Origin of the sequence: Litorimonas sp. WD9-15 (assembly GCF_050271975.1) — a bacterium.
Classification (GTDB): domain Bacteria; phylum Pseudomonadota; class Alphaproteobacteria; order Caulobacterales; family Maricaulaceae; genus Litorimonas.
The window spans coordinates 2404168-2460664 of the sequence record NZ_CP189850.1 but is presented as its reverse complement, the minus strand read 5'-3'; the positions used below and the strand labels follow the sequence as shown (position 1 = coordinate 2460664).

General features: G+C 53.7%; 61 protein-coding genes (2 of these 61 running past the window's edge). 43 read left to right on the top strand and 18 right to left on the bottom strand.

The features are described 5' to 3' along the window. The 3 genes from hflC to ACP9M6_RS11550 all read left to right on the top strand — a co-directional run. A protein-coding gene (hflC, locus tag ACP9M6_RS11560; protein WP_427451259.1) for a protease modulator HflC crosses the window boundary here: on the top strand, positions 1-466 show its 3' portion. Its footprint begins 434 nt before the window's first position; 466 of the gene's 900 nt are visible here — the last part of the coding sequence; its start codon lies beyond the left edge, outside the window; it ends in the stop codon at positions 464-466. A gap of 9 nt (positions 467-475) precedes the next feature. Next, the gene (locus ACP9M6_RS11555; RefSeq protein ID WP_427451257.1) at positions 476-676 is read left to right on the top strand and encodes a DUF2065 family protein; all 201 of its coding nucleotides are present in this window, start codon (positions 476-478) and stop codon (positions 674-676) included. 67 nt (positions 677-743) lie between these two features. Beyond that, positions 744-2171: a Do family serine endopeptidase gene (locus ACP9M6_RS11550; protein WP_427451255.1), complete on the top strand. Its 1428-nt coding sequence runs from the start codon at positions 744-746 to the stop codon at positions 2169-2171. A 156-nt stretch (positions 2172-2327) separates the two neighbouring features. Here ACP9M6_RS11550 and serB read toward each other — a convergent pair whose 3' ends face one another. Further along, positions 2328-3200: a phosphoserine phosphatase SerB gene (gene serB / locus ACP9M6_RS11545; protein ID WP_427451253.1), complete on the bottom strand. Its 873-nt coding sequence runs from the start codon at positions 3198-3200 to the stop codon at positions 2328-2330. 15 nt (positions 3201-3215) lie between these two features. Here serB and miaA point away from each other — a divergent pair, with 15 nt between their 5' ends. From miaA to rodA, 7 genes are all read left to right on the top strand, one after another. After that, positions 3216-4133 carry a tRNA (adenosine(37)-N6)-dimethylallyltransferase MiaA gene (gene miaA / locus ACP9M6_RS11540; RefSeq protein WP_427451252.1) on the top strand — a complete coding sequence of 306 codons (918 nt, stop codon included), beginning with the start codon at positions 3216-3218 and terminating at the stop codon, positions 4131-4133. Then, positions 4130-4786 carry a TVP38/TMEM64 family protein gene (locus ACP9M6_RS11535; RefSeq protein ID WP_427451250.1) on the top strand — a complete coding sequence of 219 codons (657 nt, stop codon included), beginning with the start codon at positions 4130-4132 and terminating at the stop codon, positions 4784-4786. The genes miaA and ACP9M6_RS11535 overlap by 4 nt, the downstream gene beginning before the upstream one ends. Positions 4787-4954: 168 nt before the next feature. Further along, positions 4955-5992 carry a rod shape-determining protein gene (locus tag ACP9M6_RS11530; protein ID WP_427451248.1) on the top strand — a complete coding sequence of 346 codons (1038 nt, stop codon included), beginning with the start codon at positions 4955-4957 and terminating at the stop codon, positions 5990-5992. Between the two features lie 32 nt (positions 5993-6024). Further along, positions 6025-6882, top strand: coding sequence for a rod shape-determining protein MreC (gene mreC / locus ACP9M6_RS11525; RefSeq protein WP_427451246.1), 858 nt, complete (start codon positions 6025-6027; stop codon positions 6880-6882). Then, positions 6879-7406 (top strand): hypothetical protein, encoded by a 528-nt coding sequence (locus tag ACP9M6_RS11520; RefSeq protein WP_427451244.1) that lies wholly within the window; start codon positions 6879-6881, stop codon positions 7404-7406. The genes mreC and ACP9M6_RS11520 overlap by 4 nt, the downstream gene beginning before the upstream one ends. A gap of 1 nt (position 7407) precedes the next feature. Further along, positions 7408-9288 (top strand): penicillin-binding protein 2, encoded by a 1881-nt coding sequence (gene mrdA / locus ACP9M6_RS11515; protein ID WP_427451242.1) that lies wholly within the window; start codon positions 7408-7410, stop codon positions 9286-9288. Positions 9289-9302: 14 nt separating this feature from the next. Then, positions 9303-10433, top strand: coding sequence for a rod shape-determining protein RodA (gene rodA, locus ACP9M6_RS11510; RefSeq protein ID WP_427451240.1), 1131 nt, complete (start codon positions 9303-9305; stop codon positions 10431-10433). Here the strand turns inward: rodA and ACP9M6_RS11505 are convergent. Further along, positions 10413-11222, bottom strand: coding sequence for a response regulator (locus ACP9M6_RS11505; RefSeq protein ID WP_427451239.1), 810 nt, complete (start codon positions 11220-11222; stop codon positions 10413-10415). The two genes, rodA and ACP9M6_RS11505, sit on opposite strands and share 21 nt — an antisense overlap. A gap of 119 nt (positions 11223-11341) precedes the next feature. Between ACP9M6_RS11505 and ACP9M6_RS11500 the strand changes: the two genes are divergently transcribed. Beyond that, positions 11342-12718: a sodium-dependent transporter gene (locus ACP9M6_RS11500; RefSeq protein WP_427451237.1), complete on the top strand. Its 1377-nt coding sequence runs from the start codon at positions 11342-11344 to the stop codon at positions 12716-12718. Between the two features lie 227 nt (positions 12719-12945). Further along, positions 12946-13539, top strand: a complete 594-nt coding sequence (locus ACP9M6_RS11495) for a hypothetical protein (protein WP_427451236.1) — start codon at positions 12946-12948, stop codon at positions 13537-13539. Here the strand turns inward: ACP9M6_RS11495 and ACP9M6_RS11490 are convergent. Beyond that, entirely contained in the window at positions 13536-14504 is a 969-nt protein-coding gene (locus ACP9M6_RS11490; RefSeq protein ID WP_427451234.1) for a dipeptide epimerase, read from the bottom strand. The genes ACP9M6_RS11495 and ACP9M6_RS11490 overlap by 4 nt on opposite strands. Before the next feature lie 74 nt (positions 14505-14578). Between ACP9M6_RS11490 and ACP9M6_RS11485 the strand changes: the two genes are divergently transcribed. Genes ACP9M6_RS11485 through ACP9M6_RS11470 form a run of 4 tightly spaced genes read left to right on the top strand, consistent with a single transcriptional unit; the run spans position 14579 to position 18111 of the window. Beyond that, positions 14579-15709, top strand: coding sequence for an MlaE family lipid ABC transporter permease subunit (locus ACP9M6_RS11485; RefSeq protein WP_427451232.1), 1131 nt, complete (start codon positions 14579-14581; stop codon positions 15707-15709). A 6-nt stretch (positions 15710-15715) separates the two neighbouring features. Further along, positions 15716-16516 (top strand): ABC transporter ATP-binding protein, encoded by an 801-nt coding sequence (locus ACP9M6_RS11480; RefSeq protein ID WP_427451229.1) that lies wholly within the window; start codon positions 15716-15718, stop codon positions 16514-16516. Beyond that, positions 16517-17494 carry an MlaD family protein gene (locus ACP9M6_RS11475; protein WP_427451228.1) on the top strand — a complete coding sequence of 326 codons (978 nt, stop codon included), beginning with the start codon at positions 16517-16519 and terminating at the stop codon, positions 17492-17494. After that, the gene (locus ACP9M6_RS11470; protein WP_427451226.1) at positions 17491-18111 is read left to right on the top strand and encodes an ABC-type transport auxiliary lipoprotein family protein; all 621 of its coding nucleotides are present in this window, start codon (positions 17491-17493) and stop codon (positions 18109-18111) included. Before ACP9M6_RS11475 ends, ACP9M6_RS11470 begins: the two co-directional genes overlap by 4 nt. Here ACP9M6_RS11470 and ACP9M6_RS11465 read toward each other — a convergent pair. Then, positions 18108-18650 (bottom strand): DedA family protein, encoded by a 543-nt coding sequence (locus tag ACP9M6_RS11465; protein ID WP_427451224.1) that lies wholly within the window; start codon positions 18648-18650, stop codon positions 18108-18110. The two genes, ACP9M6_RS11470 and ACP9M6_RS11465, sit on opposite strands and share 4 nt — an antisense overlap. Positions 18651-18815: 165 nt before the next feature. Here ACP9M6_RS11465 and tig point away from each other — a divergent pair, with 165 nt between their 5' ends. Continuing rightward, the gene (gene tig, locus ACP9M6_RS11460) at positions 18816-20156 is read left to right on the top strand and encodes a trigger factor (protein WP_427451222.1); all 1341 of its coding nucleotides are present in this window, start codon (positions 18816-18818) and stop codon (positions 20154-20156) included. Between the two features lie 310 nt (positions 20157-20466). On the opposite strand, the gene ACP9M6_RS11455 is transcribed toward tig, so the two are convergent. Further along, on the bottom strand, positions 20467-20817 hold the full coding sequence (locus ACP9M6_RS11455) for a hypothetical protein (RefSeq protein WP_427451221.1): 351 nt from the start codon (positions 20815-20817) through the stop codon (positions 20467-20469). Between the two features lie 796 nt (positions 20818-21613). On the opposite strand from ACP9M6_RS11455, the gene ACP9M6_RS11450 reads away from it, so the two are divergent. Next, the gene (locus ACP9M6_RS11450; RefSeq protein ID WP_427451219.1) at positions 21614-22537 is read left to right on the top strand and encodes a phytoene/squalene synthase family protein; all 924 of its coding nucleotides are present in this window, start codon (positions 21614-21616) and stop codon (positions 22535-22537) included. 59 nt (positions 22538-22596) lie between these two features. On the opposite strand, the gene ACP9M6_RS11445 is transcribed toward ACP9M6_RS11450, so the two are convergent. The 4 genes from ACP9M6_RS11445 to aroQ form a co-directional block, all read right to left on the bottom strand. Then, on the bottom strand, positions 22597-22950 hold the full coding sequence (locus ACP9M6_RS11445) for a hypothetical protein (RefSeq protein ID WP_427451217.1): 354 nt from the start codon (positions 22948-22950) through the stop codon (positions 22597-22599). Positions 22951-23147: 197 nt separating this feature from the next. Next, complete coding sequence (accC, locus tag ACP9M6_RS11440; RefSeq protein ID WP_427451215.1) at positions 23148-24530, bottom strand: acetyl-CoA carboxylase biotin carboxylase subunit; 1383 nt, start codon at positions 24528-24530, stop codon at positions 23148-23150. Then, a complete protein-coding gene (gene accB, locus ACP9M6_RS11435; RefSeq protein WP_427451213.1) occupies positions 24530-25018 on the bottom strand; it encodes an acetyl-CoA carboxylase biotin carboxyl carrier protein in 489 nt (162 codons plus the stop codon). Before accB ends, accC begins: the two co-directional genes overlap by 1 nt. A gap of 30 nt (positions 25019-25048) precedes the next feature. Beyond that, entirely contained in the window at positions 25049-25495 is a 447-nt protein-coding gene (gene aroQ, locus ACP9M6_RS11430; protein ID WP_427451212.1) for a type II 3-dehydroquinate dehydratase, read from the bottom strand. A 62-nt stretch (positions 25496-25557) separates the two neighbouring features. Here aroQ and thiS point away from each other — a divergent pair, with 62 nt between their 5' ends. From thiS to ACP9M6_RS11400, 6 genes are all read left to right on the top strand, one after another. Then, positions 25558-25761: a sulfur carrier protein ThiS gene (thiS, locus tag ACP9M6_RS11425; protein WP_427451210.1), complete on the top strand. Its 204-nt coding sequence runs from the start codon at positions 25558-25560 to the stop codon at positions 25759-25761. Between the two features lies 1 nt (position 25762). Next, positions 25763-26533, top strand: a complete 771-nt coding sequence (locus ACP9M6_RS11420; protein WP_427451208.1) for a thiazole synthase — start codon at positions 25763-25765, stop codon at positions 26531-26533. Positions 26534-26741: 208 nt separating this feature from the next. Continuing rightward, complete coding sequence (secG, locus tag ACP9M6_RS11415; protein WP_427451207.1) at positions 26742-27131, top strand: preprotein translocase subunit SecG; 390 nt, start codon at positions 26742-26744, stop codon at positions 27129-27131. A gap of 38 nt (positions 27132-27169) precedes the next feature. Beyond that, complete coding sequence (locus ACP9M6_RS11410; RefSeq protein ID WP_427451205.1) at positions 27170-28801, top strand: CTP synthase; 1632 nt, start codon at positions 27170-27172, stop codon at positions 28799-28801. After that, positions 28801-29742 (top strand): M20/M25/M40 family metallo-hydrolase, encoded by a 942-nt coding sequence (locus tag ACP9M6_RS11405; protein ID WP_427451203.1) that lies wholly within the window; start codon positions 28801-28803, stop codon positions 29740-29742. Before ACP9M6_RS11410 ends, ACP9M6_RS11405 begins: the two co-directional genes overlap by 1 nt. A 115-nt stretch (positions 29743-29857) precedes the next feature. Further along, on the top strand, positions 29858-30595 hold the full coding sequence (locus tag ACP9M6_RS11400; RefSeq protein ID WP_427451201.1) for a DUF6891 domain-containing protein: 738 nt from the start codon (positions 29858-29860) through the stop codon (positions 30593-30595). On the opposite strand, the gene erpA is transcribed toward ACP9M6_RS11400, so the two are convergent. After that, on the bottom strand, positions 30592-30936 hold the full coding sequence (gene erpA, locus ACP9M6_RS11395) for an iron-sulfur cluster insertion protein ErpA (protein ID WP_427451199.1): 345 nt from the start codon (positions 30934-30936) through the stop codon (positions 30592-30594). The genes ACP9M6_RS11400 and erpA overlap by 4 nt on opposite strands. A 44-nt stretch (positions 30937-30980) precedes the next feature. Here erpA and ACP9M6_RS11390 point away from each other — a divergent pair, with 44 nt between their 5' ends. From ACP9M6_RS11390 to secF, 12 genes are all read left to right on the top strand, one after another. Beyond that, the gene (locus ACP9M6_RS11390) at positions 30981-32171 is read left to right on the top strand and encodes a deoxyguanosinetriphosphate triphosphohydrolase (protein WP_427451197.1); all 1191 of its coding nucleotides are present in this window, start codon (positions 30981-30983) and stop codon (positions 32169-32171) included. Between the two features lie 107 nt (positions 32172-32278). After that, positions 32279-33007, top strand: a complete 729-nt coding sequence (locus ACP9M6_RS11385) for an SPOR domain-containing protein (RefSeq protein WP_427451195.1) — start codon at positions 32279-32281, stop codon at positions 33005-33007. A 4-nt stretch (positions 33008-33011) separates the two neighbouring features. After that, positions 33012-34019 carry a beta-N-acetylhexosaminidase gene (gene nagZ, locus ACP9M6_RS11380; RefSeq protein WP_427451194.1) on the top strand — a complete coding sequence of 336 codons (1008 nt, stop codon included), beginning with the start codon at positions 33012-33014 and terminating at the stop codon, positions 34017-34019. After that, entirely contained in the window at positions 34016-34849 is an 834-nt protein-coding gene (locus ACP9M6_RS11375) for a segregation and condensation protein A (RefSeq protein ID WP_427451192.1), read from the top strand. The genes nagZ and ACP9M6_RS11375 overlap by 4 nt, the downstream gene beginning before the upstream one ends. Then, positions 34846-35589, top strand: a complete 744-nt coding sequence (gene scpB, locus ACP9M6_RS11370) for an SMC-Scp complex subunit ScpB (protein WP_427451190.1) — start codon at positions 34846-34848, stop codon at positions 35587-35589. Before ACP9M6_RS11375 ends, scpB begins: the two co-directional genes overlap by 4 nt. Positions 35590-35669: 80 nt before the next feature. Beyond that, positions 35670-35885, top strand: a complete 216-nt coding sequence (locus ACP9M6_RS11365; protein WP_427451188.1) for a twin-arginine translocase TatA/TatE family subunit — start codon at positions 35670-35672, stop codon at positions 35883-35885. Positions 35886-35912: 27 nt separating this feature from the next. Continuing rightward, positions 35913-36272 carry a Sec-independent protein translocase protein TatB gene (tatB, locus tag ACP9M6_RS11360; RefSeq protein ID WP_427451186.1) on the top strand — a complete coding sequence of 120 codons (360 nt, stop codon included), beginning with the start codon at positions 35913-35915 and terminating at the stop codon, positions 36270-36272. Continuing rightward, positions 36265-37086, top strand: coding sequence for a twin-arginine translocase subunit TatC (tatC, locus tag ACP9M6_RS11355; RefSeq protein WP_427451184.1), 822 nt, complete (start codon positions 36265-36267; stop codon positions 37084-37086). Before tatB ends, tatC begins: the two co-directional genes overlap by 8 nt. Positions 37087-37148: 62 nt before the next feature. Continuing rightward, a complete protein-coding gene (locus tag ACP9M6_RS11350) occupies positions 37149-37976 on the top strand; it encodes a LysM peptidoglycan-binding domain-containing protein (RefSeq protein WP_427451183.1) in 828 nt (275 codons plus the stop codon). A gap of 131 nt (positions 37977-38107) precedes the next feature. After that, positions 38108-38428 (top strand): preprotein translocase subunit YajC, encoded by a 321-nt coding sequence (gene yajC / locus ACP9M6_RS11345; protein WP_427451181.1) that lies wholly within the window; start codon positions 38108-38110, stop codon positions 38426-38428. 34 nt (positions 38429-38462) lie between these two features. Beyond that, complete coding sequence (gene secD, locus ACP9M6_RS11340) at positions 38463-40094, top strand: protein translocase subunit SecD (protein WP_427451179.1); 1632 nt, start codon at positions 38463-38465, stop codon at positions 40092-40094. 10 nt (positions 40095-40104) lie between these two features. Then, the gene (gene secF, locus ACP9M6_RS11335) at positions 40105-41079 is read left to right on the top strand and encodes a protein translocase subunit SecF (RefSeq protein WP_427451177.1); all 975 of its coding nucleotides are present in this window, start codon (positions 40105-40107) and stop codon (positions 41077-41079) included. Here secF and ACP9M6_RS11330 read toward each other — a convergent pair. Genes ACP9M6_RS11330 through ACP9M6_RS11320 form a run of 3 tightly spaced genes read right to left on the bottom strand, consistent with a single transcriptional unit; the run spans position 41076 to position 42077 of the window. After that, positions 41076-41336 carry a hypothetical protein gene (locus ACP9M6_RS11330; RefSeq protein ID WP_427451175.1) on the bottom strand — a complete coding sequence of 87 codons (261 nt, stop codon included), beginning with the start codon at positions 41334-41336 and terminating at the stop codon, positions 41076-41078. The genes secF and ACP9M6_RS11330 overlap by 4 nt on opposite strands. 39 nt (positions 41337-41375) lie before the next feature. Next, positions 41376-41867, bottom strand: a complete 492-nt coding sequence (gene sodN, locus ACP9M6_RS11325; RefSeq protein WP_427451173.1) for a superoxide dismutase, Ni — start codon at positions 41865-41867, stop codon at positions 41376-41378. A gap of 12 nt (positions 41868-41879) precedes the next feature. Then, the gene (locus ACP9M6_RS11320) at positions 41880-42077 is read right to left on the bottom strand and encodes a PGF-CTERM sorting domain-containing protein (protein WP_427451171.1); all 198 of its coding nucleotides are present in this window, start codon (positions 42075-42077) and stop codon (positions 41880-41882) included. Between the two features lie 115 nt (positions 42078-42192). Here ACP9M6_RS11320 and ACP9M6_RS11315 point away from each other — a divergent pair, with 115 nt between their 5' ends. Then, entirely contained in the window at positions 42193-42951 is a 759-nt protein-coding gene (locus ACP9M6_RS11315) for a squalene/phytoene synthase family protein (RefSeq protein ID WP_427451169.1), read from the top strand. Further along, positions 42948-44672: a DUF4153 domain-containing protein gene (locus tag ACP9M6_RS11310; protein ID WP_427451168.1), complete on the top strand. Its 1725-nt coding sequence runs from the start codon at positions 42948-42950 to the stop codon at positions 44670-44672. The genes ACP9M6_RS11315 and ACP9M6_RS11310 overlap by 4 nt, the downstream gene beginning before the upstream one ends. Here the strand turns inward: ACP9M6_RS11310 and trmFO are convergent. Then, on the bottom strand, positions 44669-46072 hold the full coding sequence (trmFO, locus tag ACP9M6_RS11305) for a methylenetetrahydrofolate--tRNA-(uracil(54)-C(5))-methyltransferase (FADH(2)-oxidizing) TrmFO (RefSeq protein WP_427451166.1): 1404 nt from the start codon (positions 46070-46072) through the stop codon (positions 44669-44671). The genes ACP9M6_RS11310 and trmFO overlap by 4 nt on opposite strands. A 307-nt stretch (positions 46073-46379) precedes the next feature. Between trmFO and ACP9M6_RS11300 the strand changes: the two genes are divergently transcribed. The 5 genes from ACP9M6_RS11300 to ACP9M6_RS11280 all read left to right on the top strand — a co-directional run bounded on the left by ACP9M6_RS11300 (position 46380) and on the right by ACP9M6_RS11280 (position 50459). Further along, a complete protein-coding gene (locus ACP9M6_RS11300) occupies positions 46380-46649 on the top strand; it encodes a pilus assembly protein TadG-related protein (RefSeq protein ID WP_427451164.1) in 270 nt (89 codons plus the stop codon). Then, entirely contained in the window at positions 46639-46956 is a 318-nt protein-coding gene (locus ACP9M6_RS11295) for a hypothetical protein (protein ID WP_427451162.1), read from the top strand. The genes ACP9M6_RS11300 and ACP9M6_RS11295 overlap by 11 nt, the downstream gene beginning before the upstream one ends. Then, positions 46957-47187, top strand: a complete 231-nt coding sequence (locus ACP9M6_RS11290) for a hypothetical protein (protein ID WP_427451160.1) — start codon at positions 46957-46959, stop codon at positions 47185-47187. It begins immediately after the preceding gene. Between the two features lie 77 nt (positions 47188-47264). Beyond that, positions 47265-48779 (top strand): AMP-binding protein, encoded by a 1515-nt coding sequence (locus ACP9M6_RS11285; protein WP_427451159.1) that lies wholly within the window; start codon positions 47265-47267, stop codon positions 48777-48779. Between the two features lie 87 nt (positions 48780-48866). Next, entirely contained in the window at positions 48867-50459 is a 1593-nt protein-coding gene (locus ACP9M6_RS11280) for an AMP-binding protein (protein ID WP_427451157.1), read from the top strand. Here the strand turns inward: ACP9M6_RS11280 and ACP9M6_RS11275 are convergent. The 4 genes from ACP9M6_RS11275 to topA form a co-directional block, all read right to left on the bottom strand. Then, positions 50456-51730, bottom strand: a complete 1275-nt coding sequence (locus ACP9M6_RS11275; RefSeq protein ID WP_427451155.1) for a M24 family metallopeptidase — start codon at positions 51728-51730, stop codon at positions 50456-50458. The two genes, ACP9M6_RS11280 and ACP9M6_RS11275, sit on opposite strands and share 4 nt — an antisense overlap. Before the next feature lie 26 nt (positions 51731-51756). After that, positions 51757-52089 (bottom strand): hypothetical protein, encoded by a 333-nt coding sequence (locus ACP9M6_RS11270; protein ID WP_427451153.1) that lies wholly within the window; start codon positions 52087-52089, stop codon positions 51757-51759. Positions 52090-52137: 48 nt separating this feature from the next. After that, positions 52138-54372: a ribonuclease R gene (rnr, locus tag ACP9M6_RS11265; RefSeq protein WP_427451151.1), complete on the bottom strand. Its 2235-nt coding sequence runs from the start codon at positions 54370-54372 to the stop codon at positions 52138-52140. 176 nt (positions 54373-54548) lie between these two features. Beyond that, positions 54549-56497, bottom strand: the 3' portion of a protein-coding gene (gene topA / locus ACP9M6_RS11260) for a type I DNA topoisomerase (RefSeq protein WP_427451150.1). 649 nt of this gene lie beyond the right edge of the window; the window shows 1949 of its 2598 coding nt (coding positions 650-2598); the start codon falls outside the window, past its right edge — the gene reads right to left on this strand; the stop codon is at positions 54549-54551.

Genomic DNA, 56497 nt, shown 5'->3' with positions numbered 1-56497 from the left:
TCGGTCCGAACTGATGGCAGAAATCCAATCCGTCGCCGACACAGTCGCTGAAAATGAGGACCTTGGCATTGATATTATCGATGTGCGCATCAAACGCGCCGACCTGCCGCAGGAAAACTATAGCCGTGTGTTTGACCGGATGGTATCTCAACGGAAACTGGAAGCCAATCTGATCCGGGCCGAAGGTCAGGAACGGGCGCGTGAGATTAGTGCGACTGCGGAAAAAGAAGCGACTATCATTCGCGCCGAAGCGCAGCGTCAGGCTGAGATTACGCGGGGTGAGGGTGACGGTGAGCGGACACGTATCTTCGCGGAAGCATTCGAAAAAGATCCGGAATTCTATGCGTTCTATCGCTCTATGGAGGCCTATAAGAAAGGTCTCGGTACAGGCACAACCTACGTTCTGTCCCCGAATAGCGATTTCCTCGGTTACCTTGATAACCAGCAGGGTCCGCGTCGCCGCTAGGACTGGACCATGGGCATCGCGCTGATTGCCTTTGGCGGCTTTGTTCTACTGGAAGGGGTCATTTGGGCCTGTTTCCCGGCGCAAATGCGCGAGATGTATCGCCGGATGATGGAGGAGGTCGCGGATCGTGACCTCCATGTCGTTGGGCTGGTAAGCGTATTTATCGGCGCAGCCATGTTGGTTTACGGCGTAAAACTCATTAATGGATGACGCAATTGTAAGCGGGATGCGGCGCTCCGCCCCTTGGCAGGGCGCATCATATCGCTAGGGTGGTGATATGAAAACTTTACGCTCTCTTTCCCTTGGTCTGGCGCTCGCGGCTTCTGTTGCGATTATGACGCCGCAAGTCACCTATGCCGCGCCGACGCCGGATGGCTTTACCGAACTTTCGAAACGTCTCTCGCCCTCTGTTGTGAATATTTCGACAGCGCAAACGATTGAGGTGGACACGTCAGAAGCACCTGCGTTCCCCGAAGGTTCACCGCTCGAAAGATTCAACGATTTCTTCGGCGGCCGGAATGACCGTGATGGTCGGGTCAGCAAATCTCTCGGTTCCGGCTTCGTCATTGATGATGAAGGCCATATCGTCACGAATAATCACGTCATTGAGGATGCTGACCTGATCGAAGTCACATTTCCGAATGGTGATACTTATGAAGCCGAACTCGTCGGGCGTGATCCGGCGACAGATATTGCTGTGCTCAAGATTGAAACAGGTGCTGACATTCCTGCTGTGCCATGGGGCGATAGCGATTCTTCGGAGGTCGGCGAATGGGTCATCGCGATAGGTAACCCGTTCGGGTATTCCGGCTCTGTTGCTGCAGGCATCATATCTGCGCGGAACCGCGATATATCATCCGGAAATTATGATGACTTCATCCAGACCGATGTCGCCATTAACCGCGGTAATTCCGGCGGGCCTCTGTTCAATATGGACGGCGAAGTGATTGGTGTGAACACGGCGATCCTCTCTCCAACAGGTTACAGTGTCGGGATTAGCTTTTCAGTGCCGTCTGAACTCGCGCAATCTATTGCGTCGCAGCTCATCGAATTTGGCGAAACGCGCCGAGGCTATCTTGGGGTGCGTCCGCAGGCGGTGTCTAACGCTATCGCGAAAAGTTACGGCTTGGACTCGGCGCAAGGTGCACTCGTGAAATCCGTTGTTGAGGGTAGTCCTGCAGATAAGGGTGGATTGCAACGCGGCGACCTCATTCTGTCATTGGGAGGCGAACCGTTAGAAGCGTCCCGCTTACTTTCCCGTCGCGTGGCCGAAGCGGAAATCGGCAAACCGCTGGAAATTGAAATTCTCCGTAAGAAGAAGAAACGCACCATCACCGTCGAAATTGAACGGCTGAAAGAACAGGTCACGGATGAAGAGAAAGTCCGCCGTGAAGTGGCGTCTGGCAATGCCGAACGCTCTATTGCGGGGATATCCGTCGAAGCACTCTCAGAGGATGTGCGCGACCGGAACCGTATTCCATCGGATGTCAAAGGCGTTCGAGTCGTGAAGGTCAATAAACGGGCAGAGGCCAGTGGGAAGATTCTGAAAGGCGACATTATTGAAGAGGTCGGCTTTGAACAAATCGCCACACCTGCCGAATTTGAAGAGGCGATGACAGCCGCAGGTGAGAGTGATGACCCTGTCACACTTCTCATCAATCGCAACGGCAATTACATCTTCTACGCTCTCGCGCCGAATAGCTAGCATCATCACATCATGTCATCGTCCGACTTGATCGGACGGTCCACGGCGCGGATTTTGAGTAAAGATCAATAATCGTATTTCGTAGAAATCTTGCACCATGGATCCTCCGGTCAGTCCGGAGGATGACATAGTATTGAGACTGGTGAATAAAGTCCCTTATTCTTCAATAAACTCTGCGTCTGAAAACCCTTGATAATACAGGGCAGTACGCAAGTCGGTAAACCTGATTGCGGAATGCGCGGCTTCTGCGACTGCGGGTTTGGCGTAATAGGCGAGCCCTAATCCCGCCGCTGTGATCATGGCCAAATCATTTGCCCCGTCGCCAATTGCAATCGCATTAGATGTGTCAGTGATATGGGACCGCATGGCTTCCAATTTTGCCTCACGCCCCAATATCGGCTTAGCAACTTGCCCGGTCAGATTTGTGCCATCATCCAACAGGATATTCGCCTGATGATGTTCAAAGCCACAGGCCTCTGCCACGCGGCCTGAGAAGAAGGTAAACCCGCCCGAGACGATAACAGTCTTCGCGCCCGCCGCCTTCATGGTCTGACAAAGTGTCCTCGCCCCCGCGTTCAGATGGATGCGTTCATCGAAACAGAGTTGCAGCATGGAGAGGGGAAGGTCTTCCAACAATCCGACACGTTCCCGCAAAGCGCCGTCAAATCCGATTTCGCCGCGCATGGCGCGTTCTGTGATCGCGCTCACGCGGTCTTTTACGCCTGCATAATCCGCGAGTTCGTCAATGCATTCCTGTCCAATAAGCGTGGAGTCCATATCGCAGATGAGGAGTGATTTTCGTCGGCCCTCGACTGGCATGACGCAAATGTCGACTTCGATGCCTTCAGCATCTAAGCGTTTTGCGCCGTCTTGCGATGTTGTGAGCTCGGATTGTCCCTCAACGGCTTTGCCTTTGGATAAGACGCGCGAGACCTTCAATCCAACGGCTTCCTGTGCCAATCGTAATGCGTCTTCATCCGAGTTTTTCAGGACAAGCGTTGTAATGGTGTCTATGACCGAATCTGACATGGAAACTACTCTGTAATGAAACCCGTGATTTGTATCGCAGGCCCAACCGCCAGCGGCAAGAGCGCCTATGCGGTTCGCGTGGCCAAGGCTGTGGGCGGAGAGATCATCAATGCCGATGCGTTGCAGGTCTATTCCGATCTCCACATCCTCTCAGCACGTCCCACAGAAGATGAGGAGTCGCGCGTACCGCATCATCTCTTCGGACATGTTGCGGGAGATGTTCGCTACTCGACAGGCGAATGGTTGCGAGATGTGGAGCCGCTCATTCTGGCGTGTCTGGCCCGAGACGTGGTGCCCGTTCTTGTCGGTGGAACGGGGCTTTATTTCCGTGCGCTGTTGCAGGGCATTGCGGATATTCCACCTATTGATGACCAAACACAGCGTGAGACCGCCCAACTTTTGGATGAGGACGGGATTGGTGCGTTGCGCGCCTTGGCTGAAAGGCTAGACCCGACCGCGACCGCGCGTGTCCTCGGCGATGACCCGCAACGTCTGCAGCGTATCGTGAATGTTGCACGTGGAACATCGCGTGCGCTTACGGCATGGCAAGCCAATACGCGGTCTGTCGTGCCGTTACGTTTCGCAAGATATTGTGTTCTGACACCGCCGCGCGAAACGCTCTATGCCCGTATCAATGCCCGTTATGACGAGATGTTACGCGGCGGCGGGTTGGAGGAGGCGAGGCGTGTGTTTGATTTAAACTATGATCCAAGTCTGCCGATGATGAAAGCCATCGGTTTGCGTCAACTCCGAAGCTATTTCAAAGGGCTGTCCTCATTGGATGAAGCGATTGAAGACGCAAAACGCGAGAGCCGCAGATTCGCGAAACGACAAATGACGTGGTTCCGCAATCAACCGCCCAAGGGGAAATTGCTTTTGACAGATGCTGATAAAGACGCATTTCTGGAATCCATGACCGGAGTTTCGTTTTGAACGTAAAAACGGCTCTCTGGTTGGCGGCGAGTATTGTCGTTCCAATCCTCTTGCTCCTCTTTGCAGAGACCCTTTTCGGGGTGACGCAGGCGGATATCACGGCGTGGATGACATCGCTCGACAACTCGCCTTGGGCTATTCCGATCACGATTTTTCTTTTCTGCGCTTTGGCGTTTGTTGGCGCGCCGCAATGGATGCTCGTCACGGCGGCGGTCATTGCCTTTGGCCCGATAGAAGGCGGTGTCGTGTCATGGGTGGCCAGCCTGACCTCCGCTTCACTCGGTTTTTATATCGGGCGCCTGGCGGGGGCGGAACGGCTGTCCCGTATTGATGCGAAGCTGATCCGGAAACTGTCCCACGCCGTGCGGCGCAATGGGTTCATGACGAGCCTTGTCGTACGACTTGTCCCGACGGGTCCCGCCATTCTTGTCAATCTCGCGGCGGGTGTGTCGCGGATGAACTATATCCATTTTCTGTCCGGTACGGCGATCGGCATAATCCCGAAAATTATTGTCGTCGCCCTCATCAGCCAGGGCGTCATTTCCGGCCTCTCCGGCAGCCTCATGGCCATCGGCTTTGCAGCGCTGGCTCTGGTTGCAATCGGACTATCATGGGTTGCACGAAAACGGTTGGAAGCGCGTTCACCGCTTTAATGCGAAAAATCGCAGTGATTTTCGGGAATTACGCGGAAGTTTGCTTGCAAATTAGTTAAAGGTTAATCATCACCTTCGACAAAGGTTTATCGGTAAGAGCTGATTCACCATAATAATTCGGGCGGCCTCTTTCGCGAAGACCCAGTGCCCGACAGACCCGGAACGACAATGTCCTTTTTCGACAGATTTTCATCAGACATCGCCATTGACCTCGGCACGGCCAACACGCTCATTTATGCCAAGGGGCGCGATATCGTTTTGAACGAGCCGTCCGTTGTAGCTTATTCTATCCGCAATGGTCGTAAAGTTGTCCACGCAGTAGGCGAAGATGCTCGCATGATGCTGGGCCGGACGCCCGGAAATATCGAAGCCGTCCGCCCGATGAAGGACGGCGTCATTGCAGACTTCGAAGTGGCTGAGGAGATGATCAGTCATTTCATCAAAAAAGCCGCGCCGCGCAAACTCTTCCGTCGCGGGCCAACGGTTGTGATTTGTGTGCCTGCAGGCGCAACAGCCGTTGAGAAACGTGCAATTTACCAATCCGCAGAACAAGCGGGTGCGTCGAAAGTTTTCCTCATCCCTGAACCTATGGCCGCCGCTCTCGGCGCGGGATTGCCCGTACATGAACCGTCCGGGTCAATGGTTGTCGATATTGGTGGTGGTACGACCGAGATTGCTGTGTTGTCATTGGACGGCGTTGTTTATTCCCGTTCCGTGCGTGTGGGCGGTGACAAGATGGATGACGCGATTATCCAATATGTCCGCCGCACAACGAACTTGCTCCTCGGCGAGATGAGTGCTGAGCGTGTTAAGAAAGAAATCGGTTCCGCTATGATGCCGGAAGACGGTGAAGGGATGACCGTTCAGATCAAGGGCCGCGACCTGATGAATGGCGTGCCGCGCGAAATCAATATCAATGAGGCGATGATTGCTGAAAGCTTGGAAGAGCCCGTTGAGCAAATCGTGGAAGCTGTGAAATTGGCGCTTGAAGCCACACCGCCTGAACTCGCTGCGGATATTGTCGATAAGGGCATTATGCTCACGGGTGGTGGCGCACTTCTCCGTAATCTCGATACAGAACTTCGCGAACGCACAGGTTTGCCTGTGTCTATTGCTGATGATCCGCTCTCCTGCGTCGTGCGAGGCTCAGGCACTGTTGTTGAAAATCTCAAGAAATGGAAAGCCGTTCTCGAAGCTGGTATCTAAAGCTCGAGTCGCTTTCGTGAGGAGAGCCCGACATGACCCGCAAGGAGCGTCCCAATAGCGGTTGGACCCGGGTCGCACTTCTCGTGTCTGTGGCCTTATCCTGTTTTCTTATCGCCGTAGGTCGTTCTGATATTCGCGATGGGTCTGCTCCTCGAACAGTGACGGAAGCGGGGGTGACACCGTTGGCCGCAATCGTTTCAATTCCTTTGCGGTCGGTTGAAAGTTTCTTCGGTGGTTTATCGGATAGAGCCTCTGCCTATGAAGATAATCAGGCGTTGAAAGAAGAGCTCGCGCTATTGCGTGAACGGCAGGCACGCTACGAAAATCTAGCAATGAAAGTGGCGCGTTACGAATCTATTCTGGGCGTAGATACGCAGACCGATATTCCTCTCAAGAAAATTGCGGCCCGCGCCGTCGCTGAAACAGACGGCCCATTTGTGCGGTCTTTGCTGATTAATGTGGGACGGGATGACGGTGTCTCGATCGGAAATCCCGTTATGTCCGCGGATGGCCTCATAGGTCATATCATTAATCTCGGCCCCGACTCCGCCCGCGTTTTGCGCCTCTCTGATTTGAATAGCCGCATTCCTGTCGCCTCCGCGCGGTCGGGCGCAACCGCTATTCTGGCCGGGGATAATAATGTCCGGCCAAAATTATCCTTTATCAGTCAAAGGGTGGATTGGGAGATCGGAGATCGCGTAATTTCATCCGGTGATGACGGCGCGCTGCCGCGCGGCTTGGCTGTCGGCGAGGTTGTCAGAGGTGAGGAGGGCGGCTTGCGTGTCAGGTTGGCGTCGCGGGCACATCCGCTGGATTGGGTCTGGGTGTCGCCTTTTCAACCGATTTCAGCGCCGTCTGAAACGGACTCACCGGAAGGGGAGCCCTCATGACCTTTCGGGAATCAGCTGCGCCAATCCGAAGCGTCTGGCCTGCAATCTTTGCTGGCTTTGCTTTGCTTTTGTCGGGCGCGCTGTCCATCCTTTCCGTGCGGGTGTTCGGGTTAACAGCCGGATTTGGTTTCCTTCCCCTCACAATTCTAGCGATTTGGCCGAGACGTGCGAATGAGGTCACCTCTGTCATACTGGTTTTCCTGGCAGGTATTTTCACGGATTGGGCGACGGGCGGTGTTGTGGGGCAATGGGCGCTGACCTTTACGCTCGTCTGGATGTTATTCCGGCCAGAGCTGCGCGAGCAGCCTTATGCGGCAGTTAAGCTCATGCTGGTTTGGGGTTTGATCTGCGGGTTCGCTGTTCTCCTATTGAGTATTTCAGGATGGGTCGTTTACCGAATTCTCCCTGACCCAACATCCTTTGCCCTTCAAATTTTGATGGCAACGCTACTGCTACCTCTTGTCCTGTTACTGCGCCGCTGGCTTGCGCATCTCTTTGGAGATGCGGATGAGTGGAGGCGGTAATATGGCTCTCGCACCGACACAGAAAACGGATAAGAATACGATTACGCGTCGTACGGCTATGCTCAGTGCAGGCGGGTTAAGTGTATTTGGTGTGCTGGGCGCGCGGCTCTATCAATTGCAGGTGCTGCAGGCGGAAAATTACCAAGCCCTCTCAGAGGATAACCGGTTTAACTTCAGCATGCTCCTACCGGAACGCGGGGAAATCCGGGATCGTTTTGGTTTGCCCCTTGCGCGAAACCGTCAGAATTTTCGTCTCGTGATGATACCCGAACGGACGCCGGAGATTGAGAAGACACTGGACCGCGTCGATCAAATCAGTGCGCTCTCGTCACGTCAGCGGGATCGCATTCAGAAAGATATTCGACAAAACCCCAAATTTGTGCCGATCCTCGTGAAGGATAATATTGATTGGGCGACATTCTCCGCGCTGAATATGCGCCTTCATGCGCTGCCCGGCATAGTATCAGAGGCCGGGCAGGGACGGGCTTACCCTGAGTCCGGTGTTTTTTCCCACATTCTCGGTTATGTTGGACGGGCGGGGGATTCTGATATTGCGAGGGATGAAGACCCGCTTTTGAAGCAGCCCACATTCCGGATTGGAAAAACGGGCGTAGAGGCGTCGCAGGAAAAGACCCTACGCGGCAGTTCCGGTCGCTTGAAGGTCGAGGTCAATGCGCGGGGCCGTATCGTGCGCGAATGGCCCGATCCGAAGACCGAAGCCGTCTCGGGACAGGATGTCTGGCTGACACTTGACGCCGGACTACAAGAATTCGCGGCGAAGCAATTCGCAACAGAGGATGAAGGCGATGATAGTGGCGGCATATGCGTTATAGATGTGATGACGGGGGAGTTGCGGACATTGCTGTCCATGCCGACCTTTGATGCCAATCTTTTTGTGTCCGGATTGACGCAAGCCGATATGGACGCACTGAATAGCGACCCCAAACGCCCGCAATATAATAAGGCGATAGCAGGGGGCTATCCGCCGGCCTCGACGTTTAAAATGGTCGTCATGCTGGCGGCATTGGAAAGTGGTCTAATTGACCCGAATGACAAAATTCTATGTTTGGGCAAGGTCCGTTTAGGCAATCGCAACTTCCATTGCTGGAAACGACAGGGTCATGGTCGCGTCGATATGCGCGATGCCTTAAAGCAGAGCTGCGATACCTATTTCTACGATATCGCGCAAGTCGTCGGCATGGAGAAAATCGCAGATGTCGCGCGGCGGTTGGGCCTGGGCGAAAGCTACGAGATTGGCGTCGGTGGCGGTATTTCCGGTATCGTTCCGACACCGGATTGGAAACAAGCGCGGCTCGGAACCGGTTGGCGGACGGGCGATACGCTGAATGCGTCCATCGGGCAGGGATTTGTTCTCGCCACGCCCATCCAACTCGCGGTTATGACAGCGCGTTTGGCAAATATGACGGAGGCCGTCTCCCCCCGACTCGTGATTGGAGGCGACATCACACCCTTTGGAAAGATGGACTTTAACCCGGCTCATTTGGCCTATGTGCGGGACGCCATGTGGTCCGTTACGTCAGAAGAGGGCGGTACGGCTTTCAGATATGACTCCCTCGGGATTGAGGGCGTCGAGATGGCAGGTAAGACAGGGACTGGACAAGTCAGAGGGATTAGCCAATCCGAACGAAATGCAGGGGTGCGTAAGAACTCGAAATTGCCCTGGAAGCTACGCGATCACTCTATTTTCGTCGGTTTCGCGCCTTATGATAAGCCACGCTTTGCCGTCGGGACGATTGTTGAACATGGTGGGTCAGGCGCGAAACGGGCTGCCAATATTACACGTGCGGTTTTGGCCGAAGCCTTGCGGCGTGACGGATTGGGCACGGCAGAAGGCCCAGTCTCGCAAGAGGCGCTGAACTAATGGTCACGCGGCAGATGAATTCGCCCCGCATGAAGGGGGCGTTGACGAATAAATTATATGAAATCAATTGGCTGCTTCCGACTCTTGTCGGCTTAGTCGGCCTTGTGGGTGTCGCCATGATTTATGCGGCGACAGAAGGCGTCTGGCGCTACGGCGCCTTTCAGCACATTGTCAGGATCGGTGTTGGCGGCATCGCAATGCTCGCCATTGCCATGATTGATATCCGTTTTTGGTATCGTCTCGCCTATCCAATTTATGCTGCCGCGCTCGTCCTTCTGATTGGCGTTGAGTTTTTTGGCGTGATCGTTAACGGCTCGCAGCGGTGGTTGGATCTCGGCTTTATGCGTCTACAGCCTTCCGAGGTTATGAAGCCCGCAATCGTCCTCGCCATGGCACGCTATTATCACGATCTTCCGGATTGGCGGGTCAGCCATATTTCCGGCTTGGCAGGGGCATTGATCCTACTAACGCTTCCCATGGCGCTCATCCTGAAACAGCCGGATTTGGGGACGACGCTACTCTTGGGCGCAACGGGTGTGACCATGATCTTCCTGGCAGGCATTAGCTGGCGGGTTATTGGACTGGCTTCAGTTTTTGCTGCCGTCGCTATCCCCGTCTTCTTCAAGTTCGGCTTAAAGCCCTATCAGCAGGAACGCATTCTTACCTTTCTCGATCCATCGCGCGACCCTGCGGGGGCAAGCTACCATATTACGCAGTCAAAAATCGCCTTGGGCAGTGGCGGCGTGAACGGGAAGGGCTTTATGCAAGGCACGCAGAGGCAGGGCGAATATGTGCCGGAAAATAGAACCGACTTTATTTTCACGGTCATCGGAGAGGAATTTGGTTTGGTCGGGGGGCTTTTTACCATGGGGCTTTATATGGCCGTCATTGCCGTGTGCATATGGCTATCGCTTCAGTGTAAAGCCTTGTTTTCCAAATTATTAGTGCTCGGCCTCACAACGACGTTCACGCTCTACATTTTTATTAATCTGGGGATGGTTATGGGGCTGGCACCTGTCGTCGGGGTGCCGTTGCCGCTTATTTCATATGGTGGGACTGTCATCCTCGCTGTCATGGGCGGTTTCGGACTGGTTCTTTCCGCGCATTTGCATCGGAATGTGGAACTACCCCGTTCGGAGAGTTAATCCGTCATCTGAATAGGCTTCACTTAGCGTTGACCGGCTTTCCAACAGGGCTCGGATCAGATCATTGAGTAGGTTTGGAATATCGGCGGGTGGTGCATTTCTGAGGATACGGCAGAGTTCCGCGATGCGGGAGGCGCCGACAGAGAGGCTTGCGCCTTTTAATGTGTGAACACTGCGCCGGAATTCTGTCAGGGCTCTGGTTTCTCCTCGCATGGCGGCGGGAAGCGTATTTTTGAGGGCCAAACAGAGTGCTTCGGTTGAAGCCCAATAAGACGCCAATATTGCGGCGCGGCGTTCTGTATTCGTGGCGGCCTTGATCTGGTCGATCATAGCGTAATCGAGCATTGGGTTTGCTTTAACTTCTATATTCTTCTCAATAATCATATCGGGCAGACGTCGTGGTGCGTGATGGAGTTTCCAGGCCATTTCGATGTCACCTTGATAGAGAGGTTTTGACACAACCGCGTCAAAGCCCGCCAATCGATACCTTTGTTGGTCCTGCGTCCCCGTATGCGCGGTCAGAGCAAATATGGGCATAGCCGTTCTGTCAGGATAATGGCGTCGAATACGGCGGAGAGTTCGTAATCCATCCAAGACGGGCATCATCACGTCCAATAATACGAGATCAAATATATTCCTTTCCAGACTATCCAAAGCCGAAGCGCCGTCCTCTGCCGTGAAGACCGTATGACCTTCTTGTTGCAAAAGCGCACTGGCAACGAGCCGGTTGGCCGAGTTGTCCTCTGCCAGTAATATTCGCAAATTCGGAGTGGGGGCGGAAATCGTCATGAGGGTGTAATAAGGCCAACAACCTAAAATATAGTAAGTATTTGCCAATTACATTTCATGCGCTTGACCCGACTGAATGAGGGCTTATCACCAGTCATAAATATCAGGGGATACAGAGAATGGCTTCAACACCTATCGAACGCGGGACCGCACAATGGTCTTCCCGTTTTGCATTTATTATGGCGGCAGTCGGGAGCTCCGTTGGTCTCGGAAACCTTTGGCGGTTTTCGGCAGAACTCGGCACGAATGGCGGTGCAGCGTTTTTGATGATCTATATTGCTTGTATTGTCTTTGTCGGCGTACCGGTATTGATGAGTGAATATATTATCGGGCGCGCGGGTAATTCGTCTTCTGCGGTTGGGTCTAATAATGATCTTGCGGAGCGATCCGGCGTCTCCAAAGTTTGGAGTTCAGGCGCTTGGTTCGGGATGGTTGCATCCTTTTTGATCGTGAGTTTTTACTGCGTTGTCGCGGCTTGGGTGCTCTCTTACATTCCGAAATTCCTGTTCGGGACATTTAATGGTATGCCCGCGCTAGAGATTGAACAGGAGTTTGGCAAAGTTCTCGCGAACCCAAATACGAATGTTTTGCCTTACTTCTTATTCTTTGGCCTCCTGACAAGTTGGTTGGTGTCACGCGGCGTTAACCGCGGGATCGAATTGGCTGCGAAGCTTCTTATGCCGATTTTCTTTATTCTGCTCATCGGGTTGGCCGCTTATTCTATTATATCTTCGGCCGGTAATGGTGGAACGTCTGAAGCTTTTGCCTTCATGTTCACGCCTGATTTTTCCAAGATCAATGCTGAGGTCGCTCAGTCTGCGCTCGGCCAGGCCTGTTTCTCAATCGGTATCGGCAATGCCATTATGATCACATATGGGGCTTATCTGCCGAGAGACGTGTCCATTCCGAAATCCGCCGTCACAATCTCCTTTGTGGATACGTTGGTCGCAATTATTGCGGGTCTTGCGATTTTCCCCGTCGTCTTTGCGAATAATTTGGATTTTGAAGCGGGCGCTGGAATTTTCTTCACGACCTTGCCGACGGCGATGTCCAATGCTCCGGGCGGCATGTTTATTGGCGCAGCCTTCTTCTTCTTGGCTTTCTTCGCAGCGATTACATCCTCTGTATCACTTTTGGAACCTTCAGTCGCTTATCTGGCTGAGAAGACGGCTTGGACGAAGCGGAAAGCCGCCTGGATTACGGGGGCTGCGATTATGACATTGGGCCTCGGCTCGATTTATATTTCCGGTTTCATGGACTTTATCGACGGTGGCTTGGCAGGTCCAATTCTGGCACCGCTCTCCGCGCTCCTGATTGTTCTGTTTACAGGGTGGCGCCTGAATAAGGCCATACTAGCGCAAGAGTTGGATGGTCCAGGTAGAGCCCTTGGCGAGTTCATTATGATCTTTGTGAAATATATTGCGCCGATTTTCATGGGCCTCATTCTCGTCATGGGGATTTGGGGTAAGTGGATTGCGCCGCTCTTCGCGGGCTAAATCCGAGTTTCAAACCTCACAGTCTTTTAACATGCAAGCTGCAGTCTATCGCTTGCAACGGACTGTGGGGTTGTTAATCAAAGTATAGAGATGTTGATCTGAATGGGGCGTTCAGGGTTTATTCAACATGTTCGACATATCTAAGGGGGTGTGTCGGGACCGCCATGCCATAGGGGTGATGGGGGTTTCTTTCGGGGAATCAATTTATGCGTCTACACAGACTGTGTTTGACTAGCGTTATCGCTGCATCGCTCGCTACAGGTTGCGCGACCGTGGATATGACCGATATGGCAACGCCAATGGCGTCCAAGGCCGAAGCGCCTGCGGAGAAGAATATTGTTCAACGCGCGGCAGCCAAACTCTATGCCGCTTTCACAAATCGCGGTTTTGTTGCAAAGTCTTCCGGCAAACGTGTTCAATCCGCAGCCTCAGTCTTGCTGAATGGTTTGGAAGACCGTGACCTGACGGACACCGAAGTGGTTTACGCCAACCAAGATCTGCCAGAGTCTGTTGTTGAAGCTGACATTCGGTTCGCGTCCAAACATGTCCGTCAGACGACAAAGGCGGCCGAAGTATTCCTCGAGATGGCCGATATAGACCGCAACATGCGCGAGGAGCTTGAAAGCCTTGAACAGGCACTTTTGGCGGCCCGCGAAGCCTCTGATGCTTTTTCGAAATCGACAGAGCGTGAGGGATCTGACTTTCAGGTACTTGAGACAGAAATAGCGGCTCTCACGCGCGTCACGGATCGTTTCGGCGAACGCGTTCGCTTATCCGCTGCCAAGGATATGGCAGCACGCCGGGCGGAAGAGCGCTCCTAACTCCAGAGGTCAGGCGTCGGTGGATGAACCGTTGGACCTTCATATTTTAGGCCATTCGTAATATCCTCCTTGAGCAAGAGCGGCCCGTCCAAGTCGATCACATCGCAGAGGCTCTCGGCCACCATCATCGGGGCCATGGCCAATGAACTGCCGACCATACAGCCCGCCATAACGCGGAAGCCCATGTCTTTGGCCTCGCGCATCAAGGATACACCCGCGCGTAATCCTCCGCATTTATCCAGCTTTACATTCACCGCACGGTAGCCCTGTTCCCAAAGGGTTGTCAGATCATCCGCCGTGTGAAGGCCCTCATCCGCGCAGATTGGAAACAGGCTTTCGGGGAGTCGCCCCGTATGACCGGCGGGCAGGGGCTGTTCGATCAGCGCGATATTTAGCCCTGTGAGCGCGGCCAGAAAATCCGGTAATGCGTCCAAGGTCAGGGCTTCATTCGCATCCAAAATGAGTTTCGCATCCGGCCGTGCTTTTGCAACGGCCAAAACCCGGTCCAAACCGCTTTCACCGATTTTCAGCTTCAGCCAAGGGTAAGCGGCCGCTTCACGGGCAGCTTCAGCCATGACTTGCGGGTCATTCCACGAGAGCGTGAAGGCTGTCTGCCTTGAGGCGGGTTGCGCAAGACCGAGCTGTTGCCAGACTGGGATACCCGTTTTCTTCGCCGTAAAATCCAGCCAAGCCGCGTCAAGAACGTTCTTCGCTGGACCGGGGGGTAAGCGCTCATAGGCCGCATCCACATCTCCAGCGGAAATCCAATGCCTGATTGTGTCTAATTGCGCGGTTACGCTTTCGACGGTGTCTTTATATCTTGCATAGGGGCGACACTCGCCGCGTCCCAAATATTGTCCGTCTGATAAATGCAGCTCGACAATATCGACTTGCCTGACCGTGCTGCGGGATATTTTGAATTCACCGCGCGTGGGATAGCTCTTGGCTTGAATATCCATTTTCATGCTAAAGTGTTTTTCCTTACCCAATGAAGACGAAGCCGCTTGACCTTCCGGTCTTAGCTTTGCACCGTGTCCCCATGTTGGCAACCACCGCAGAATATAGTTTGGAGATGAAGGGCGAAACGCTCATCGTGCATCCCTGCGGTCGCTGGACAATTGAAGAAGCCGGGCAGCTGGATGGTCGTCTGGCCAAGGAGGTTTCGAAGCTCACCTATCGGCACGTCGATTATGATATGTCACGTGTAGAGGAACTCGACACGTCCGGCGCTTATCTCCTCGCGCGGGCCATTCGATATGGCGTGACAGAGGCCGAAAGCTGGAATGTTTGTACGGGAAGCCAGGGTCAGAAAACGCTCATGAGCGCTGCGACCTCAGCCGTTCTCGGGCAGGAGCCCGTTGCCGGACGTCAATGGTATGACGCTTTCGCACGCGTTGGCCAAGCGACCCTTCGTTTTTGGAATGAGCTCGTGGAGACAATGGCCTTTCTTGGCCATTTCTTCGTTGTCTTTGCCAAGGTCCTGGTCAAACCGAAGCGATTGCGCGGCAAGGCCATCGTCAGTTTAATTGAACAGGTTGGATTGGATGCCGCCCCCATTGTCATGACTCTCTCCTTCTTCATCGGCGCGGTTATCGCCTATATGGGGGCGAATCTGCTGGCGAGTTTTGGCGCAAGTGTCTTTATGGTCGATCTTGTCGGGTTCTCTGTTTTGCGAGAGCTGGCTGTGATCATAACCGCTATATTACTGGCGGGACGGTCTGACTCGGCCTTTACCGCTTCCATTGGATCGATGAAAATGCGTCAGGAAATCGATGCGATGACGGTCATGGGGCTTGATACCTACGAAGTTCTCGTCGTGCCGCGTGCGATTGCCTGCCTCGTCGCAATGCCAATCCTGACGTTCCTCGCCATGATGAGCGGTCTTGCCGGAGGTCTGATCGTGGCTTGGGCGACGGCGGATATTTCGCCGATACTCTTTCTCAACCGTTTGAATTATGCGGTTGGTGTCGAGAATATGTGGGTTGGCTTGGTTAAGACACCGTTCTTCGGATTAATCATCGCTGTCATTGGCTGTCGCCAAGGCTTGGCTGTAAGCGGCAGTGTTGAGAGCCTCGGTCAGCGAACAACGACGGCGGTCGTACAGGCGATCTTCGCCGTGATTTTCGTGAATGCCATGTTCGCAATTCTCTTCTATCAGTTGGGAATCTAAGACATTATGCCAGACGCTCACATCAATTCCGACGCACCACCTATGGAGGCCAGGGGCATCCTGACTCAATTTGGTCCGAACGTCATTCACGAAAACTTGGATTTCATGGTTCATACGGGCGAGATTGTCGGCCTGGTCGGAGGGTCGGGGTCGGGTAAATCCGTGCTGCTGAATACGATGTTAGGATTGAAAGAACCGGAAGGCGGGGTCGTAAGATATTTCGGGCAGAACCGGGATGAGCTTGACCCGGAGACCCGACGCGCAATCAATAATGAAATGGGCGTGTTGTTTCAGGGCGGAGCGCTTTTCTCCTCCATGACTGTCCGCGAGAATATTATGGTGCCCATGCGGGAGCATACGGATATTTCTCCGGCCCTGATGCGCGAGCTTGCGGATATGAAGATCCACATGGTGGGGTTGCCACCCGAATCCGCCATTCTCTACCCCTCTGACTTGTCGGGCGGGATGAAGAAACGGGCGGGGCTGGCGCGGGCTTTGGCGCTGGACCCGAAACTTTTATTCTTGGACGAACCCACCGCAGGATTGGATCCGATCGGGGCCAATGCTTTCGATGAATTGATCCTCGGCCTGCGGGAAGCCATGGACCTGACCGTCCTGATGGTGACCCATGATCTCGACAGTCTCTATGCCATCTGCGACCGCATTGCTGTTTTGGTTGATAAACGCATTGCTATCGCCGATAGTTTGGCCGTGGTGAGCAGATATGATCATCCTTGGGTGCAGGAATATTTTGGTGGTCCAAGGTCCCGGGCAGCATTGTCTGCTGGCGGTAGGAAGAGCGAGTAGATGGAAAATAGAGCTAATTACGCTTTAATCGGGATTTTCGTCCTCGTGGTTTTCACGGCTTTCGCGGGCTTTTTGTTGTGGCTGTCGGGTGCGCAACTGAACAAGCAGTTTGATAATTATGAAATCTCATTTCAGGGCGGTGTCAGCGGCTTGAGCAAGGGGAGCGAAGTACGCTTTAACGGTCTGCCGGTTGGTGAAGTCTCTGATCTTCGCTATGACGAAGATGACCCCAATCTCGTTCTCGCAGGCATACAGGTTATTGAGAATACGCCCATTGATACGGGTGCGACGGCGCAGCTCGCTCCACTCGGCCTGACGGGATTGAACTATATCGAAATCACGCCCGGTACGGCGATTGATCCGGTTATGTTGGACGATATGCCGGGCCGGACCAAACGCATTGTCGGGGAGGCCAGTGCGGTTGATGAACTTCTGATGGGCAGTGGCGACGTCGTTGTAGAAGCGCAGACAGCGTTACGGCGGGCGAACCTTCTCCTCTCGGATGAGAATCTGAAGACCTTTGCCGGTATCTTGAAGAATGTTGAAACGATTACGGCCTCTGTTGATGTGTCGGAACTCGATGCGACGAAGCTTAATGATATGATGGATAGTTTCACGAACGCGGCAGATGCCATCGCGGAGACGGCGCGGTCAATTGAGGGAACATCCGCAACAATTGACTCTGTCGTTGCCAAGGACCTTTCATCCTTACTGACCAGTGCTGAAGAGACATTGGGCGGTGTGGATACGACCATTTCGAGTTTCGGCGAAACGGCAGAAGGCGTGGACGACCTCATCGTGGATGCCCGCGATGCTGTGAATCGTCTGTCCAATTCAGGCCTGACCGACCTCGAGGAAACCGTGGATGCTATCCGTCGGCTCGTCACGACATTAGGCCGTGTGGCGGATAATCTTGAACAGAGTCCGGCCCAGTTCATAGCCGGTGCCGAACGCGAAGAAGTGGTGCTGCCGCAATGACATCGAAGCTGATAATTTCCGCACTCCTCACGGCGGCTCTGGCCACCGGATGTGTATCCATCCTGCCCGATCCTGCGCCGCCGCCTTCCGTCTACCGTCTGGAGACAAGCGCAACGGTGATAGACAAGGTCGCTAACCCGGAAATTATTCGCGTGGACCGTCCCGGTTCGCCGCAGATTTTCAACGCCAATGATATCGTTGTGACAATGGACGGTCAGAAACTGTCCGCCGTGGCGCAGGCCAACTGGTCCGATGCAACACCCATTATCATTCAGAACGCAATGATTGATGCCATCTCTGGGTCTCGCAGTTTTATCGGTCTGCTGCCCACATCGGGTGCGCGAACCGAAACGCGCTTGCATCTCTCTATTCAGAATTTTGAGGCCAGCTTTGATCGCGGCGCTGAGTCTGCTCCGCTGGCCGTCGTGCAATATCGTGTGACATATGCCCGCGCAGATGACCGCAAATTGCTGGGTACGCATGTGGTGCGCAAGACGACACGCGCAGACTCGATTGCAGTCCCATCCATCGTTGCAGCCATAGAGATGGCCAATGATGCGGCGATGTCCGACATTGTGACCTGGTTGGAAGGCCAAAGCGCTGCAGCCCCGTCCTAATCCTCGTCTCGGTTCCTCCACCTCTTCCACCCCAACGCGAGCCCGCCAATGACGACGACAATCGCTGCGAGGATGAAGACGACAATCTCGATCCGCTCGCCAAACATCTCGCCCAGCCAATGGATGATCGCAAACAGGATCGCGCAATAGAGCAGGGCCGTCACGAACATGATTGCGCAGAACTTCCCGTAGTGAATCTTGAAATAGCCGCAGGCAATATAGACCGGAACACGGGCGAGGGGGATAAACCGCGCGAGTAGGAGTGTCTTGAGCGGATTGCGCTCGACCTTGTCCTGCATCGCGATGACCTTATCTTTTTCCGCCCAGCGTTTCAGACGCGGATGTTTATGTGCGTGATAGCCGATCCAATATTTCCATATATCCGAGGCAAAGAGGCCGAACAGAATCACAAAGAAGACGACCGGAAAATGTTTCGGGTCCGCCGCACTCAATGATGCGGCCGCAATCACGGCGGCGTCTTCCTGCACGAATGGCCCGACAAATATGCCGAGATAGAGCAGCCAGATTGGGTCCATCATATCCATAGAGTTTTAGCTTCCACCACAGGGTTGAGGGCAGGTCAACTGCACTGAAATAACCCATATCTCCCCGTTGCTCTTGTCCGTCTGCCGTGACATAAGGCGCGAAATTTTCAAACCCGCGGACGGGTGTTTTTCGCTTGTCCTAACATTGGTGACTTCATCATGCAGATCAAAGAGCTCAAGGCCGAAGGCCTGTCCAAGACTTACGCCGTGACTATCCCGAAAGAGGATTTGGCCACGAAGCTTGAGGCGAAAATCAAAGAGATGCAGCCGCAAGTCTCCCTCAAAGGCTTCCGCCCCGGTAAAGTGCCCGTGGGCCATATCCGCAAGATGTTCGGCCAGTCCATCATGAAAGATGTCGTCGAAGCGGAAATCAATGAGAGCTCCCAAAAGGCGATCAATGACAATAAAATCCGTCCGGCGGGTCAGCCAAAGATCGACCTGCGCGCCAATGGCGAAGAGGTCACCAAGGGCGAAGCTGACCTGGAATACACGTTGACCGTCGAATCAATTCCTGATTTCGATCCGGTCGACCCAGAAACGCTCAAATTCACACGTCTCGTCCATGAAGCCACGGATGCTGAATTGGAAGAACGTCTGAAAGAGCTCGCGTCCTCGCAGAAGACTTACAAGAAGAAAGCCAAGACGGCCAAAGCCAAGAAAGACGATGCGGTCCTGATCGATTTCGTCGGCACAGTTGACGGCGTCGCCTTTGACGGCGGCACAATGGAAGGCCATCAGCTCGTCCTCGGCTCTGGCACATTCATTCCAGGCTTTGAAGACCAGTTGATCGGCGCGAAAGCCGGTGACGAAATCGACGTCAAAGTCACATTCCCCGACCCGTATCAATCCGCAGACCTCGCGGGTAAAGACGCCGTCTTCGCGACGAAAGTTGTCGAAGTTCAGGGTGCGAAAGACAGCGAAATCGACGATGACTTCGCCAAGAAATTCGGCATGGAAGACGCGGAAGCGCTCAAAACTGCTGTTAAAGAGCAATATGAAGCCGAGTTGGAAGGTCAATCCCGCCTCCGCCTCAAGCGCGCAATTCTGGACGAACTGGACAGCAAACATAAATTCGATCTGCCGCCTGGCATGGTTGAAGCTGAATTTGGCAATATCTGGCAACAGGTTCAGTCCGAGAAGGAAGCTGGAAATCTTGACGAAGATGATGCCAAGAAATCCGACAAACAACTCGAAAAAGACTACCGCAAAATTGCGGAACGTCGCGTGCGCCTTGGCCTCGTTCTCGCCGAGATGGGTCAGAAACACGAAATCCAGATCACGAATGAAGAGCTGCAGCAGGGCATGATCGCAGAAGCGCGTCAATATCCGGGTCAAGAGCAGCAGGTCATCGAATTCTATCAAAAGAACCCGCAAGCCATCGCCCAACTTCGCGCGCCGATCTATGAGGAAAAGGTCGTCGACCTGATCGTCGAGAAAGCGACCATGAAGGATAAAAAGGTCGATAAGGACACACTCTATGAAGATGACGGGATGATCTAAGCATCTCCTTCGAGATTTGAATTTGAAGCCCGATTGCAGCGATGCAGTCGGGTTTTTTTTATGCGCGGAATGCCCGCAATCGACCCTGCGAGTGGATTGTAGTGTAGCGCCGAAGGGTTATGCCCTTCGGTTCCTCAGCTATTTGATTGATAATCAAATATCTTCGTCATCCCGCACGCAGGCGAAGCCGGAGATGCGGGACCTATCGTCTGCTTTCTCAAACCTGCGTTCACAAACGATAGGCCCCGGCTCAAGGCCGGGGTGACAAATGTATGTCACGCAAGAGCTGTCATGCGTTTCTTACATGGCTCTAATCCCCATGATAATCGGCTATAGCTTTCCGTGCACGGTCCATCAGCGCCTTATATTCAGGATCCGTTGCTTCATTCGGATGTGGCGGCTCCGGGACAAATACGGGTGGGGGTTCCTGCGCTGTCTCTGCCTCCGCATCCTCCATATCCTCAGCAGGTGGCGCGAGCCCTATCCGACGGGCATAGTCCAACTTCTTCCGATGATATGCATTGCCCTCAATATCGAGCTCCGGCGGCACGCGCAGATGAACGAGCGTATCATCAGGCAGGGGTGTGAAGCTGCCAATGACGTGAATGGGGGCTTTCCATTCCGCCATTCGAAGTTTCACCTGTTCCGCGCGGAGTTTCACAGCAAGGATTTGGGTTTTTAGGGAATCAGCAGATTGAGGATTTAAACGTTTCCGGCGTGGCATATTTGATCTCGCGGCAGGGGGACAGGTGCGACTGTCCATCAAGGGGAACGGCGGGGTGCGATGTCCGGTGAAATGGCAGGACTGTCCGCGTGGTGGCCCTCCGCGATGGAGTACCGAAGTAGAAAAATGTTTTACGCAGGGGGCCAAACGTGTCGGAGAACCCAATGAAATGTCGGCGAACCGTTACATTTCGATCCTCCCGTCAGTGCGTTTTACACCCGCACCAACCACGTCCTGTATTTGACTTGCGCCAAATACATAACCACGCGGCAACGGTTTTTGAGAGAGCGGCCGGTCGAATAAACCCCGGAGTCCACCCACTTGGAATGGCCGGTCGGCTCTCACTCTCAAAGGTCCGGCTCAGGTTTGGGACTTCATCCAAACTGCTCAACCCCGCTGTCCCTCAGACCGATCAGTAAGCGCTAATCTGTCCTGTGTCTGAAAGAACGATTTTGAAACTAGCATAACTTCCGAAAGTGAGGATTATTCTCTTTGCGAAAAACACAACTCTCCTCGTCCCGTCGACCCCAGCGAAGGCTGGGGCCCAGAGCGTCAATCAGAGATGTTGGTTTAACTCATTGAAACGATGACCGACTCTGGATTCCAGCTTTCGCTGGAATGAACGGAGTGAAAAGGTACAGGCTGGTCCCAATACACGTATTGAATGTTATCGAAAGTGAGGATTAAGTTTTCAAACCTTCCCTCGCGCCGCGTTTCACCCTAACCCCGCCTCATGGATACTGTCACCGCCCACGGCCATGCCTCGATCAAAAAAGGCTCCAAATCTTTCGCGCTGGCCAGCCGTGTTTTGCCGCCCAGCCTACGCGATGATGCGTCCATGCTCTATGCGTGGTGCCGCTATTGCGATGACGTCATCGATGGGCAGGAAATGGGCCATGGCCAGATCGCGGATTATAAAGACGGGCAGGGAGAACGGCTGGAGATGTTGCGCGAAAAGACCTACAATGCGTTGGCCGGGAAACAGACCGATAATCCGGTTTTTGCGGGCCTTGCACGCGTGATAAAAACGCATGAGATCGATCACCGCCATCCATTTGATTTGCTCATGGGCTTTCAAATGGATGCCGAAGAGCGTGTCTATGAGACGGTCGAGGATTTGCTCGATTATTCCTATCACGTTGCGGGGGTCGTCGGCGTGATGATGGCCAATATTATGGGCGTGCGCGATGACGCGACCTTAGACCGCGCGAGCGATTTGGGGCTGGCCTTCCAACTCACGAATATCGCGCGGGACGTGATAGAGGACGCCCGCGCCGACCGCGTGTTTGTCCCGCAAGATCTCCTGCTGAAACACGGCGCACCGATAGACGCGGAAAAAATGACCCACCGCGAAAACTGGCCCGCCATACATGCCGCCGCCTGTGAGCAGTTGGACATCGCGGAGCAGTATTATGCGAGTGCAAAAGTCGGGATTAAGGAACTTGATTTCCGCTGTGCTTGGGCGATTACGGCGGCGCTCTCGGTCTATCGCGAGATTGGCGAGGTTCTGCGAGCGGGCGGACCGGCGGCTTGGGAAGGCCGCGTGGGGGCCGGGACGGGACGGAAAGTGCGATTGGCGCTAGGCGCAGCAGGGCCGGCTATGGGGCGGAAGAGGGTGGAGGTTATTGGGCGCGATGGGTTTTATGAGAGGTCTTAGACGCATAGGCGCCGCCGTAGACTATTCTTAACCCTACTATAAATATCTTAGGGGCAAGCCTAATGATGACAGTTGTGAAGAGTTTTAGATGTTTTCCGTTCGAGCTTGAAAACCCTAAGGATTTCATTGCCTTTGTAATCCACTTTTACAACATCACCATCGATTAAATCGCGATCGCCTTGCCAGCTATTATTATCAAACTGTCCGATATTAAGATTGCCCTTAACGCGGTAAGAAAATGTTTTGCCCTCAATAGTAATCGATCTTCTATGCGTTCCAGTAATGTGTTCTTCAAAACAACCTTCGACAGTTTTGTACGTATTGTTATTCAAGATTGGACTTACGCGATGCAAACTCGAGTTGGCCTGATTAAAGAACATTAGCCAAGCTAAAGAGGGAGCAAGAATAAACATCGCGCTGAGACATGGGCCCTTAAACCCTGCAAAAATTGAGTTTGAGATGGGGCGGTCTTTTTTATATTCCTTAATGGATGAAATAAGAAATACTGGCCCGAAAATTATAGCAAACCATGAGAGTATACGCTTTACAGATGAATAACTCTCTATCGCATCGTATATGACTTCAACGCTAATTTAGACCTCCTGAGAGCTTAATCCTTCTCCGCCAACCACTTCTCAAGCCAGTGGATATTATACTCCCCCGCCTTAAAATCCTCATTCTCAATGAGTTCTCGATGCAGCGGCATGGTTGTTTGCACGCCCTCAATCACCATCTCGCCCAGCGCGCGGCGCAGGCGTAGGATTGCGCCTTCGCGCGTATGACCCCAGACGATGAGTTTGCCGATGAGGCTGTCATAATAAGGCGGGATTGAGTATCCGGCGTAGAGCGCTGAATCCAAACGGGTATTCATACCGCCCGGCGCGTGAAAGTCTGTGACCTTGCCCGGGCTTGGGGCGAAAGTACGCGGGTTTTCGGCATTGATCCGGCACTCAATGGCGTGGCCTTTGAACTCGATATCCTTCTGCTCGTAATTTAATTCGAGCCCCGCCGCGACGCGGATTTGTTCGCGGACGAGATCTATGCCTGTGATCTCCTCGGTCACGGGATGTTCAACCTGTAGGCGGGTGTTCATTTCGATGAAGAAAAACTCGCCGTTCTCATAGAGGAACTCAATCGTGCCCGCGCCGCGATAGCCGATTTTGCGGATGGCCGTGGCGACGATTTCACCAATATCTTCGCGCTCTTTCGCGGTCAGGGTCGGTGAGGGCGCTTCTTCGAGGACTTTCTGGTTTCGCCGTTGCAGCGAGCAATCCCGCTCGCCCAAATGGACGACATTGCCATGCGTATCGGCGAGGACCTGGATTTCGATATGACGGCCACCCGTGAGGTAGCGTTCCAGATAGACTTCGCCATTGCCGAAGGCCGCAATCGCTTCCTGTTGCGCGGCAGAGAGCGCGCTTTCCAATTTGTCCGCAGTTTCGGCCAGACGCATGCCACGCCCGCCACCACCGGCGGCGGCCTTGACGAGGAGGGGGAAGCCGACATCTTTGGCGACGTCCTTGGCTTCTGCGTAAGTCGTGACCGACCCGTCAGAGCCGGGCACGACGGGAATGCCCGCCGCCATGACGGTTTCCTTGGCCGTGATTTTATCGCCCATGATGCGGATATGTTCCGCCGTCGGGCCGATAAAGGCCATGCCGTGGGCTTCGACAATTTCCGCGAAACGGGCGTTCTCGGACAGGAAACCATATCCCGGATGGACGGCATCGGCATCGGTGATTTCACAGGCCGCGATGATTGCGGGTATGTTGAGATAGGAGTCTGTGGCGCTATTCGGCCCGATACACACACTCTCATCCGCGAGCTTCACATGCATGGCGTCGCGGTCAGCCTCTGAATGCACGGCGACCGTATTGATGCCCATTTCCTTACAGGCGCGATGGATGCGCAGGGCGATCTCGCCGCGATTGGCAATTAGGACCTTTTTGAAAAGTCCTTGATTGCTCGAATTCGATTTACCGGATTTAGGCATTAGACGATGATGAACAGCGCTTCGCCGAATTCGACGGCGGAGGCATCTTCGACTAGCATGTCTTCGATCTTGCCGGATTTCGGCGCGACAATCGGGTTGAAGGTCTTCATGGCCTCAATCAGCATGACCGTGTCGCCCTCTTTGACCTTATCGCCGACTTTGACGAAAACGTCCGCATCGGGCGAGGGACGGGTATAGGCCGTTCCGACCATCGGGGATTTGACCGCGCCCGGATGGGCAGCCGCATCGGCGGGCGATTCTTTCGTTGCCACGGGTTGTGACGGCACGGCGGGGGCGGGCGCAGCAGCAGGCGCAGCGGCCATGACATGTTGCATCGGCGCGGCAGCGGGACCGGATTTGGACAGGCTGATTCCCAAATCACCCTTTTGGAAATCAATTTCCATCAAGTTTGAGTCTTCGAGCAGTGACATGAGTTCCTTGACGAACTTCAAATCTTTTGCGGTTGGCTCGCTATTGTCCTTTGACATGGTCTCTCCCTCATCCGACCGGTGAATCGGTTAATTGTCTGTTTCTAGCAGATTTGACAGCGCTTGCAGCCCTAAAACATAAGAGTCTGCGCCGAATCCGCTAATCGTGCCATGAACGGCCTCTGAAACATAGGATCGGCGGCGAAAACTTTCGCGTTTGGCAGGTTGCGAGAGATGGATTTCCACACTCGGCACGGACACGGCTTTTAACGCGTCATGTAGGGCGATGGATGTGTGCGTGTAGGCGGCGGGGTTGATCACAATGCCCGCGCCGTCCCGTCCGGCTTCCTGAATGAAATCAACGAGTTCGCCCTCTATGTTCGACTGTTTAAAGACGATGGCGTGGTCCAAAGCTTCTGCCACCTCTTCGCAAATGACCTCAATATCAGCCAAGGTCTGCGTCCCGTAAGTCTCAGGCTCCCGCGTGCCGAGCAGGTTCAGGTTGGGACCATTGATGATGTAAATGGGCTTCGTCATTGCACTCTCTCTTCACGCCGTGGTAACGCGCGGTGAAGCGGACTTCAACAAGAGGATGACCCGTGCATCTCATCATTAATGGCAAAGATCACGATGACCTGCCGGACGGACTGACCGTCGCGGGATTGATCGCGCATCTGGAATTGCCGGAACGCAAGATCGCGGTTGAACGCAATCGCGAAGTCATCCCGAAATCCACCTATTCCGAGACGCCGCTGAACAATCACGACGTCCTCGAAATCATACATTTTATCGGAGGCGGCTAGTATGTCCGATCCTATGGTCATAGCCGGCCGCAGCTTTAACTCCCGCCTGATTATCGGGACGGGGAAGTTCAAAGATTACGAAGAGAACGCTGCCGCATTGGAAGCGTCCGGCGCGGATATGGTCACGGTTGCCATTCGTCGTGTGAATCTGGACCAGCCGGATGCCCCGCTGCTGACCGACTCAATCGACCCGAAGACGACGACTTACCTGCCCAATACGGCGGGATGTTTCACGGGCGAAGATGCCGTGCGGACATTGCGATTGGCCCGGGAACTGGGCGGATGGAACCTCGTGAAACTCGAAGTGCTCTCCGATGTGCATCTTTACCCGGATATGGCGGAAACACTGGCCAGCCTAAAACTCCTCGTCGCGGATGGTTTCGATGTCATGGTCTATTGCACGGATGACCCCGTCTATTGCCAAAAGCTACAAGATGCAGGCGCCGCCGCGATCATGCCGCTCGCGGCACCGATTGGGTCTGGGCTGGGCTTGCTCAATCCGACAAATATCCGCCTCGTGCGCGAAGCCGTGACGGTTCCCGTCATAGTCGATGCGGGATTGGGTACAGCGTCAGAAGCCGCAGCCGCTATGGAACTCGGTGTGGACGGCATCATCGCGAATTCGGCCATAGCCGGCGCAAAAGACCCCATCCGCATGGCGCGGGCGTTTAAATATGCGGTGATTGCGGGCAGGGAAGCGTATTTGGCGGGACGGATAGAGCGGAAACAATATGCGGTTCCGAGTAGTCCGACGAGCGGGATGATTGAGTAAGATTTAGATTTAGAAGTTTTCGTCATTACCGGGCTCGTCCCGGTAATCCATACTGAATTTTCGATATCGTATGGATTACCGCCACAAGGGCGGTAATGACGGCATAAAAAAGTAAGATGGGCTTCACAGCCACACCACTTGCAATCCGCTCTTCCCATCCCAACCTATTTCGTCTATCCGCCGCGCTTGAAATTACCGGAAATACCTCATGTCGACCGTTCTGCTCATTATCCAACTCATCATCTCCGTCATTTTGACGGGTTTGATTCTGATTCAACGCTCTGAAGGCGGCGCGCTCGGTATTGGCGGCGGGGGCGGCGGTGGGCTAATGTCCGGTCGGTCCGCGACAACATCTATCGCCCGCATGACCGGGATTATCGGCGCGGTTTTCGTGGTCAATTGCTTGGCGCTTTCCGTCGTCTATCAGATCGAAACACGGGATAACTTGATTATCGATGATGTAACTGTCTCGCAGCCCTTGACGGCCCCGACCGATTCATCCGAAGGAACGGTCCCGTTGGTTGATGAAACTCCGGCAGTGGAAAACACTGACTCCGAAGCGGACTCAACACCAGATGCGGACACGCCGGAGCTGTAAAACTCCGACGACGCCCGCCAAGACTTAAGGCGGGATTCATGCCCAGATACATATTTATCACCGGCGGTGTTGTTTCGTCGCTTGGCAAGGGTTTGGCCTCGGCCGCGCTTGGCGCATTGCTGCAATCGCGTGGCTATAAAGTTCGCCTGCGTAAGCTCGACCCTTATCTCAACGTCGATCCGGGCACGATGAGCCCGTATCAGCACGGTGAAGTTTACGTCACGGATGACGGGGCGGAGACCGATCTCGATCTCGGTCATTATGAACGGTTTACGGGCGTCAGTGCGGCGCAGTCGGACAATATTACAACGGGCCGAATCTATTCCAACATCATCGCCAAGGAACGGCGCGGCGATTATCTCGGCGCGACTGTGCAGGTGATTCCGCATGTCACGAATGAGATAAAAGATTTCATCGGCTCGGATGCGGGCAATGTTGATTTCGTACTCTGCGAAGTCGGCGGCACCGTCGGCGATATTGAGGGTCTGCCATTTTTTGAAGCGTTGCGTCAGTTCAGTCAGGAACAGCCGCGCAACAACACTTGCTTCCTCCACGTGACCCTCATGCCCTTTATCAAAGCGGCGGGTGAGATGAAGACGAAGCCGACTCAGCATAGTGTGAAAGAGCTGCGCTCTATCGGGATTCAACCGGATATTCTGCTCTGCCGTGCGGATCGCGAGATTGATCCGTCGGACCGTCGGAAAATCGCGCGCTTTACAAATGTGCGAGAGAGTTCCGTCATTCAGGGGCTGGATGCGCGGTCCATATATGACGTGCCGCTCGCCTATTACAATGAAGGCTTGGACCGCGAGGTGCTCGCCCATTTCGATATTGAAAACCCGCCGGAAGCGGACCTGTCCAAATGGCAGGAGATTTCCGAAACATTGCACAATCCCGAAAATGGCACGGTCAATATTGCCGTTGTCGGGAAATATACCGTTCTGCCCGATGCCTATAAATCCATCACCGAAGCGCTCGTCCATGGTGGGATTGCCAATGATGTGAAGGTGAAAATCAATTGGTTCGAGGCGGAAGAGTTTGAAACCGCAGAGGCTGTCGATGTCATGAAGGGCATGAATGCCATCCTCGTCCCCGGCGGGTTCGGGGAACGCGGGACAGAAGGCAAAATCAAGGCCGTCCGCTACGCCCGCGAGAACGACATTCCATATTTCGGAATTTGCCTCGGAATGCAGATGGCCGTGGTCGAAGCGGCGAGAAACCTCGCGGGACTGGACGCGGCGAGTTCGTCCGAGTTTGGCGAAGAGGGCGAGAATGTCGTCGGCCTGATGACGGAATGGACCAAGGGCAATGAACGTCTGGAACGCACGGCGAATACCGATTTGGGCGGAACGATGCGCCTCGGCGCCTATCCTGCGACGCTGGAGGCGGGCAGCCTCGTCGCCGAAGAATACGGCACGACGGAGATTAGCGAGCGCCACCGTCACCGCTATGAGGTGAACATCGAATATCGCCAGAAACTGGAAGACGCAGGCCTAAAATTCTCCGGCCTGTCACCGGACGGCGTCCTCCCCGAAATCGTAGAAATTCCGGGCCACCCGTGGTTTATCGGCGTGCAATATCACCCGGAGTTAAAGAGCAGGCCTTTTGATCCGCATCCGCTGTTTCGAGGGTTTGTGAAGGCGGCGGTGGAGCGGAGCCGGTTGGTCTGATGCGTTATTCTCTTTTACTTGCCGCGACGTGTTTCGCTCTATCCGCCTGCCAAACTGTTCCGAGTGTCATCCCTGATGTCGATACACCTCTTGGGATATTCGAAACGCTAGCCTCTGACGAAATGGCGGGGCGTCGGACGGGGACGGATGGTAATCGGAAAGCGCGCGAGTTTTTGTATCAGGAGGCCAGCTATGTGGACTCGTTCAAAAGCGTCATAATCGACCGCTTTAGTTTTGAACGCCCGATCCGAAATGCAGAGCGGGAAGTCACGGGATCAGAACGCCTCGATGGTTACAATATTGAGGGTCTTATTGTGGGCGAGACGCCGGATAGCGGCCCACTGCTCGTTATCACGGCGCATTATGATCATCTTGGTGAGAGGGACGGAAAAATCTGGAACGGTGCGGATGATAATGCGTCGGGCAGTGCGGCGCTCTTCGCGATTGCTGAGAGCTTTGAAGCCAAGCCTCCGAAACATGACGTCTTGGTCGTCTGGCTGGATGCCGAGGAAATGGGTCTGAGTGGGGCCAAGGCTTTGCTCGAGGCGGAGAAGAATTTTGAGGGCCGCGCGGTCTTTAACCTCAATCTGGATATGATTAGCCAGAATGAGAATGAGCTCTATTTCGCAGGCGCTTATCACACGCCAGCGCTAAAAGACCTTATCGCCCCCGCAGCCTCCGGCCTGACCCTCTCCTTCGGCCATGACGCGCCGGAAGACGGTAGCGATGATTGGACAATGCAATCCGACCACGGCCCGTTCCACGCAGTAGGCATCCCGTTCGGCTATTTCGGGGTGGAAGATCATCCGCATTATCACCGCGATACGGACGAGTTCGAGACAATCCCGCAGGAGTTTTATGCGAGCGGCGTGCAAACGGTCGTTAATGCTGCGCATATTCTGGATGAGAATTTGGGGGATTTGGCGCGGGTTGCTGAGTAGGTTTGTTTCAAGGAAAACCTCTTGGCTACTCTATTGCTATCAGATCGCTAAGTGTAGGTATTGATACCTGACAGGCTTTTCATTTTGTCAATCTTTTGATCGTTATTGGTGAGGGATGATTTTTCTTACTACACCTGAATGGGTCAAAAGCATTCCAAGTTTCATATTCACAGCCTTGTTTTTGGTCTTGGCGTTCTTTTTAAGTGCTCTTTTTCAGAATTTTAAATATCGTTTCTCTTTAAAAAATAAGTCGGCCCAAATATCAGATGAGGAGGTGTCTTACGTCAAAGAACGGGCACGGCAAGTGGTTCGACTTGGAAAGGATACTTACGAAATTATGTGGGATTCTATTGAAGACGCTGCACTCGACAGCGGCGTTAACAGAGTGCTTGCTAAGTCAATTCTTGATACAGAAATATCAAACTTAAAGTCCGAACAAGTTAATTGGCCACCTGTAACAGATAATGATCATCTGGAAGCCGCATTTACTGAATTGAAAAAGATGGGGTATCATACAGGAACAGGTATAGTCGAAGATCCAAGTTATGAAATATCCTTGGCTCGCAAAGCTGCTAAAAGTACAAAGCTTCATGGTCTCAGTATTCTTGGATACGTCTTCTTTACTTGCGAAAATGCGGAAGATGCTATGTCTGGATCGCCCATAGAATTTTGGTATGGGTCTGTAAGAAAAAGGTCATCAGCTGCCGAAAACATAAAAATTGCGAATGACCTAAACTTTGTATTGCAAGAACAAGGTTTGAGAACCAATTGGGATGGCAGTGAAAAGTCTCAAATTACGCTCAATATAGACTGGAAGGTTCGTTGGGATGAAGTGAGGATGGTGTCTAATTAAATCCCGAAACTCGTCCCACATCCGCAATTTGCTGTCGCATTCGGGTTCGTGATTTTAAACGCTGAACCAATCAGCTCATTCGTGTAGTCAATTTCTGAGCCCGTCAGGAACTCCAAACTCATTTCGTCAATCAAAACCCGTGCGCCGTCGCGTTCGATGAGCAGGTCGTCGTCATTGGCGCTTTCCGCGAAATCGAACTTATAGGAAAAGCCGGAACAGCCGCCGCCTTCGACGGCGACTCGCAGGTAATCCTGCTTGCCCATTTTGGCCATGATCGCGTTGATTTGCGTCGCGGCAGAGGCGCTGAGGGTTACGGGAGTTTCGGTGGTAATCTCGGTCATAGAATCTATATAGGGGCGCAGCCCTGATTTGGAAAGATTCTAACGTGGTCAAATACCCTTCCGTGCGTCCCCTCGCGATTTACGCGTCCAACCCGAATACGGCGCGGGGGCGAAAAATCCCTCAGCCCAGCGCGTCGGAGCGCAGTCCGTTTCAACGGGACAAGGACCGGATCATCCATTCTTCCGCCTTTCGCCGCCTGAAAGGCAAGACACAGGTCTTTGTCGCACATGAGGGCGATTATTACCGCACGCGCCTGACGCACAGTCTCGAGGTCAGCCAAATCGCACGGTCCATCGCGCGGGTGCTGGGGCTGGATGAGGATTTGGCGGAATGTCTCGCTTTGGCCCATGATCTCGGTCATCCGCCTTTTGGTCATAGCGGCGAATATGCGCTGGCGGCCTGTATGGAAGGTTATGGCGGGTTTGACCATAATGCGCAGACCCTGCGCATCGTGACACATCTGGAGGGGCGCTATGCCGAATTTGACGGGCTGAACCTGACCTGGGAAACGCTGGAGGGGATTGCGAAACATAACGGGCCGTTGGTCGAAAAGCCGTCCGATGTCGCGGCGCTGCCCTGGGCGTTGAAGGCGATAGATAACTGGCAGGCGCTGGAACTGGAAACCTTTGCCGGGCCGGAGGCACAGGTCGCCGCGCTGGCCGATGATATTGCCTATAATAATCATGATCTGGATGATGGGTTGCGAGCCGGGCTCTTCACCGTCGACGAAGTGACGCAAATTCCGTTTGTGGGCGAGATGTTTGCCGATGTCCGCCGACGCTATCCCGATATTTCAGAGGATCGCCTGATCCATGAGGCTGTGCGGGATATGATCGGCTATATGGTGGCAGATGTCCTGACCGAGACGCGCAAACGCATCGCCGCTGCCAATCCCCAAAGTGCGGATGATATTCGCGGGCTGGACCACGCGGTCGTCGACTTCTCGGAAGAGTTTCGCGCAAAGGAAAAGCCGCTTCGCGATTTCCTGTTCAAGAACATGTATAAACATTACAAGGTGAACCGCATGATGAGTCAGGCGAGCCGGGTTGTGACGGAGCTGTTTGAGTTGTTCATCAAAGAGCCTGAACTCCTGCCGGATGATCTGTTTGTGATGACGGAGGGGCCAGAAAACGATGTCACGGCGCGGGTCGTCTGCGACCATATTGCGGGGATGACGGATATCTTCGCGATTACGGAACATAAGAAGCTGTTCCAGCCCACAGGATATCTGTAAGCGTTTATTAACCTCATTTTTTGATCTTGTGGCCCATGTTCCTGTGTGACGGGGTTTTTTCACGCCCTGTTTTACGATAACACGGACAAAATTTCGAAGAGTTTCTAATGTCAGATACGCCCCCACATGAAGAATTCTCGCCGCATCTCCAAGCGGGCGAAGATGTGCTGCAGCCCTATGATGCGCGCGAGCGCGAGGGTCTGCCGCCCATGATTAAACTCGCACTGGTCGCGATTGGTCTTCTGGTCATCGCGTTCATTGTGATGAAACTCTATCAGCCGGGTGTGCGGGACCGCTCTGATCCGCCGCGCATTACGGCGGATAATACACCGTTCAAAGTCCCGCCAAAAGATGCGGGCGGTACGCAGACACCCAATCAGGATAAGGTCGTGTTTGACGTCATGGACGGACAGTCGCCGACGACGGAGGCTGACCCAAAGCCTCTTCCGGAAGACCCAATCAAGATCGAAGCGCCTGATCCGGTTGAGTTAAAACCCGTTGAACCTGTGCCCGAAGTCAAGCCTGATCCCGTACCGCAACGGCCAGTCGTGACCCGGCCGACTGTAACGGCTCCGGCCTCCGGCAATTCCGATTGGGTCGTGCAGGTCGCCTCTGTCCGTGCAGAAAGCGATGCGACGAATATCTGGTCGCGTATTCAGCGGAAATTCCCAAGTTTGGTCAGTGGCGCGTCCTCCGATGTGAAACGCGTCGATTTGGGCGATAAGGGTATTTACTACCGTCTGCGCGTGGCAGGACTGGCCGATAAATCCGCGGCGCAGAGTATGTGCACCAGTTTGAAAGCGGGCGGGCAGGATTGCCTCGTCACGAAGCGCTAGGTCAATGTCTGCGCCGCTGTCCTGCATTCTCGGCCTGTCGGGTCTGCGGCTGAAAAAATCTGAATCCGTCTTTCTGCGCGACGCGAACCCTTGGGGCGTCATCCTGTTTTCTCGCAATGTCGACACGCCGGATCAATTGCGAAAGCTGACGGGCGATATTCGCGATGCGATGGGGCGGGAGACGCTGATTTTTGTCGATCAAGAGGGTGGACGTGTTCAACGGTTGAAGGTCCCGCATTGGCCCGCCTATCCGAGTGGTGATAAATATGCCGCGTTCTATCGGCGGCATAAAGGGCAGGGCTTGCGCGCCTGCTATCTCGGTCATCGCTTGATTGCCCATGATCTCCGCGCTGTCGGGATTACAGCGGATTGTGCGCCCGTGCTCGACCTGCCGCAGCCAGATGCGGACCCGATTATCTCTGATCGTGCGCTCGGGGATTCTGTCGAAGACATCATCAATATGGCCCATTCTGCCATGGCGGGCTTGATGTCCGGCGGTGTGGCGCCCGTCGTGAAACATATCCCAGGACATGGTCGTGCAACGGTGGACAGTCACATAGCCCTGCCAAAAATTGACGCGAGCCGCGAAATGCTTGAGGCCACAGACTTCGTCCCGTTCCGTAAACTCAATGACGCCCCCATGGCGATGACCGCCCATGCTGTTTACTCTCACAGTTCCAAATCCGCCGTAACGGTCTCGAAGAAATCTCTCACCGATATCATTCGTAAAACCATCGGATTTGACGGCCTGTTGATGAGTGATGATCTGGATATGAAAGCCCTCGCGGGTGATCTGACACGGAAAACGGAACGCGCACTGGCGGCGGGGTGCGATATCGCGCTGCAATGTTCCGGCGTGCTGACTGATAGTGTTCAGGTCGCGAAAGGGGCGATGCGTCTCTCCGGTGAAGCATTGCGCCGTGCCACGGTCGCGGATTTTTGTTCCGACCATATCACAGATTTTGATATCCAAGCTGCCCGTGATGAATTTACGGAATTGATGTCGCAATGAATGAGGAGTTTCAGGAAGATCTGAAATTCGACGCCGTGATGGACGCGGCGGATGAGGGCGAGTCGCTCGTCCTTGATCTGGACGGCTATGAGGGCCCGCTCCATCTCCTGCTCGAACTCGCGCGGAAACAGAAAGTTGACCTCGCGCGGCTGTCCATTCTCGACCTAGCAGAACAATATATCGCCTTTATCAAACAGGCGCAGGACCTGCGCATTGAACTCGCAGCTGATTACCTCGTCATGGCGGCGTGGCTGGCTTACCTGAAATCCAAACTCATCATCCCGCGAGAGCAGGGCGAGGGTGAACCCGAAGTCGAAGAAATCGCCGCGCATCTGGCGTTTCGTCTGGAACGATTGGAAGCGATGCGCCGCGCCGTGGACGGGTTGATGCGTCTACCGCAAATGGGCGAAGATATCTTTGCACGCGGTGCGCCGGAAGGTTTACGCAGTCGAACCTCGCCGATTTTCGAAGCCGAGATTTTCGACCTCCTAAAAGCTTACGGTACATCGCGCAGTCGTGCCGCGATCCGCAATCACAAACTCCCGCGCCCGCGCGTGATGAGCCTGGATGATGCCCGCAATCGCCTTAGACGGGCCTTGACCGCAACAGGGATAGATATCGCCGATTGGGTCCAATTGGATATGTTACTGCCGGACGGCGCAGAGATTGGCGCGGACGGCGTGCCGCAAGCGTCCGTTCGCGCGAGTTCGCTCTTGGCCGGATTGGAATTGGCCAAGGAAGGTCATATCGAATTGCGGCAGTTAAAGGCGTTTGCCCCGATCTTCCTGCGCGGTGTGGAACAAGATGAGAGCAAGGATAAGGCAGAATGAGCAAGACATCCGACCGGATCAATAAAGCCGCCGCCGGTATTGAAGCGGGCGTCGTCAATCTGACCGAACGTTTGAAGACGAGCGGCGATATTGACGGGAATCTTCGTCTGTTGGAGGCGCTGCTCTTCGCCGCTGTTGAACCGATTGATGTTCAGACCTTGCGGGAACGTCTGCCGGAAGATGCGGATGTCGGTGCACTCCTTGCGCGGCTCGCACGAGATTATGACGGACGCGGCGTGAATCTCGTGCGCGTTGCGGATAAGTGGCGGTTTCAGACCGCGCCTGATCTGTCGGATAATCTCGTCGATGTGAAAGAGGCGCGGCGGAAATTGTCCAATGCGGCGTTGGAAACACTCGCCATCGTCGCCTATCACCAACCCGTCACGCGGGCGGAAATTGAGGATGTGCGCGGTGTCGCGGTGTCCAAGGGCACGCTCGATGTTCTGATGGAACTCGGTTGGCTACGCCTGCGCGGTCGCCGCCGCACGCCGGGGCGGCCTGTGACCTATGGGACCACGGATGGTTTTCTCGCCCATTTCAATCTGGAAACGATTTCCGACCTGCCGGGGCGTGAGGATTTGAAAGCTGCAGGCCTGCTCGATCCTCGCCTGCCGAAAGATTTCGAAATGCCGGAACCGATGCAGATGGATGATCTCTCCATTGGCGAAGACCCGCTGGATGACGAGGATGATCCGAATTTCTTCGAAGACTTCCTCGAAGACGGGGATGAAGACTCTTAACGCTAGGCGTATAAGGTGCTTGTCGCCGCCGCTTTCGCTCTCTATCTCTAACTTCGAACGCTAATTCAGGAATATGTCCCATGCCACATTGGTCCGGTCTTCTTATCATCGCCGTTATCGTCCTCGTCATCTTTGGTGGACGCGGAAAAATCTCGTCTATTATGGGCGATATGGGGAAGGGGATTTCATCCTTCCGCAAGGGGTTAAAGGATAATGTTGAGGACATGAAAGACGCCGCCGATGACGCGTTGGATGTCACGCCGAATAAGGCTGAAAAAGTTAAAGAAAAGCGCTAAGCGACTGTAAGAGAGGGCTTTTCGCCCATGCTCCCTTCCATTGGATTTATGGAAATGATGGTTCTGGCCCTGCTGGCCATTATCGTCGTTGGTCCCAAGGATCTGCCCAAGCTCATGCGGACGCTGGGCCAGTGGACAGCGCGTATCCGCGCCATGGGCAATGAGTTCAAAGCCGCCTTTGACGATATGGATGCCGACGGCGAAGTTGCCGCAATCCGCAAGGAAATCGAAGAACTGAAGAAGATCGGTAAGCTCGACCTGCAAGAACTCGATCCCGAGCTCGACGGCGAAATGCGCGAATTGGACGCGGAGCTGCGCATGGGTACAGACATGTCTTCGCCGCACACACCCGAGAAAAGCGATCCGGAAGTTAAGTCAGATGACTGAGCGGATTGAACAGGACGAAGTCGCGGCCAGCGAGGCCCCTTTGCTGGATCATCTGCTGGAACTGCGCTCGCGGCTCATCAAGATGTGCGCGGCTCTGGCGCTGGGCTGTATCATCTGCGCGCCATTCCTCCGCCAGATTATCGCCTTTCTCATGCGGCCTTTTGAAGTGGCGATGGTCAAATATAATGCGGGACTGGTTGAGAAGGGATTGGAACCGATTGATTTGGGCCTGATCGCGACACATCCGTTGGAGACGTTTTTCGTGAAAATGAAAATTGCGCTTTTCGGCGGGATAATTCTCGCCTTTCCCATCATCGCCTATCAAATCTACCGTTTCGTCGCGCCGGGACTTTACAAGTCAGAGAAATCAGCTTTTGTCCCTTATCTCATCATGTCGCCTATCTTATTCATCCTGGGCGCAGGCATGGTCTTCATGTTCGTCTTCCCTTTCGTCATGGAGTTCGCGCTGAACCAGCAGAGTTTGGGGCAGGGCGAGACCATAGATCTGATGACGAAGATTAGCGACTATCTGTCCCTCGCCATGACGCTGTTCCTCGCTTTTGGCCTGGCCTTTCAATTGCCCGTCATTCTCTCGCTCTTGGGGCGCGCCGGGATCGTCACGGCGGACGGATTACGCGGGAAGCGGAAATACGCCGTGCTCGGCATCGCAGTTTTCGCAGCCTTTGCGACGCCCCCCGACCCGATCACGCAGTTCATTCTTGGTGGGGCGATTTACTGTCTCTACGAAATCTCGATCCTCTCTGTCGCCGTACTGCAGCGTCCAAAGCCCGAGGAAGAAAGCCAATCGGCTTAGGCTTTCATTAATCACGATGGTTCATAATCACGCAACTTTTAGACTTGCGACAGGATATGACCATGCGCGCCAAAATTCTTCTTTCCGCTGCTGCTTTCACACTCATGGCGACCCCGGCTTTCGCCCAATCCAGCTATAATGTAGTTGTTGAGCCCGTCGCGCCGACCGTCCAAGACATCATCAATGCGCCCGTCGAGTATGACGAGAACGGCGTTGTGAAGGCGCAATATTTCAAGGCTGATGATTTATCAGAGGCAGAATATCAAGCGCTCTTGGAAGAGGCGGACCGTATTCGCGCTTACCAAGCTGCGAACGGGACGGAGACCGTGATTGTGGACGTGCCGCAATCAACGACTACATATGATGCACCGTCTTCTTATGGCTACGAGTCTACAGACACCTATCAAGTTGAGCTTTATTCTTCTGAGCCTGCGACGAGCGCGCCGACTACTGCGAAAATTCATACTGTGGCGAAGGGCGACACACTCTATAATATCTCGAAACGCTATGATGCGAAGATTGCGGATATCAAATCCGAGAACGGACTGAACTCCAATGCCCTGTCAATCGGGCAGCAAATCCGGATTCCAGGGGTTGTATCCTCCAGCCTGAATTCAACAATTGTTCAGCCCATCTTTGCCAGCACACCAACGCGTGACGGTGTTGTTACCCGACGCGTCGTGCAGAATGCCCCGATGATTGTGAAACCTGTCATCAATTCCGGGACACAGGTCTATGCGGTGCTGCCAAAGGATACGCTTTATTCCATCTCCCGTCGGACCTGCGTCGGTGTGAAAGATTTGATCGCGACGAACGGGATTACAAATCCTAACGCCTTGACCCCAGGGCAGCGTTTGAACTTGCCGGCGGGTCACTGTCTCGCAAAATAAGCAGATCTAGCTGTAAAGATAAAAATTCATCCCGCCTTTGCGCGTTGCAATGGCGGTTTCGCGCCCTATATAGCAATTTAACTCAAAAAGATGGTCTCGCCATGTGACCATCATAACGTGGGGACGTTAGAATGATTTCTTTGATTCAACAGACAGCAGGCGGCGGCGGTGCAGCCGGTGGATTCTTAAACTCTCTCCTGCTTTTCGGTCCCCTCATTCTCATCTTTTACTTCCTGATTTTGCGTCCGCAAAATAAGCGGATGAAGGCACATAAAGAGCTTGTGGCGAATGTTCAGCGAAATGATGTGGTCGTCACAAATGGCGGTATTATTGGCAAAGTCAAAAAGGTCAGCGACGAAGAATTGACGATCACATCCGGCACATCCGAATTTAAAGTTGCCCGCTCCATGATCGCCGATGTTCGCAATCCCAAAGCGGCAGCCAACGACTAAGTTCATCAAAACTCGGTCGTAAAGGACTGACATCATGTTATTTTTCTCCCGCTCCAAGATTTTGATGATTTGCGGAGCCGTGCTTCTCGGGCTTTTATTTGCTATCCCGAATGCCCTCAATTCGGACACGCGGGAGAGCCTGCCGGGTATGTTCCAACGCACGATGAACCTGGGTCTCGATCTTCAGGGCGGGGCGCATATGCTGTTGGAAGTCGACCTGACATCAGTCTTGGACCAAGCGCTGCAAAATGAACGGACGGCCATTATTGATGCGTTCCGGAATTCGGAGGACCGCCTTCGTACGGCCAGCGCACCAACGGTCAGCGGGAATAAAATTACACTGCAAATGCGGTCTGCAGAGGATGCAGACAAGGCCATGCCGCTCTTGCAGGAGCTCTCACAACCGATTGATCCGGCAAACTTGAATACGGCAAAAACAACACGTGTGACGCGGGAAGCGGACCGTGTGATCTCTGTTGAGATTACAGATGCGAATATTGAATATATTCGGAAACAGACGATTGATAAATCAATCGGCGTTCTAAGGCGGAGGATTGACCCGCAGGGGAATACTGAGCTTACACTTGCTCCCGAAGGTGACGAGCGCATCCTGCTTCAGGTTCCAGGCGCGAAAGATATCGATACGATCAAATCACGGATAAACCAATCTGCAAACCTCTCTTTCCATCTCGTCAATGAGCAGGACAGTACGAATCAGGCCGCCCTGACAGATGCGGTTCAAAATAATCGTGTTGGTATCGGGGACGTCTATTACCCTTACTCCGAGAGTGAAGGGGCTGGTGGATTGATCGTGAATAAGCGGACGCGGATCACTGGTGATTGTCTGAAGAATTCTGCGGCGGGCCCGCATCCCGAAAGTGGCGGTGCGGTTGTTAATTTCTCTTTCAACGTGGCTTGTGCACGTGAGTTCGGGACGATGACGGCAAAGAACATCAACAAACGCTTTGCTGTCGTGCTAGATGGAAAGATCATTACCGCGCCGAATATCCGTTCTCCCATCACGGGCGGGTCGGGCTTTATTGAAGGTGGGTTCACAATGGAATCCGCGCGTGATCTGTCGCTTCTCCTTAATGCAGGTGCCCTACCGGCCAAGCTGATTATTGTCGAAGAACGGACGGTCGGTCCGGGTCTTGGACAGGACTCGATTAATGCCGGTAAGATTGCTTCGATTATCGGTTTGGCCGGTGTCGCGCTCTTTATGTGGCTCTCTTATGGCCTGCGCTTCGGCACGATTGCGAATATTGCTCTGGCGACGAATATTATTCTTATTGCGGGTGCGCTCTCGCTCTTTGGTTCAACGCTGACATTGCCGGGGATTGCGGGTATTATCCTGACCATTGGTATGGCGGTGGACGCGAACGTGCTAATTTTTGAACGCATACGCGAGGAAACCTATAACGGGAAAACCCCGATTAATGCGATTGAGACTGGCTATAAGCGGTCCCTTGCGCCGATCCTGGACGCCAATATTACAACGCTGATTGCGGCGATCACCCTTTACTTCGTCGGTTCCGGACCTGTGCGCGGCTTCGCCGTGACGCTTGCCATTGGTATCGTTATGTCGGTCTTCACCGCTGTTATCTTCGCCCGTCTGCTGACTGCAACTTGGTTGCGCGGTAAGCGGCCCAAGTCACTCCCGATTTAGGATACGTCCGATGAAAGATATTTCCCTCGTCCGGTTCCTGCCCATGGTGCCAAGAGTACCTTTTATTAAGGTGCGCATGATTGCAGCCGTGCTCTCCGTTTTAGCGATTATTGCATCCGTCGTTCTGTTTTCGACAAAGGGCTTGAATTATGGCATCGACTTTACGGGCGGTACAGTCATCGAATTGGATACAGGGGCGGACCCTGACATGGACCTTATCCGATCCGTTATGAGCGATCTCGGCTATCCCGGCGCGACAGTCCAGGGAATCGAGCCTGCGGCGGGGCAACCCAATCCGCATAATTATGTCCGTGTTGGTATTCCGCTTCAATCGGAAGAGGGCGAAGCTGGAGCGCAGGCTCAGCAATTGGCCATGGTCGCTGTAACCGAGGGGTTGGAAGCTGAAATCGGTGCGTTCGAAATCCGAAATCAGGAGTCCGTTGGGTCGCAGGTTTCCGGTGAATTGCGCCAAAAGGGCCTCATGGCTGTCGGTATCGCGCTGCTCCTCGTCCTCGCCTATATCTGGTTCCGGTTTGAGTGGCAGTTTGGCCTTGGCGCGGTCATGGCTCTGTTCCATGACGTCATCCTGACCATCGGTGTTTTCAGCCTGACGCAAATCGAGTTTAACCTGTCCATCATCGCGGCGATCCTGACCATTGTCGGTTACTCGCTCAATGATACGGTGATTGTCTATGACCGAATCCGCGAGAATTTGCGCAAGTTCAAAAAGATGCCATTGCCCGAGGTTCTGAATGTTTCCATCAATGACACGCTGTCTCGGACGATTATCACGTCATTGACAACACTCCTCGCATTGCTCGCGCTCTATATTCTCGGCGGGTCGGGTCTTCGCGGCTTTGCTTTCGCGATGATCTGGGGTGTCTTTGTCGGGACATACTCGTCTATTTTCGTCGCCTCGCCATTGCTGCTTTTGCTGAAGCTCAAGCGCGGTGCAAATACAGGCGGCGAAGTCGCAACATTTTAAAGGCGCTTTATCCCTGACGGACTGATGCGCCATATGGCGCGTCCTGATATGCATGATGTCGGCGTTGCGCCTATCCGGTCTGATGACGTGCTCGCAGAGTTATCGCCGGACCACTGGCAAGAATCATTCTCCAAAACAGACAGGCGCTTGACGATCCGGCCTAACCGCTCATGTTTCAGGACATAAATAAACCCCGGTCGCAAGCGCCGGGGTTTTAACGTTAGAATATAGTCGCCGTCTTCCAAAGTGGGGGACATTGATTGCCCCCGAACACGGATCAGGCGAGGCATGACGGCCTAGAGATCAGGTTCGACAACTTCGACATTCGGCGCATAAGGCGTTGTGACCATCTTGGTCTTCACGCCTTTGGAGGCCCAGAAGATTTCCGAGAACGTATTCGCAGCCGCAACAAGTTTCTCGCCATCTTCGCGGTGAAGGTCTTGTTTGACGGCGGAACCGGCCAGCATGATGGCATGCGCGGCTTCGTGACATTTCACCATGTCTTCCTGATTTTTTGGCTTCATGAAATCGCCCCAGATGATGCGTGTCTGGTGCTTGCAGTTTTCAGCCATTTCTTCTTTTTTTGCCGTGTTACGGGCAACTTGCATAGCGAAGGCTGTCTCGGACAGACCTTTGTCTTTCAGGCCGAGAAGGATGTCGATTTGGCGTAGAGCGGAGACAGCGTAATAGGTAACGATGCGGGCGTCATAAATACCGCAGGGAATATCGCAATGCGCGTCGGCTGTGTCGAGCTGTGAGTCAAATTTTGAAATAATATTGTGCAACATGATCGGCTCTCCTTACGCTTTGCGGCGTTTGATGATGTAGGCAACAGTGACAAGCGCGACGAGCGCGAGAATCGTTCCGCCGCTGTGAATCGGGCTGCTGAGCCAGTGCGTGATTTCAGTCATAACGCTTTTGCCATGTGCGCCGGTATGCGCCGCGGCGGGCGTTGCGAGGGCGACGGCTGCCAACCCTGTGAGAAGTGTACGTGTCATAAAACGTCCTTTCGTGAACCAATGAAGAGTATTCCTCTTATGAACAGGCATAAGCAGATTGCCAAACCGCATCAAGCCGCGCAAAGGGTTGGCGCGTAGAAACTTGTTCTTGGTTATGACAGACTTACTCCCTACAACTTTACAGGCCCTCAAATCCGCTGACCCCGATAGGTACCGTGCCGCCTTAATGGCGGAGGAACAGGGACGTCGGGATTTGTTGACGCTATATGCTTTTCATTACGAGTTGGCGAAGGTGCCGGATGTGACAACGGAGCCGATGCTGGGCGAAATCCGCTATCAATGGTGGCGGGATGCCGTGGACGAGATTTACGGCGAGGGAGAGGTCAGGCGGCACGAGGTCTCGACCCTGTTGTCTGAAATGGTCAAGCGCCGAGATATTCCCCGATTCTGGATAGACCGGTTGATTGACGGGCGTGCGCGGGATCTCGACCCGCGTCCTTTTGCCGATCTGGAGGAAGCGCGTGAATATTGCCGTCAGACCTCCGGCATCTTGATACAGATCGCGGCGAAGACACTCGGCGTGGATGCGGGTGAGGGCGTGTTGAAAGCGGGCGAGGCGTGGGGCCTGACCGGATTGGCGCGGGCCTATGGATATTATCATGACCGGATGCTGTCTGAATTGAAGTTCGAAGATTTGGTGAAGGTGGCGGGGAACGCTCATGGTGAGGCGAGGGCACAACTTGCGCAGAGTCCGGCGGAGATATTTCCCGCCATCGCCTATGCCGCCCTGATACCCGGATTTGTGAAACGCCTGTCAAAATCCGGTTTCGACCCAAAGGTTGAAAAAGTTGACTACAGCCCGGTCGCCAAGCAGGCTCGCCTCATGATGGCGGGATTGCGGGGGAAGATATGAGTTTTCTGAAACGACTGGGCGGACGGTTGCCGGATTTCGGCGAGGTCGTGAAACGGTTTCCTGTCGCGACAGTCATCATGGCATTGTTCACGCTCTGGCTGATTTATGAGAATTTTCGGTCCACATGGTTTGACGACGATTACATTTTCGGCGCTTTCATCCTGTCCGGCTATGTCGCGGTTATTCTCCGTCTCATCGGAGAGGTTCGGGCGTGGGCTTTTGCCAAGACAACCCTGATCCAGATTGTTCTGGCCGGCATAGCTTTCGGTCTCGCGGCATTCGGAGAGAGGTTGGGGTTCAACATTCCCATGGCTGTGGCCGCAGCGATTCTCTTTCTCGGCAATGCTAGCCTCTGGCGGTTGTCTCGCGATGATATGCGGGTCTGGAATTTCACGCAGAAACTCTGGACCGGCGCGATTTTTGCGACTGTGGGGTCGATTATATTTGTGGCGGGCGTGTTCGCCATCACCTCCGCGCTAAGTATTCTGTTCGATATCAGAGTCGATAATCTGACCGAGGATATTATTATCCCGATTGGGCTGGGTTTCCTCGCCCCGCTCTACTGGCTGGGCACTTTGCCGAAGACGGATGCGCCGGAAGGGATCGAGGCGCTATCTTTCGAAGCACGGGCGCTGTCTTTTCTCGGGACTTGGATGCTCGCGCCCTTGCTCTGTATCTACGCGCTGATTGTGCTGGCCTATGGCATCAAAATCCTGGTGCAATGGGATTTTCCAAAAGGCGAAATCGCGACGCTCGTCACGCCATTTCTTGGTATTGGAATGCTGGTCTGGTTGATGTTGACGCCGGAAATATTGAACAAGAACGGTTTTGTGAGGTTCTATCGCAAGGTCTGGCATTGGGTCATGATTCCTGCGGCCATTATGCTCGGCCTTGCTGTTTTCGTGCGAGTGGGAGCTTACGGATATACGGTCGACCGCCTGTTCCTGATGCTCGTTTTCGTGTGGGCCCTTATCCAAGGTCTGTCCTTCACGGTTATGCCACGTGCCGCGCGTGACATTCGAATTCCGACAGGCTTTGCAGCTATTTTATTGGCCATCGGGGCGGTCATTGCAGAGCCGCTCTCTGTGCGCAGCCAGTTTAACAGCGCAATGGAGGCGAAGCAGAAGCTTCCTGAATTCACGGCAGAGAATTTGAAAAACAATCCGGACGTTGCGAAGCAATTTCTGGGCGGTGTCGAATATCTGATCAAGGCTGAAGACGAGGCAAGGTTCAAAACTCTCCTGCCAAATTACGACATGCCGAAATGGATTTATTCTGACGAGTGGCGGACGATCAAAACGGAACTTGGGCTTAATGAAGTCGGAGAAAAGCTCCCTTACAGGACCGCCTATTCCATCCGTTTCGAAGGGCCGTTGGATATTCCAGAAAATAACCGCTTCTTTGGACCCTACAAAATCACCCTGTCAGAGAATAATGACCGCATTTTCGAAGATAGCATCATTCAGGTGAAGAACGGGTTTGAAGCTACATTTGACGTCGGGGAGCGGACATATATCGTGGATTTCGGAGGGATTTTCGACAGCGCCGATCTTCGGGGTGGAAATAGTTCCAGCGAGAATATTCAAATTCCGGTGCAACCCGTCAGGGCGACTGATGGTACGGAGGCGGCACTGCTCATCCTGAGCGGATATTTTGCAGATTACAGGGAGGATAATATTCGGGATGCGAATGTGGAAATCGCCCTCATCGTTCCAAACTAGGCCGCTTTCACCCAGGGCTTTATATCCTCCAACGCCCGCGCGGCGAGGAGGCTCTTGCGGTATCGCGTCTTGTCCTTGCCGCGACGCCGCTTGCCGTTGAGCTTCGGATAGACGATCTCGCCCTCAATTGGCGGGAAGAGGCCGAAATTGACATTCATCGGTTGGAACTTGGCTTTCGGTCCCGTCATGTATCCGCCCGTAACATGTTCCACGAGGGAGCCGAGTGCCGTCGTCAGGGGCGGGGCCGCAACCTTTTCACCGCGCGCCTGTGCCGCCGCCATACGGCCTGTAATCATACCGAGCGCGGCACTTTCGACATAACCCTCAACGCCCATGATCTGACCGGCAAAACGGATGTCAGGACGAGATTTGAGTTGCAGGTCCTTGTTCAGCAGGACTGGTGAATTAATGAATGTATTTCGGTGAATACCGCCAAGTCTTGCGAAGACAGCCTTCTCCAATCCGGGAATAGTGCGCAGTATTTCTGTCTGCGCGCCATATTTCATCTTCGTCTGGAATCCGACCATATTATAGAGCGTGCCGAGCGCATTATCCTGACGCAGTTGAACAATCGCATGGGCTTTCACCGTCGGATTATGCGGGTTGGTCAGGCCGACAGGCTTCATCGGACCCCAACGCAAAGTCTCTGAGCCGCGTTCGGCCATGACTTCGATGGGCAGGCAGCTCTCGAAATAAGGCGTGTTCTTCTCAAATTCCTTGAACTCAGTTTTTTCCGAATTCACGAGTGCTTCGATAAAGGCCTCATATTGATCTTTGTCGAGCGGGCAGTTGATATAATCCGCCCCGTCGCCGCCCGGACCTTTTTTGTCATAGCGCGATTGCATCCAGGCTTTATCGAAGTCGATGGAGTCCTTGTAAATGATCGGCGCGATGGCGTCGAAGAAGGCGAGGGAGTCTTCGCCCGTTTCGGCCAGAATGGCTTCGGCGAGGGATGGCGCAGTCAGCGGTCCCGTCGCTATAATCGTGTTTTCCCAATGCTTCGGCGGCAGGCCTTTAACCTCGCCATATTCAATCCTGGCGAGCGGGTGCGCATGAAGAATCGTCGTGACGGCCTCGGAAAACGCATTTCGGTCGACGGCCAATGCGCCGCCCGCGGGCAGTTTTGTCATATCACCCATCCCCATGATGAGGGAACCGGCCATCCGCATTTCTTCATGCAAAACCCCGACCGCATTCCCCGTTTTGTCATCTGACCGGAAGGAATTGGAGCAAACGAGTTCCGCAAACCCACCCGTCTCATGCGCATCCGTCATGCGCGTCGGTCGCATTTCATGGAGCACTACAGGCACACCGCGCGACACACATTGCCAAGCAGCTTCCGAGCCGGCGAGGCCCGCGCCGATGATGTGAACGGGTTTGATATCGGATTTATTTGCCATGGGCGTGACCTAAGCAAAGACGCCTGTTTTCGCAATGGCGTAAGACTGTGTTTAACTGAAAATTCTGCCCATAAAGTCACTTCGAAAGTAAGCGGAGATATAAGAAACTAGAGAGGTCCAGACCATAGTGCTAGCGCTTGGCCTAGTCCCCCTTATTGGCTGTGAGAACTACAATTCTTGTTCTTCTTTCTGAATTTTTATGGCTCAAGATTGTGGTTTGCCTGCTGGTTTTTAACCCTATTTCAAAGTCTTATTTCAACATTGATTTTCCATGGCCCCAGCATGTTTGAGTTGGGGCGGGAAGAAAGTGTTAGATAGTTTTATAAAAAATGAGGCAGGTTCCGTTGCTGCGCCGCTCGTCATTTGTTCTTTTGCGATCATTGTCGCGCTTGCGGCGGGCGCAGACAATACACTCTGGAAATCACAGCAAAGTAAACTTCAAGATGCCGCCGATAGTGCATCAATCAGCGGTGCGATCATGCTGGGCAGTGGTGGGCGTAATGTTGAGAAAAGCTCAAAAGCTCAAGCCCGGACATTCGCTGAAGATGTAATTGAAAGAACTTTGAATGGTTTTTAAGAGTGAAGCGACCGTAGATGCGGAAGCGGAAACTGTTCAGGTTAATTTATCTGTTGAAGTTCCAAGAATTTTTGCAGGAATCATTATGGATTCCAATCCGCGTATAAGTGTTTCCTCCGTCTCTAAAATTGTCCGCAATGATATTTACTGCGTTTATGCGTTAAACCCCACTGCCTCAGGCGCGATTGATGGTAATGGTAACGCCATTCTTCAGGGCGATATTTGCTCGATTTATACCGCGTCATCCTCGGCCTCGCCGACTACGAATTCCGGCGCGATTTTCATTTTCGCAGGACTATCTGATTAGATGAATGGCAGCACGACGATTTCTATTTTCAATCCGACACAAACCGGGCAAATCGACGTCACACAAAAAATGCTGACCATGCTCAATGAGTTGGAAAAAGCGCATATCTACATCGCTGAGCTGAACGAGGATAAGAAGGCACTAGCACAGGCCTTGGAGACCGATCGCCAGAGCCGCGAAGCTATTTTATCACGGCTTGAAGTTTTGGAGGCGAGATTGTCGGAGAAGTAATGGTCACGAGAAGAAAGGTGCCTTTGATTGCTAGATGAAAGTCATCTACGGTTTCAAAAACAAGACGGGACCTGACGATGCGCAACGACCTATATTATGAGGGACAAAAACTAGAGCGAGGCCAGTTCTTGCATCGTGCCAAATGTCTCGCGACGGTCTTGAAAGACCATGGTGTCGGAGAAGATGACTCCGTTGCCGTTTTGCTCCGAAATGATGTCTTTTACATGGAGGTTATAGAAGCGTGTCGACATGTCGGGGCGCGTTTTGTAACGCTGAACTGGCACGGTGCTGCGTCCGGCATTGTGGAAATTGTAAAAGACGCAAGGGCTAAAATCCTGATTGGTCATAGTGACCTTACGGCAAAATTGACGCCGGATGTTGGACTTATGATCCCGATTCTTGCGGTCCCAACGCCGTCTGAAATCATGACGGCTTATAAGCTCGAATCCTTGTCTCTGGAGGGGCAGACAAACCTGAATGAATTAATCGATTTGGCGTCCCCCATAGAAACAGATGCGCTCAGATTTCGCGGGATGCTGGCCTATACATCCGGGAGTACAGGCCGTCCGAAAGGAATACGGCGAGAGGTCGATCTGGCAAAACCGGACCCGTATCAGGTCTATAAGGGCTTGGCGGCGGCTCTATTGCAACTGACGCCCGGGGACCGCTTCTACACCTCTGCGCCCCTATATCATAGTGCGCCCAATGCACTTTCGACAATGTCAATCGCGAGTGGATATGCGGAGTTATATATCGCGGCGAAATTCGATGCCGAGGGATTCCTGAGAGATATTGAACGGTTCGGCATCACGCATTGCTATATTGTGCCGACGATGATGGTGCGATTACTCAAACTTCCGGAAGAGATACGCAGTAAATATGATACGTCCACGTGGCGGTTCAGTATATCGACGGGCTCGGCGTGGCCACAAGATGTGAAACGCGCGATGATTGATTGGTTTGGGCCGATATTTTATGAATCCTACGGCGCGAGCGAGATCGGTTTCATCACGCTGATTTCATCTGCGGAAGCCTTGGAGAAGCCGGGTTCTGTTGGAAAAGTCCTCGAAGGCGGCTCGATCAAAATTTTAGATGATGACATGAATGAATTGCCCGTTGGTGAACCAGGGGCGATCTATATTGACCTGCCTCAGTTCGGAGATTTCACCTATTCCAATACGGAGGGCGATTTGAAGGGGCAGCGCAAGGGCGCGCATGCAACCGTTGGTGATATTGGCTACCTTGATGAGGACGATTATCTTTATATTAGCGACCGAAAAAAGGACATGATCATATCCGGCGGCGCGAATATCTTTCCGGCCGAGATTGAAGCGATCCTCATCGATATGCCGGAAATTTTCGATTGTGCGATCTTTGGTGTGCCACATGAGGAATTCGGAGAAATGGTTGTCGCTGCCGTGCAAACTGTTCCCGGAGAAAACGTTGATCTCGCAGATGTGAAGGCTTTTCTAGACGGTCGAATTGATCGGTTTAAATGTCCACGACAGGTTGATGTTCATGCGCAATTGCCGCGTGAAGACAGTGGAAAGATTTTCAAACAGCGGCTTCGGGATTCTTACAGAAAGGGATGATTTGAACCGTTTTTTGCGCTGGCTGAGAAACTGCGCTAGCGTCTTCTAAAATGCGGCCAAAGAGTCGCGCATAGAAGGGGAAACGGCTTGAACACCGAGATTCTACATTCCGAGGCGTTCTCGAAGAAAGGGCAAAAGCGAACACGGCGAAGCCTGTTTGAAGCCTTTCTCTCCGCCTGCAAAACGCATGGGGCGAAGACTGAGATTGTCACGGATGGAGACGGCACGAAGTTTACCTATGAGAAATTGCGGCAGGCCGCCTTTGCGCTCTCTGCGCCCCTTCGGGACCGGACTAATAATAATGATAATATCGGAATTTTCCTTCCGACAGGGGCCGGGGCCGTGATTGCATTTCTGGCGATACATGCGGCGGATCGTAACCCAGCCATGCTTAATTTCTCCGCAGGCATAAAGAATCTTAAAGCGGCTGTTCAGACGGCACCCTTGAAAACAATTCTGACTGCACGAAAATTCATTGATATTGCCGGATTATCTGCGCTTATAGCGGAACTCTCTGAGGTCGTAGAGATTATCTATCTTGAGGATTTAAAAGAAGAGATTGGGCTGAAAGGAAAGATGCGGGCCATCATCGGGCCAATCCTACCGCAGCTCTTTATGACACATGATTCGCCGGATGATCCGGGTGTCGTGCTCTTTACTTCTGGAACGGAAGGCAATCCAAAAGGTGTTGTCTTGAGTCACGCCAATATCCTCGCCAATATTGAACAGATCGAAGAACATGTGAAATTGGAGCCGACGGATATTTTCTTCAACCCGCTGCCGACCTTTCACTGTTACGGCCTGACGGCAGGGACGCTCTGGCCGATTTTCAGCGGTCATCCTGTTGTATTGCATCCATCTCCACTTCAGACAAAGACGATTGCAAAACGGATATTTAAGACGAAATCGACCGTGCTGTTCGCGACGGACACATTTCTTCAACAGTATATGCGGGCCAGTGCGGATGGTGGCCTGAACTCTCTGAGGATCGCTGTGTGCGGGGCGGAGCGCGTGCGCGAGGAGACGCGCAAGACGGCGGAGGAGCGTTTCTCCTTCGAGGTCCTGGAGGGTTACGGCGTGACGGAATGTGCACCCGTCCTCGCCGCGAACCAACCAGGCGATATTCGCGCCGGGACTATCGGCAAAATGCTGCCTGGTATTGAAACACGGATTGAGCCTGTTGAAGGTCTGAGTGAGGGCGGACGCCTCTGGGTGAAGGGACCCAATATCATGAAAGGCTATATCCGTCCTGAAAATCCGGGCCAGATTGAAGAATTGAACGAAGGTTGGCACGATACGGGTGATGTCGTGTCCGTCGACGCGGAAGGCTATTACGTTATTCGCGGGCGATTAAAACGATTTGCCAAAATCGGCGGCGAAATGGTGTCCCTGACCGTCGTCGAAAATTGCGCCTCCGCCGTTTGGCCGGACCATATGCATGCCGCCGCGATTGTGCCGGATAAGCGAAAGGGCGAGCAGATTGTCTTGATTACCGACCACCAAGACCCGGACCGCGGCGAGCTTCTGCGTTGGGCGCAAACGCATGGGGTCGCAGAATTGGCTGTCCCGAAAAAAATTGTCTCCGTCCCAACCGTTCCCGTTCTTGGGACGGGTAAGCTGGATTATATTGCTGTCACCCGCACAGCCAAGGAAGCACTGGGAATTATTGAGCCGGCTTAGAGCGCAAACGGGTCGTCGATAGATTTAGAGAGCGGGGAGAACAGGACGGGTCCGTCTTCGCTCATATAGAGGCAGTCTTCCAACCGAACACCGAATTTGCCCGGAAGATAAATGCCGGGTTCATTAGAGAAACACATCCCCGGTGCCAGCGGTGTCTTTTCACCGCGAACGAAATTGACAGGCTCATGGCCGTCCATCCCGATGCCGTGGCCCAGACGGTGGGTCAGGCCCGGTGTTTTGTAATCAGGACCAAAGCCTTCTTTGGTGTAATAGTCTCGAACAACTTCATCCACGCGTCCTGCTGGCGTTCCGATTTGCGCCGTTTCCAGCGCTAATTCTTGTCCGCGTTTCACGGTGTTCCAGACGCGGCGTTGTTCCGCATTGGCCTCGCCCATGACCCATGTGCGGGAAATATCTGATTCATAATCATGCACACTGGCCCCGCAATCCATCAGGATGACTTCGCCCTCTTTGACTGTATATTCGATTTCACTGCCATGCGGGAAGGAGCTGGACGGCCCAACGAGGGTCATGGAGAATTGGACGGAACCGCCCAATTCTGTCGTCGCTTTACTCATCATCGCGGAGATGTCGTGGCGGGTCATCCCGACTTCGACCATCGGATAGATATGCCGGTATGCGGCCAAGGTAACGTTATTCGCAGTCTGCATCAGTGCGAGCTCAGTAGGGGATTTAAACATGCGACACCCGCGCGTGATGTGCTGACCGGAGACGAGTTTAATGTCAGCATTTTCAGATTTAATGCCCGTAGGAATAAAGTTGCGAACCGTTTCTTCGACAGCAACAGGTTTGTCCAACACCTTGTTCTCATGTAGATAATCTACAATACGTTTGAACGGGGACTCGTCCTCATGCCATGTGCGAACATCGTCGCCGAAGCTCATACTTTCGCGGATGGACGGTTCCTCGAAATAGGGTGTGATGATCGCGAAGCCACCATCGGCAAGAATGACTGCGCCTGTAAATCGCTCGGACCGCCACCAGCGAATACCCGTGAAATAGATGAGAGCGGACCCGGCTTCGACTATTAAAGCGCCAATCCCGCGTTCTCGCATAAGGGTTTGCGCTTTCGCGATACGGGCTTGACGTTCCGTAACTGAGATGGGTTGCGCGTTGGTTGTGAGAGATTTGAGCGTGGTCACAGCAGGGGTCGCGCTTGCGGGTTGCGATGCTTGCTGACATCCAAGTAATCCACTCAGACCAACAGCGCCCGCGCCGACCAGTAGCTCTCGTTTGGATAAAACTGTCATATTACGCCTGCTTTGCCGAATGTGGATTAGGTCGATTTATATTCTTCCATTGTATAAACCAAAGCCGTGCCAATCGCCAAACAGACGAATGTGATAGGAATAAACCATCCGGGATGTTCAAAAGACACGACATTTGCGAGCATAAGCCCCACAAAAAGCGCTCCCATAATAAGGCCCAGATATTTGGATTTCCCGAAGTGAACCGCGACGTTTCCGCCGACAATATTACCAATGCCCAACCCAACGGACGATGCCATGAAGGCTGCGTCATCTGTGAAAAGACGATACCCCAATATGCCTATGAGGGTCGCGAGGAGCGCCCCGGCGATAAAACCTGCCACGGCAGACCGTATGAGCACGCCTCTACCCGACAAGATAACGCTCTGATCGTTTCAAAACCCGCAAACCTAACGCCGCTTGCGTTTATGTTTCGCCCCGCGTGACCGACCTGAACTGGCGGAACGGTGATTGCGTTTTGGCGGTTTACCTTTTTCGGGCTTGCTGACCATTTCGAAAATCAATCCGCCGGTAACCGGAGTTGCTTCTTCGAGTTTCACCTTTATCGCGCGACCGAATTTATAAGTGTCGCCACTCTCCACGCCGACGAGAGCTTTGGTTTTCTCGTTAAAGGCAAAATATTCATGACCGAGTGAGCGAGCGGGGATGAGGCCGTCTGCGCCTGTTTCCTTCAGCGTGATGAATAGGCCGAATTTTGTCGCGCCCGTAATCCGTGCGTCAAATTCTGCCCCGACACGGTCCGCGAGATAAGCGGCGACATAACGGTCTTTCGCGTCGCGTTCTGCGACCATCGCTTTGCGTTCCGTTGCAGAAATATGTTCGGCAATTTCCTGCAAGCGAGATTGGCTTTCTTTGTCCATCCCGTCCTCGCCGAGATCGAATGCATCAATCAGGGCGCGGTGAACGATCAGGTCGGCATAGCGCCGGATGGGCGAAGTAAAATGCGTATAATGCGTCAGGTTCAGGCCGAAATGCCCACCTTTGCCGACACTATAATTGGCTTGGGATTGGCTCCGCAGGACCGCCATACTGACCGTCTCAGACAAGTCTTTCTGTTCAGCCTGTTCCAGCAATTTATTAAACCGCGCCGTGGTCGTCCGTTCGCCAAGTGAGAATTTCAAGCCGAGTGCGGGCAGGAAATCCACTAACCCGCCGAGTTTTTCGCGGGAGGGTTCTTCGTGCAATCGTACAATGCTCGGCGTCTTCTTCTCCGACAGGCTTTCCGCCGCGCAGACATTAGCCTGCACCATAAATTCCTCAATCAGTTTATGCGCGTCGAAACGATCGCGCAGCGTGATCTTGGTGACTTCGCCCTTATCATTCACGTGGACGCGACGTTCGGGCAATTCAATTGCGAGCGGCGCGCGGGTGTCACGGCCTTTTTTGAGTGTTGCATAAGCCGCATAGATATTTTGGAGGATGTCCAGCACGGGTTCCGCCTCATCGCCTGCACGCCCTTCAAACGCGTCCTGTGCCTGTCGATAGGTCAGGCGGGCATGACTGCGCATGATGCCGCGTTTGAACGTGTGGCGTAGCTTCACGCCCGTCTTATCAAACACCATCCGCACGGCGAGGCACGCGCGGTCCTCATGCGGGCGGAGGGAGCAGAGGTCTGATGAGAGTTCATGCGGGAGCATCGGCACGACCGCATCGGGGAGGTAGACGGAGTTCCCGCGCCGCCGTGCGGTCTTGTCCAACTCGCTGCCCGTCGTAACAAAGGCCGACACATCGGCAATCGCGACCCAGCAAATCCAACCGCCCTTATTCTTGCCGCTCTCATCAGGCCGCGCGAAAATGGCGTCGTCAAAGTCCTTCGCATCAACGGGGTCAATCGTGACAAGGGGCAGATCGCGCAGGTCTTCGCGCGGGCCACCGATTTCGGGCAGGGTGAGGGATTTGGCTTCCTCAATCACGGCATCCGGGAATACGGTTTCAATATCGTTTTCGTGGAGGCTGATAATGCTCGCGGATTTTCCGCCGAGAGCCGAGCCGATAATTTCCGTGATTTCTGCCAGACGGAGATCGCCTTGATTTTTCCGGCTCGACCGGAATTTGACGAGGTCCTGATCTTCCGCATCATCCGGTACGCGAACGGGTTTGTAATCGTGGCGCGCTTTCTTTGAAACGGGCTGAATGCGCCACCCGCGTCCGCCCTTGTAAAGAACGCCAAGATTTTCAGTCGGACCCGCGCCGAGCTTTTTCATAACTGAGGCGATGATATCGCCGTTCTCACGAACCTTGATCCGGCAGAGCGCGCGGTCGCCGACACTCAATGTGTCGCGTTGGTCCCGCTTGCCACGCTTGCCGCCCGTCGGGCCTGAGTCGCGAATGAGGAGCTTCGGCGCAGCGCCGTCGCCCTTCCAACTCTCAGGCTCGCCCATCAGGTCACCATCATCCAGGTGGGTGGCTTTGATGACCATGACACCGGGTAGGGCATCGGCCTCGCGGAAGGTCTTGCGGTCGGATTTTTTCAGCGCGCCGTCCTCGACAAGCGTGCGCAGGAGCTGCCGCAATTCGCGGCGGTCATCGCCCTTCACGCCAAGGGCGCGGGCCAGTTTCTTGTTATCGTAAAAGTCAGGGCGTTCTCGAACCGTGTCGAGTATTGTTTTTTTCGTTAATTTCATGGCCCGCATGTCGGCGGTGCGGGGCGAAAGGTCAAGGGAGGCGGAGTGCGCCGCTATGCCATAATATACTATTTATCGTCATTACCGGGCTTGTCCCGGTAATCCATGAGATGCTCGAAAGTTCAGTGTGGATTACCGGGACAAGGGCGGTAATGACGGAAAATGGAAATCAATTATTACTTTTTCACGGCAGGTTTCTTTGCCGGAGACTTTTTCTTAGCAGGCGCTTTCTTCTTTGCAGCGGGCTTCTTTTTCGCCGCTGCTTTCTTCCGCGCTGGTTTTTTCTTCGGCGACTTCGCCTCTTTCTCCGCGATATATTCCAGCGCCATATCGATATTCACATCCTGCGGGTCTTGGCCCTTCGGGATGGTCGCGTTGATCTTTTCGTATTTTACGTAAGGACCATAACGGCCTTCCATGATCTGGACGGGCTTCTCTGTTGACGGGTGTTTGCCGAGGTCTTTGAGGACTTTGGCGGCACTGCGGCCACGGCCCGGATTGGCGATTTTATCGGCGATGCGCGACACGGCGTCATTCATCCCGACCGTGAACATCTCGTCCGGCTCCTTCAAACTGACATAGGTCGTGTTATGTTTAATATAGGGACCAAAGCGACCGAGGGCGGTGATAATCTGGTTGCCGTCTTCGGGATGTTGCCCGATTTTGCGCGGCAGATTGATGAGCATGATCCCTTTTTCGAGGTCCATCGCGTCGGGTGGCCAAGTCTTGGGAAGGCTCGTGCGCTTCGGCTTTTTCTCGGTTTCCATCTCGACATAGGGTCCGAAACGACCGGATTTCAGGACGATATCTTTTTCCGTTTCGGGATGCTGGCCGAGGACGATGTCCTCAATCGTTTCCTGCTCCTCTCCGCCAAAAGGACGGGTCATTTTACATTCGGGATAGTTGGAACAGCCGACAAAGGCGCCGAATTTGCCGAGTTTTAGCGACAATTCGCCCGTCTCGCATTTCGGACATTTTCGGGCGGGGGTACCGTCTTCCTTCTCGGGGAAGACAATATCTTTCAGCGAGTCATTCAGCGCGTCGAGCACATGCGTCACGCGCAATTCTTTCGTGCCGTCCACAGTCGCGGAGAACTCGGTCCAAAAATTATTGAGCAAGGTCAGCCAGTCGAGGTCACCGGCGGAGACTTTATCTAGCTGTTCTTCGAGATCGGCGGTATAATTATACTGCACATATTTGTTGAAAAATTCTTCGAGGAAGGCCGTCAGCAGGCGTCCCTTGTCTACGGGTGTGAAGCGGCGCTTGTCGAGTGTGACATAGCCCCGGTCCTGCAGAACTTTCAGGATAGACGCATAGGTCGACGGACGGCCAATGCCGAGTTCTTCCATCCGCTTGACGAGGCTGGCTTCTGAATAGCGGGGCGGGGGCTGCGTGAAATGCTGGTTCGCTGCGACGTCGGATTGTTTAACGGATTGTCCGGCCTCAACGGCGGGCAGATCATTATCCGTCTCGTCGCCGTCGTCCTTCTTGGCCTGGGTTTCTTCATAGACTTTCAGAAACCCGTCAAAGCGGACGACTTGGCCCGTCGCGCGCAGGCCCACGGTTTTGGCGCTGTCCTCAATCGTGACCGTCGTGCGTTCCAACTTGGCAGAACTCATCTGGGACGACATGGCGCGTTTCCAGATCAGGTCATAGAGTTTGGCCATATCGCCGGAGAGTTTTAGCGAATCCGGTGTGCGGGCAAAGCTGGTCGGGCGGATGGCCTCATGGGCCTCCTGTGCATTCTTGGCTTTGGTTTTATAAACGCGGTGCTGACCGGGCAGGTACGGTTCGCCATATTCATTCTTGATGGTCGCGCGGCAATCGCTAATGGCTTCGCCGATCATGGAGATCCCGTCGGTTCGCATATAGGTGATGAGACCCGTCGTCTCGCCGCCAATATCCACACCCTCATAGAGTTTCTGCGCTGTGCGCATGGTCTGCGTGGCAGAGAAGCCGAGCTTGCGTGAGGCTTCCTGTTGCAGGGTAGATGTCATGAACGGTGCGGACGGATTGCGTGTGAGGGGTCGGGCTTCGACATTCGTAATAGACAATGAAGCCGTGTCGACGGCGGCTTTTGCCTTCATCGCCAGATCTTCATTATTCAGTGAGAATTTATCCAGCT

Coding starts and splice junctions, on each gene's coding strand:
- ACP9M6_RS11405 (WP_427451203.1), top strand. CDS start 28,801: ATGCGTTATTCTCTTTTACTTGCCGCGACGTGTTTCGCTCTATCCGCC.
- tatC (WP_427451184.1), top strand. CDS start 36,265: ATGACTGAGCGGATTGAACAGGACGAAGTCGCGGCCAGCGAGGCCCCT.
- ACP9M6_RS11530 (WP_427451248.1), top strand. CDS start 4,955: ATGTCCTTTTTCGACAGATTTTCATCAGACATCGCCATTGACCTCGGC.
- ACP9M6_RS11330 (WP_427451175.1), bottom strand. CDS start 41,336: ATGTCCCCCACTTTGGAAGACGGCGACTATATTCTAACGTTAAAACCC.
- ACP9M6_RS11310 (WP_427451168.1), top strand. CDS start 42,948: ATGAGTTTTCTGAAACGACTGGGCGGACGGTTGCCGGATTTCGGCGAG.
- ACP9M6_RS11490 (WP_427451234.1), bottom strand. CDS start 14,504: ATGAAAATGGATATTCAAGCCAAGAGCTATCCCACGCGCGGTGAATTC.
- ACP9M6_RS11385 (WP_427451195.1), top strand. CDS start 32,279: ATGTCAGATACGCCCCCACATGAAGAATTCTCGCCGCATCTCCAAGCG.
- yajC (WP_427451181.1), top strand. CDS start 38,108: ATGATTTCTTTGATTCAACAGACAGCAGGCGGCGGCGGTGCAGCCGGT.
- scpB (WP_427451190.1), top strand. CDS start 34,846: ATGAGCAAGACATCCGACCGGATCAATAAAGCCGCCGCCGGTATTGAA.
- ACP9M6_RS11450 (WP_427451219.1), top strand. CDS start 21,614: ATGGATACTGTCACCGCCCACGGCCATGCCTCGATCAAAAAAGGCTCC.
- rnr (WP_427451151.1), bottom strand. CDS start 54,372: ATGAAATTAACGAAAAAAACAATACTCGACACGGTTCGAGAACGCCCT.
- miaA (WP_427451252.1), top strand. CDS start 3,216: ATGAAACCCGTGATTTGTATCGCAGGCCCAACCGCCAGCGGCAAGAGC.
- ACP9M6_RS11485 (WP_427451232.1), top strand. CDS start 14,579: ATGTTGGCAACCACCGCAGAATATAGTTTGGAGATGAAGGGCGAAACG.
- secG (WP_427451207.1), top strand. CDS start 26,742: ATGTCGACCGTTCTGCTCATTATCCAACTCATCATCTCCGTCATTTTG.
- aroQ (WP_427451212.1), bottom strand. CDS start 25,495: ATGACGAAGCCCATTTACATCATCAATGGTCCCAACCTGAACCTGCTC.
- ACP9M6_RS11420 (WP_427451208.1), top strand. CDS start 25,763: ATGTCCGATCCTATGGTCATAGCCGGCCGCAGCTTTAACTCCCGCCTG.
- ACP9M6_RS11275 (WP_427451155.1), bottom strand. CDS start 51,730: ATGACAGTTTTATCCAAACGAGAGCTACTGGTCGGCGCGGGCGCTGTT.
- ACP9M6_RS11350 (WP_427451183.1), top strand. CDS start 37,149: ATGCGCGCCAAAATTCTTCTTTCCGCTGCTGCTTTCACACTCATGGCG.
- ACP9M6_RS11290 (WP_427451160.1), top strand. CDS start 46,957: ATGAATGGCAGCACGACGATTTCTATTTTCAATCCGACACAAACCGGG.
- ACP9M6_RS11500 (WP_427451237.1), top strand. CDS start 11,342: ATGGCTTCAACACCTATCGAACGCGGGACCGCACAATGGTCTTCCCGT.
- tatB (WP_427451186.1), top strand. CDS start 35,913: ATGCTCCCTTCCATTGGATTTATGGAAATGATGGTTCTGGCCCTGCTG.
- ACP9M6_RS11480 (WP_427451229.1), top strand. CDS start 15,716: ATGCCAGACGCTCACATCAATTCCGACGCACCACCTATGGAGGCCAGG.
- ACP9M6_RS11285 (WP_427451159.1), top strand. CDS start 47,265: ATGCGCAACGACCTATATTATGAGGGACAAAAACTAGAGCGAGGCCAG.
- ACP9M6_RS11320 (WP_427451171.1), bottom strand. CDS start 42,077: ATGACACGTACACTTCTCACAGGGTTGGCAGCCGTCGCCCTCGCAACG.
- ACP9M6_RS11410 (WP_427451205.1), top strand. CDS start 27,170: ATGCCCAGATACATATTTATCACCGGCGGTGTTGTTTCGTCGCTTGGC.
- rodA (WP_427451240.1), top strand. CDS start 9,303: ATGAATTCGCCCCGCATGAAGGGGGCGTTGACGAATAAATTATATGAA.
- ACP9M6_RS11400 (WP_427451201.1), top strand. CDS start 29,858: ATGATTTTTCTTACTACACCTGAATGGGTCAAAAGCATTCCAAGTTTC.
- mreC (WP_427451246.1), top strand. CDS start 6,025: ATGACCCGCAAGGAGCGTCCCAATAGCGGTTGGACCCGGGTCGCACTT.
- nagZ (WP_427451194.1), top strand. CDS start 33,012: ATGTCTGCGCCGCTGTCCTGCATTCTCGGCCTGTCGGGTCTGCGGCTG.
- ACP9M6_RS11365 (WP_427451188.1), top strand. CDS start 35,670: ATGCCACATTGGTCCGGTCTTCTTATCATCGCCGTTATCGTCCTCGTC.
- ACP9M6_RS11315 (WP_427451169.1), top strand. CDS start 42,193: ATGACAGACTTACTCCCTACAACTTTACAGGCCCTCAAATCCGCTGAC.
- ACP9M6_RS11470 (WP_427451226.1), top strand. CDS start 17,491: ATGACATCGAAGCTGATAATTTCCGCACTCCTCACGGCGGCTCTGGCC.
- secD (WP_427451179.1), top strand. CDS start 38,463: ATGTTATTTTTCTCCCGCTCCAAGATTTTGATGATTTGCGGAGCCGTG.
- ACP9M6_RS11295 (WP_427451162.1), top strand. CDS start 46,639: ATGGTTTTTAAGAGTGAAGCGACCGTAGATGCGGAAGCGGAAACTGTT.
- tig (WP_427451222.1), top strand. CDS start 18,816: ATGCAGATCAAAGAGCTCAAGGCCGAAGGCCTGTCCAAGACTTACGCC.
- ACP9M6_RS11550 (WP_427451255.1), top strand. CDS start 744: ATGAAAACTTTACGCTCTCTTTCCCTTGGTCTGGCGCTCGCGGCTTCT.
- secF (WP_427451177.1), top strand. CDS start 40,105: ATGAAAGATATTTCCCTCGTCCGGTTCCTGCCCATGGTGCCAAGAGTA.
- ACP9M6_RS11555 (WP_427451257.1), top strand. CDS start 476: ATGGGCATCGCGCTGATTGCCTTTGGCGGCTTTGTTCTACTGGAAGGG.
- ACP9M6_RS11505 (WP_427451239.1), bottom strand. CDS start 11,222: ATGACGATTTCCGCCCCCACTCCGAATTTGCGAATATTACTGGCAGAG.
- ACP9M6_RS11375 (WP_427451192.1), top strand. CDS start 34,016: ATGAATGAGGAGTTTCAGGAAGATCTGAAATTCGACGCCGTGATGGAC.
- mrdA (WP_427451242.1), top strand. CDS start 7,408: ATGGCTCTCGCACCGACACAGAAAACGGATAAGAATACGATTACGCGT.
- serB (WP_427451253.1), bottom strand. CDS start 3,200: ATGTCAGATTCGGTCATAGACACCATTACAACGCTTGTCCTGAAAAAC.
- trmFO (WP_427451166.1), bottom strand. CDS start 46,072: ATGGCAAATAAATCCGATATCAAACCCGTTCACATCATCGGCGCGGGC.
- erpA (WP_427451199.1), bottom strand. CDS start 30,936: ATGACCGAGATTACCACCGAAACTCCCGTAACCCTCAGCGCCTCTGCC.
- accB (WP_427451213.1), bottom strand. CDS start 25,018: ATGTCAAAGGACAATAGCGAGCCAACCGCAAAAGATTTGAAGTTCGTC.
- ACP9M6_RS11445 (WP_427451217.1), bottom strand. CDS start 22,950: ATGTTTATTCTTGCTCCCTCTTTAGCTTGGCTAATGTTCTTTAATCAG.
- ACP9M6_RS11520 (WP_427451244.1), top strand. CDS start 6,879: ATGACCTTTCGGGAATCAGCTGCGCCAATCCGAAGCGTCTGGCCTGCA.
- sodN (WP_427451173.1), bottom strand. CDS start 41,867: ATGTTGCACAATATTATTTCAAAATTTGACTCACAGCTCGACACAGCC.
- ACP9M6_RS11475 (WP_427451228.1), top strand. CDS start 16,517: ATGGAAAATAGAGCTAATTACGCTTTAATCGGGATTTTCGTCCTCGTG.
- accC (WP_427451215.1), bottom strand. CDS start 24,530: ATGCCTAAATCCGGTAAATCGAATTCGAGCAATCAAGGACTTTTCAAA.
- ACP9M6_RS11465 (WP_427451224.1), bottom strand. CDS start 18,650: ATGATGGACCCAATCTGGCTGCTCTATCTCGGCATATTTGTCGGGCCA.